35 protein-coding genes, 1 tRNA gene and 7 pseudogenes are annotated in these 49,822 nt (G+C 36.2%); 37 read left to right on the top strand and 6 right to left on the bottom strand.

Annotated elements, in window-relative coordinates; translation table 11 throughout:
• The 7 genes and pseudogenes from ACFIJ8_RS05645 to ACFIJ8_RS05615 form a co-directional block, all read left to right on the top strand.
• Positions 1-420, top strand: a 420-nt coding sequence (locus ACFIJ8_RS05645; protein WP_375639186.1) for an outer membrane protein, incomplete at its 5' end; no start/stop codon positions are given.
• A gap of 322 nt (positions 421-742) precedes the next feature.
• Complete coding sequence (locus ACFIJ8_RS05640; RefSeq protein WP_375639185.1) at positions 743-1,579, top strand: outer membrane protein; 837 nt, start codon at positions 743-745, stop codon at positions 1,577-1,579.
• Positions 1,580-1,940: 361 nt separating this feature from the next.
• Positions 1,941-2,744, top strand: a pseudogene (locus ACFIJ8_RS05635) (outer membrane protein).
• A gap of 182 nt (positions 2,745-2,926) precedes the next feature.
• Entirely contained in the window at positions 2,927-3,817 is an 891-nt protein-coding gene (locus ACFIJ8_RS05630; protein WP_375639184.1) for an outer membrane protein, read from the top strand.
• Positions 3,818-5,320: 1,503 nt separating this feature from the next.
• Entirely contained in the window at positions 5,321-7,054 is a 1,734-nt protein-coding gene (locus ACFIJ8_RS05625) for an outer membrane protein (protein ID WP_375639183.1), read from the top strand.
• A gap of 248 nt (positions 7,055-7,302) precedes the next feature.
• Positions 7,303-10,218 carry an isoleucine--tRNA ligase gene (gene ileS / locus ACFIJ8_RS05620; RefSeq protein WP_375639182.1) on the top strand — a complete coding sequence of 972 codons (2,916 nt, stop codon included), beginning with the start codon at positions 7,303-7,305 and terminating at the stop codon, positions 10,216-10,218.
• A 177-nt stretch (positions 10,219-10,395) separates the two neighbouring features.
• Positions 10,396-10,887, top strand: a complete 492-nt coding sequence (locus ACFIJ8_RS05615; RefSeq protein ID WP_375639181.1) for a hypothetical protein — start codon at positions 10,396-10,398, stop codon at positions 10,885-10,887.
• Positions 10,888-11,529: 642 nt separating this feature from the next.
• On the opposite strand, the gene ACFIJ8_RS05610 is transcribed toward ACFIJ8_RS05615, so the two are convergent.
• Positions 11,530-11,976 carry a nucleoside deaminase gene (locus tag ACFIJ8_RS05610; RefSeq protein ID WP_012754668.1) on the bottom strand — a complete coding sequence of 149 codons (447 nt, stop codon included), beginning with the start codon at positions 11,974-11,976 and terminating at the stop codon, positions 11,530-11,532.
• A 269-nt stretch (positions 11,977-12,245) separates the two neighbouring features.
• Here ACFIJ8_RS05610 and ACFIJ8_RS05605 point away from each other — a divergent pair, with 269 nt between their 5' ends.
• The 9 genes and pseudogenes from ACFIJ8_RS05605 to lpxK all read left to right on the top strand — a co-directional run bounded on the left by ACFIJ8_RS05605 (position 12,246) and on the right by lpxK (position 23,312).
• The gene (locus ACFIJ8_RS05605) at positions 12,246-13,646 is read left to right on the top strand and encodes a pseudouridine synthase (protein ID WP_375639180.1); all 1,401 of its coding nucleotides are present in this window, start codon (positions 12,246-12,248) and stop codon (positions 13,644-13,646) included.
• Positions 13,627-14,193 (top strand): 16S rRNA (guanine(966)-N(2))-methyltransferase RsmD, encoded by a 567-nt coding sequence (rsmD, locus tag ACFIJ8_RS05600; RefSeq protein WP_273787828.1) that lies wholly within the window; start codon positions 13,627-13,629, stop codon positions 14,191-14,193. The genes ACFIJ8_RS05605 and rsmD overlap by 20 nt, the downstream gene beginning before the upstream one ends.
• Before the next feature lie 804 nt (positions 14,194-14,997).
• A complete protein-coding gene (locus tag ACFIJ8_RS05595; protein WP_375628586.1) occupies positions 14,998-15,447 on the top strand; it encodes a hypothetical protein in 450 nt (149 codons plus the stop codon).
• A gap of 1,692 nt (positions 15,448-17,139) precedes the next feature.
• Positions 17,140-18,471 carry a TldD/PmbA family protein gene (locus ACFIJ8_RS05590; protein WP_273787830.1) on the top strand — a complete coding sequence of 444 codons (1,332 nt, stop codon included), beginning with the start codon at positions 17,140-17,142 and terminating at the stop codon, positions 18,469-18,471.
• A complete protein-coding gene (locus ACFIJ8_RS05585) occupies positions 18,458-19,261 on the top strand; it encodes a 3'(2'),5'-bisphosphate nucleotidase CysQ (RefSeq protein WP_026500223.1) in 804 nt (267 codons plus the stop codon). Before ACFIJ8_RS05590 ends, ACFIJ8_RS05585 begins: the two co-directional genes overlap by 14 nt.
• Before the next feature lie 46 nt (positions 19,262-19,307).
• Entirely contained in the window at positions 19,308-19,553 is a 246-nt protein-coding gene (locus tag ACFIJ8_RS05580) for a DUF4170 domain-containing protein (protein WP_012754674.1), read from the top strand.
• A gap of 261 nt (positions 19,554-19,814) precedes the next feature.
• Positions 19,815-20,078 (top strand): annotated as a pseudogene (locus ACFIJ8_RS05575) (type ISP restriction/modification enzyme); the annotation flags it as partial.
• Positions 20,079-20,959: 881 nt separating this feature from the next.
• On the top strand, positions 20,960-22,282 hold the full coding sequence (gene waaA / locus ACFIJ8_RS05570) for a lipid IV(A) 3-deoxy-D-manno-octulosonic acid transferase (RefSeq protein ID WP_012754675.1): 1,323 nt from the start codon (positions 20,960-20,962) through the stop codon (positions 22,280-22,282).
• The gene (gene lpxK, locus ACFIJ8_RS05565; RefSeq protein WP_375639179.1) at positions 22,272-23,312 is read left to right on the top strand and encodes a tetraacyldisaccharide 4'-kinase; all 1,041 of its coding nucleotides are present in this window, start codon (positions 22,272-22,274) and stop codon (positions 23,310-23,312) included. Before waaA ends, lpxK begins: the two co-directional genes overlap by 11 nt.
• Positions 23,313-23,331: 19 nt before the next feature.
• On the opposite strand, the gene ACFIJ8_RS05560 is transcribed toward lpxK, so the two are convergent.
• Complete coding sequence (locus ACFIJ8_RS05560; protein WP_273787833.1) at positions 23,332-23,568, bottom strand: DUF2093 domain-containing protein; 237 nt, start codon at positions 23,566-23,568, stop codon at positions 23,332-23,334.
• 108 nt (positions 23,569-23,676) lie between these two features.
• Positions 23,677-25,530, bottom strand: a complete 1,854-nt coding sequence (mutL, locus tag ACFIJ8_RS05555) for a DNA mismatch repair endonuclease MutL (protein WP_273787834.1) — start codon at positions 25,528-25,530, stop codon at positions 23,677-23,679.
• Positions 25,531-25,769: 239 nt separating this feature from the next.
• Here mutL and ACFIJ8_RS05550 point away from each other — a divergent pair, with 239 nt between their 5' ends.
• Positions 25,770-26,858 (top strand): 2'-deoxycytidine 5'-triphosphate deaminase, encoded by a 1,089-nt coding sequence (locus ACFIJ8_RS05550; RefSeq protein ID WP_273787835.1) that lies wholly within the window; start codon positions 25,770-25,772, stop codon positions 26,856-26,858.
• A 1,153-nt stretch (positions 26,859-28,011) separates the two neighbouring features.
• On the top strand, positions 28,012-29,163 hold the full coding sequence (lldD, locus tag ACFIJ8_RS05545; protein ID WP_375626848.1) for an FMN-dependent L-lactate dehydrogenase LldD: 1,152 nt from the start codon (positions 28,012-28,014) through the stop codon (positions 29,161-29,163).
• 1,088 nt (positions 29,164-30,251) lie between these two features.
• Here the strand turns inward: lldD and ACFIJ8_RS05540 are convergent.
• Positions 30,252-30,374: a hypothetical protein gene (locus tag ACFIJ8_RS05540; protein ID WP_375625722.1), complete on the bottom strand. Its 123-nt coding sequence runs from the start codon at positions 30,372-30,374 to the stop codon at positions 30,252-30,254.
• 716 nt (positions 30,375-31,090) lie between these two features.
• Between ACFIJ8_RS05540 and ACFIJ8_RS05535 the strand changes: the two genes are divergently transcribed.
• Positions 31,091-31,333, top strand: coding sequence for a hypothetical protein (locus ACFIJ8_RS05535; protein ID WP_375639178.1), 243 nt, complete (start codon positions 31,091-31,093; stop codon positions 31,331-31,333).
• Positions 31,334-31,853: 520 nt separating this feature from the next.
• Positions 31,854-32,307 (top strand): annotated as a pseudogene (locus ACFIJ8_RS05530) (integrase); the annotation flags it as partial.
• 849 nt (positions 32,308-33,156) lie between these two features.
• On the opposite strand, the gene ACFIJ8_RS05525 reads toward ACFIJ8_RS05530, so the two are convergent.
• Complete coding sequence (locus ACFIJ8_RS05525) at positions 33,157-33,819, bottom strand: lysozyme (protein ID WP_012754682.1); 663 nt, start codon at positions 33,817-33,819, stop codon at positions 33,157-33,159.
• A gap of 1,052 nt (positions 33,820-34,871) precedes the next feature.
• Between ACFIJ8_RS05525 and ACFIJ8_RS05520 the strand changes: the two are divergent.
• Positions 34,872-35,063, top strand: a pseudogene (locus ACFIJ8_RS05520) (helix-turn-helix transcriptional regulator).
• Between the two features lie 89 nt (positions 35,064-35,152).
• On the opposite strand, the gene ACFIJ8_RS05515 reads toward ACFIJ8_RS05520, so the two are convergent.
• Positions 35,153-35,225 (bottom strand) — tRNA-Thr (locus tag ACFIJ8_RS05515).
• Between the two features lie 453 nt (positions 35,226-35,678).
• On the opposite strand from ACFIJ8_RS05515, the gene ACFIJ8_RS05510 reads away from it, so the two are divergent.
• The 16 genes and pseudogenes from ACFIJ8_RS05510 to ACFIJ8_RS05435 form a co-directional block, all read left to right on the top strand.
• Entirely contained in the window at positions 35,679-35,882 is a 204-nt protein-coding gene (locus tag ACFIJ8_RS05510) for a SlyX family protein (RefSeq protein ID WP_375639177.1), read from the top strand.
• A gap of 1,073 nt (positions 35,883-36,955) precedes the next feature.
• Positions 36,956-38,383, top strand: coding sequence for an amino acid permease (locus tag ACFIJ8_RS05505; protein WP_273787839.1), 1,428 nt, complete (start codon positions 36,956-36,958; stop codon positions 38,381-38,383).
• A 40-nt stretch (positions 38,384-38,423) separates the two neighbouring features.
• Positions 38,424-39,104 carry an energy-coupling factor ABC transporter ATP-binding protein gene (locus tag ACFIJ8_RS05500; RefSeq protein ID WP_012754688.1) on the top strand — a complete coding sequence of 227 codons (681 nt, stop codon included), beginning with the start codon at positions 38,424-38,426 and terminating at the stop codon, positions 39,102-39,104.
• Positions 39,101-39,739: an energy-coupling factor transporter transmembrane component T family protein gene (locus tag ACFIJ8_RS05495; protein ID WP_375639176.1), complete on the top strand. Its 639-nt coding sequence runs from the start codon at positions 39,101-39,103 to the stop codon at positions 39,737-39,739. Before ACFIJ8_RS05500 ends, ACFIJ8_RS05495 begins: the two co-directional genes overlap by 4 nt.
• Before the next feature lie 15 nt (positions 39,740-39,754).
• The gene (locus tag ACFIJ8_RS05490) at positions 39,755-40,324 is read left to right on the top strand and encodes a biotin transporter BioY (protein ID WP_012754690.1); all 570 of its coding nucleotides are present in this window, start codon (positions 39,755-39,757) and stop codon (positions 40,322-40,324) included.
• Between the two features lie 270 nt (positions 40,325-40,594).
• Positions 40,595-41,140: a biotin transporter BioY gene (locus tag ACFIJ8_RS05485; RefSeq protein WP_375639175.1), complete on the top strand. Its 546-nt coding sequence runs from the start codon at positions 40,595-40,597 to the stop codon at positions 41,138-41,140.
• A gap of 491 nt (positions 41,141-41,631) precedes the next feature.
• Complete coding sequence (locus tag ACFIJ8_RS05480; protein ID WP_375639216.1) at positions 41,632-41,706, top strand: hypothetical protein; 75 nt, start codon at positions 41,632-41,634, stop codon at positions 41,704-41,706.
• Between the two features lie 429 nt (positions 41,707-42,135).
• Positions 42,136-43,497, top strand: coding sequence for a ShlB/FhaC/HecB family hemolysin secretion/activation protein (locus tag ACFIJ8_RS05475; RefSeq protein WP_375639174.1), 1,362 nt, complete (start codon positions 42,136-42,138; stop codon positions 43,495-43,497).
• 90 nt (positions 43,498-43,587) lie between these two features.
• A pseudogene (locus ACFIJ8_RS05470) lies at positions 43,588-43,908 on the top strand (hypothetical protein); the annotation flags it as partial.
• A gap of 162 nt (positions 43,909-44,070) precedes the next feature.
• Positions 44,071-44,664: pseudogene (locus ACFIJ8_RS05465) on the top strand (SMI1/KNR4 family protein).
• A gap of 48 nt (positions 44,665-44,712) precedes the next feature.
• The gene (locus ACFIJ8_RS05460) at positions 44,713-45,066 is read left to right on the top strand and encodes a hypothetical protein (protein WP_026500596.1); all 354 of its coding nucleotides are present in this window, start codon (positions 44,713-44,715) and stop codon (positions 45,064-45,066) included.
• A gap of 6 nt (positions 45,067-45,072) precedes the next feature.
• A pseudogene (locus tag ACFIJ8_RS05455) lies at positions 45,073-47,638 on the top strand (DUF6990 domain-containing protein).
• 88 nt (positions 47,639-47,726) lie between these two features.
• Positions 47,727-48,074 carry an HNH/ENDO VII family nuclease gene (locus ACFIJ8_RS05450; protein ID WP_375639173.1) on the top strand — a complete coding sequence of 116 codons (348 nt, stop codon included), beginning with the start codon at positions 47,727-47,729 and terminating at the stop codon, positions 48,072-48,074.
• A 274-nt stretch (positions 48,075-48,348) separates the two neighbouring features.
• Positions 48,349-48,819 carry an SMI1/KNR4 family protein gene (locus tag ACFIJ8_RS05445; RefSeq protein WP_375628306.1) on the top strand — a complete coding sequence of 157 codons (471 nt, stop codon included), beginning with the start codon at positions 48,349-48,351 and terminating at the stop codon, positions 48,817-48,819.
• Between the two features lie 200 nt (positions 48,820-49,019).
• The gene (locus ACFIJ8_RS05440) at positions 49,020-49,499 is read left to right on the top strand and encodes a hypothetical protein (RefSeq protein WP_375639215.1); all 480 of its coding nucleotides are present in this window, start codon (positions 49,020-49,022) and stop codon (positions 49,497-49,499) included.
• Between the two features lie 46 nt (positions 49,500-49,545).
• On the top strand, positions 49,546-49,822 hold a 277-nt coding region (locus ACFIJ8_RS05435), incomplete at its 3' end, for a hypothetical protein (RefSeq protein ID WP_375639172.1).

The raw sequence follows: 49,822 nt of genomic DNA, 5'->3' as shown, positions 1-49,822 counted from the left end.
ACTACTCCTCCAACGGGAGCTGCTACTCCTAGAGCTGTAAAGATTTCTGCGACGGAGGCAGAAGGTGTTGGTTTTAAACAAAAATGGGCTGGTGCTACGCGGGTACGTATTGGTTTTGCTGTTGCTGATCGTGTTATGCCTTATGTAGCTGGGGGTGTTGCTTATACGCAGCTAGAAGCTACTCATGGAATGGTGAAGGTAGATGGTTCATCTTTTAGTAAAACAGCGTCTAGTGAAACAGCAACCATGGTTGGTTTCACCATTGGTGGTGGTGTTGATTTCGCAATGACTGACAATGTTCTGTTGCGTGCGGAATACCGTTACTCAGATTATGGTAAAAAGAAATTTTTTGGAACAGAAGAAAAAGAATATAATTTCAAAACCAATGATTTCCGCGTTGGTGTAGCTTACAAATTCTAATTTTGTAAACAACGAAATAAATTTCCAAGAGGCTCTGTCAAAGACAGGGCCTCTATTATTTTCTGTTGTTATATTATTACTCACTCCATATTTATTGGAGATATAAAAAGATTTTCATAAACGAGAGACAAGAATTACATTCAAAATCGATAAGTTAACTTACGAATTCTCGTACGGAGTGAAGTTAATAGCGTTGTAAAGTCATGCAGCGATTTTGTTTTGAGCGCATCCTCCATTTTCTGTGACTGTATCATTTTTACTACAGCTTTTCTTTCTGTAATCTTGTAGCACTGTGCTCATAAATAAATTAGGAGCAAAGTTTATGAATATAAAATCTTTAGTAACAACTTCTGTTATCGCTATGGCAGCAGCTTCTGCAGCACAAGCTGCTGATGTTATCATCCCTCGTGAAACAGCCCCAGCAGTCATCTCAGCAGCCCCTGCCTATTCTTGGACAGGTTTTTATCTTGGTGCTCAGATTGGTAGTCGTTCAATGAAATCTGACAAAGGTCCTAGCACTTTAAATTGGCACGATCTTAAGCTTTCCGGTATGATCGGTGGCCTATACACAGGTTACAATGTTGATCTCGGCAATGGTGTGATCTTCGGCTTGGATACAGATGTCTCTTTTATTGGTAAAAAAGACACAATTGATGGTATAACAATGGTTGTTGGACAGACAACTGGTAAAAGTCTTGATGAAATTAATAAACTCCTCGATGATGCTAAGATCAAAAGGAACGATGGTCTAGAAGTTGCAGCCCTAGATGAGTACAGAGAAAGTATTACTATTAAAGAAAAGTGGTCTGGAGCTACGCGCGTTCGCATAGGTTTTGCTACTGATCGTATCATGCCTTATATCGCTGGTGGTGTTGCCTATACGCAGATGCAGGGCATTTCCGCACTTGAAGTGAAAAAAGATGCTAATGCTGGTGGTAATGCTAATAAGGTTATTGCTTCTGGTAACGTATATGATGAAACAAAGACCCTTGTTGGTTTCACCCTTGGTGCTGGTGTTGACTTCGCAATGACAGACAATGTTCTGTTGCGTGCAGAATACCGTTACTCAGACTACGGTAAAAAGAAATACTTTAAAGACACAGCTGAACTTCAATACAAAACCAATGATTTCCGCGTTGGTGTAGCTTACAAATTCTAATTTTGTAAACAACGAAATAAATTTCCAAGAGGCTCTGTCAAAGACAGGGCCTCTATTATTTTCTGTTGTTATATTATTACTCACTCCATATTTATTGGAGATATAAAAAGATTTTCATAAACGACAGACAAGAATTACATTCAAAATCGATAAGTTAACTTACGAATTCTCGTACGGAGTGAAGTTAATAACGTTGTAAAGTCATGCAGCGATTTTGTTTTGAGTGCATCCTCCATTTTCTATGACTGTATTATTTTTTACTACAGCTTTTCTTTATGTAATCTTGTAGCATTATCCTCTAAATAAATGAGGAGCAAAGTTTACGAATATAAAATCTTTAGTCACAATTTCTATTATCGCTATGGCAGCAGCTTCTGCAGCACAAGCTGCTGATATTATCGTTCCTCGTGAAACAGCCCCAGCAGTCATTGCAGCCCCTTCATTTTCTTGGACAGATTTTTATTTCGGTGGTCAAGTTGGCAACTTTTCAAGTCAAAATTGATGTATTTGATTTAGAGACAAAAGAAAAAACTTCAGATAAAGATGGACTACCTAAGCCTTGAGGTTTCATAGGTGGTATTTATTTAGGTTCCAACATAGATCTTGGAAATGTCCTCATTCTAGGTGTTGAAACCGATGCAGTCTGGATAGGCCGAGGAGAAACGAAAACGGTCTCAAAGATTCTTGCGATTGATGATTTTAATGATAAATTTGAAGATGCTGGTGTTGCATTGGTGTTGTTGTATTGGATGAAAATAAAAAGTTTCAAAAAAGCGACACAGCAGTGTATCGTATTGTTTTCAAAGAAAAATAGTCTGGTGCAACACGGGTTTGTGTTGGTTTTTCCGTCGCTGACCGCATTATGCCTTATGTTGCCAATGGTATTGCTTATGCGCAAATACAAGGTGTCGATAAAGTTTCAGAAACAAAAAAGTCGGCAAATGGTAAATCAAGTAAAGAAGTTTCTGTTACGGTATTTGATAAAACAAAAACGATGGTGGGTTTCACCCTTGGTGGTGGTATAGATTTCGCGATGACAAATTATATTCTGCTTCGTGCGGAATACTGTTACTCGGACTTTGGTAAGAAGGAATTTAAAAAGGGTTACCTTAAACTAGGCTACAAAACCAATGACTTTCATGTAGGTGTAGCTTACAAGTTCTAATTTCATCAAAAGTGCGATTATGAATAAAAAGTATTAATAAAAAATTAAATTTTAAAGAGATCTTGACTTTTACAAAACCGCTGTTTTCTGGGCTTTTATTTGCATGACTGTGACATTTTTACTACAGCTTTTCTATCTATAATCTTGTAAGGTCATTTTATAGTTAATTTAGGAGCAAAATTATGAATACAAAATATTTAATAGCAACTTCTGTTGCCGCTTTAATTTCAGCTTCTGCAGCACAAGCTGCTGATGTGATGATCCCTCATGAAGTCGCACCAGCAGTTATCGCAGCAGCACCTTCGTTTTCTTGGACGGGTTTTTATCTTGGTGGTCAAGTTGGCAACTTTTCGAGTAAAACTAAAGTAACTATTCCAGGAGCAGATAAAGAGCCTTTCAAAAAAGATAACACACCTAGTCCTTCTGGTTTCATGGGTGGTATTTATGCCGGATCTAACGTAGACCTCGGAAATGGTCTCATTCTCGGTGTTGAAACCGATGCAGTTTGGGCAGATCGTGAAGAATCAAAAAAAGCCCGTGAATTGACTCTTACTGAAAAAGATGCAGCAAATTTTAATGATGCCCTTGAAAAAGCTAAGGTTGAATTAAAAGGTCAGCAACGGTTTGAAAAAGATGACAAGGTAACAGAAACGCACAGTTACAAAGAAAAATGGTCTGGTGCGACACGCGTCCGTATCGGTTTTGCTGCTGTTGACCGTATTATGCCTTATGTTGCTGGTGGTATTGCCTATGCGCAGGTACAGGGCATTCAATCCGTTGCAGGAATAGGACAGAGAGCTAAAGTTGAGCAGAAAGCTGACGGGGATGGAAAAGTGCCAGAGGCAGGAGCTAAGCAAGCCATAGATTTGACTGGTGGTACTTGGGCTGATGACACGAAGACAATGCTTGGTTTCACTATTGGTGGTGGAGTTGACTTTGCAATGACAGACAACGTTCTTTTACGTGCAGAATACCGTTACTCCGATTTTGGTAAAAAGAAATTCGCAAACGACACACGTGAATTCAATTACAAAACCAATGACTTCCGTGTAGGTGTCGCTTACAAGTTCTAATTTCGTAAAAATGAAATTAGAAGCATAAAAAATACTAAGGCCTCGTTTAACGGGGCCTTTATTTTATTAGCTCTCTATTCTATATCTCTTAATCCCTTCTATTTTTACTTGTATCATTTTGTGCTATAAGACTTTAAAGAAAAAAGTTTTATATTATAGAGGGCTAATTGGTGGTATATATGGATTTTATAGCTACTGATTACATAAAATCTTATATCACGGCTATCATTTTACGCATAAGGAAAAGTATTCAATTAATCTCAGAAATAGGAAAAGATCATAACCAGTGACTAACTTTATTCTGCATATGCCAGATTAGAGCAAGCGTATTACGTATATCTGTTGGAGTAAGCTTTGGGAAATACAGTTTCATTGGGGAAGAATATGAAGAGGTAAAGATAGAAACCAGTTTCCAACTTTACCATCTTCTTTTAATTTAGCTTTACGATTTTCAAAAGCATTTAGAGCAATATCTTTTAAATAATGAAAATAAAGATGATGCATTGTCTTACGTTTTTGTTTATTGCATTCTTTTTATGTGATTACACTCCTCATACAAAACAGAACGCCCCAAACGGAATACACTTGTTGTTGTGTATTCACACATTTGTTTTAAAGAAATATTTTCAAAGTACATCAAGCCCACTTCATGTCAGTATCCGTGAGTGATATAAGACGGTAAAACCTCCCAATGAAATAATATAAAATCTATAGGGCACTACTATCGTTACACGCTTAATAAAAAGAGCAAGCTAGTATCATCATACAACTTTGCCAGCCACCAATGTTGTGGACAGACCTTGGCTGTTAAAAGCGTTCGTAAGAGGCATTTAAAATTCTTTTAATTTTTGTATCCACAGACTGTTTCCGCTATCGAGAGACATGGTTTTGATTAATACAACATAGAACAGGTTTTTAATGATAGAATCCTACAGTATTAGTTTTTTCATTCAACATGAAAACAATAAATTATCCTTATAAATTAAACCGATGTGTCATGATGAAGATATTTACGCAAAGAATCTAAAAGTTTTTTTTGCGAGTGTTTGAATAAGTCCTTTGTTTTTCTTAATTTTAGATACAAAATACTATCGCTAAAGCACCAAAAGTAGATCATATTGATAAATAGATGAAACTTTGATGGCGCTTGGTTTTAAAAAAGGCAATATTTGATTTCACTGTTTGCGTTGGCATTGATTTTGCAATGAGAGATGATAGTTTATTGCATGCAGAATACTGTTATTCAGATTTTGGTAAAAAGAAATTTATAAAGAATATTATCATTAACAGTTATGCGAAAATTTAATGAAAATGAATCCAACTTTAAGACTCATAACTCTAGTGTGATTTAGTTTATAAATTCTCATTGAATGCAAAATTGAAAGTTTAAGAAGCCTTATTTTCAAAAAATCTTTATTTTTTTGTGAGTGTGTCATTTTTGCTACAGATCTTTCAAAAAAGATGCTCTATATACACATCATTTTGGATATTTGGAGAGATTTTATGAATACAAAACGTTTAATAACAGCATCTATTTTTTCTTTAATTTCAGCGTCTACAGCACTAGCTGCTGATGTTATGATTCCTCATCAACCAGCACCATCGACATCTTCTACCATTGTTGCGCCTACTTTTTCATGGACAGGTCTTTATTTAGGTGTCCAAGCTGGTGGTTTTTCGAGCAAATCTGATATGGCTCTTGTTGATCAAGAAAAGAATTTGCCACTAGATAAAGAGTTCTCTCCTAAACTTTCGGGTTTTGTAGGTGGTTTTTATGCAGGTTCTAATATTGATCTCGGTGATAACTTTATTTTTGGTGTCGATACGGATTTAATGATATCTGGTAAAAAACACACAAAGACAATTACCATAGGTGCGGCTGATAACACTACAGTAGAAAATGCAGTTGTAAGATCCCGCAGATCCACAGAAGTTGTAACCACAACAGGAAAAACAACAGGAACCCCAACAGGAAAGACAACACAAACAGCTGCTTCAGAACAACCTGCACTAAAAGTAGCAGATGTAGGAACTACACCAACAAAACCTGCTGCAGAAACAGAAACCTCCAAACAAGTGACGAGATCAGAAGTAAGAGGGACGCCAACGCCAGCAGAGGGCAACACACAAGTTGTTCCATCTAAAAAAATCTCCCCACAGACAGAGGGAAGATCAGTGCAAGCATCATCGGGATCATTGGCAAGATCAGATACAAGACAGCCATCGGTAGTAGTAGTAGGAAATGGATCAAATCCAGTTACACCTAAACCAACAGCTATTGGCACAGGGGCAGGAGCAGCAGGGAAGTCATCATCGTCCTCATTGGCAAAATCAACAGCAGGAAATCAAACAGCAGGAGTAGGGTCAAGTGGAGCAAGTGCACCTGCAAAATCTGCAGAGGCAGGATCTGCAAAAACGGCTGAAAAAGCACCAGTATCCTCTGCCTCATCAACAAAATTAGAAGTAAGTCAATCTGTAGCGACAAAACCTACATCGGAACAATCATCATTAAAAGAAAAAACAGTACCGAGCGGATCACTTGTACTCGCGAGATCAGGATCATCCAATGGATCAGATACAAAAGCTTCCAATGGAACAAGCGGAGCTCAAAACGGAGGCCATCATGGCGTCCATGGTAGCGGAAGTAATGCTAATCCGCATGGTGCATCTCATGGAGGTGGGCATGGCTCTGGCGCTCATGCGCATGGTGCTAGTTCACATGCTTCTCGTGCTCATGGTGGACAGAATATGGCTGGGCATGGTGCAAAAAGTACGCAAGCAGCGGATAAGAACAATTCCAGTGCATATGGTATAGAACAAATGAAAAAGCTGGCTTCTGAACTTGGTCTTGATCAAGAGGAGAAAGTTGAAACTTTAAATCATACTTTCAAACAAAATTGGGGTGGTGCTACACGGGTACGTATTGGTTTTGCTGCTGATCGCTTTATGCCTTATCTTGCTGGCGGTATTGCTTATGGGCAGTTCCAAGACACTGTATCAATATCCGTTAAGGATGAGGATGGAAGAGTCGTTTCTTCTAAGAACTTATCTGATGAAACAAAAACCATGATTGGTTACACACTTGGTGGTGGCGTTGATTTCTCGGTTTTGGATAATGTGATTGTACGTGCAGAATATCGTTACTCTGATTTTGGTAAAAAGAAATTTGCAAAGGAAAAACTTGAAGTTAACTACAAAACCAATGATTTCCGTGTTGGTGTAGCTTATAAATTCTAATTTTTTAAAGAGTAAATTTCTAAAAGGCTCCACTATTAGTGGAGCCTTTATTTTTTAAAAGATCAATTTTTGGTTTCTTTTCTTGTGAATTTCATGATAAAGCCCATAGAGTGTGATGATATATTTTCCTGATCGCTGCTTAATACGAATGATAAGCTCGGCTTTCCCTATAGATAAAAACCAGAGTTGCAGGGTTCAGGGAAGTTATGCAAAAATGAAATCGTAAAAGTGGACAGGAATATTTCACAATGACTGTGAAAAATGAAACAATAGATTATTCAAAAACTCTTTATCTCCCACAGACAAATTTTCCTATGCGTGCAGGGCTTCCGCAAAAAGAGCTTGAATTGATGGCGCGTTGGGAAAATATGGGGCTTTATGCGCAATTGCGCCAACAAGCAAAAGATCGTCCATTTTATATTCTTCATGATGGTCCACCTTATGCAAATGGTCATATTCATATTGGGCATGCTTTAAACAAAGTTCTAAAGGATGTGGTTGTCCGTTCATTCCAAATGCGCGGTTTTAATGCAAATTATGTACCTGGTTGGGATTGCCATGGGCTTCCAATTGAATGGAAAATTGAAGAAAAATATCGAGCGCAAGGAAAAAATAAGGATGAGGTACCTCTTAACGAGTTTCGTAAAGAATGCCGTGAATTTGCACAGCATTGGGTAACCGTTCAAAGTGAAGAATTTAAACGCCTTGGTGTCGTAGGAGATTTTAACACGCCTTATACTACAATGGCTTTTCATGCAGAAGCACGCATTGCCAGTGAATTGATAAAATTTGCTATGTCAGATCAGATTTATCGTGGTTCCAAGCCGGTGATGTGGTCTGTTGTGGAGCGTACGGCTTTGGCAGAGGCTGAGATTGAATATCATGATCATGAATCAGAGGTGCTTTGGGTTAAGTTTCCTGTCTTTGAAGCAAATTCTGATGATTTATATGGTGCTTATGTCGTCATTTGGACAACAACGCCGTGGACAATTCCTGCTAACCGTGCAGTGAGTTATTCTTCGCAGATTTCTTATGGTATTTACGAAGTTGAAAGTACTGAAAATGATTTTGGTCCTCAAGTCGGAGAAAAACTTCTCTTTGCTGATGCGTTAGCTATGAGTTGTGCAGAAAAAGCCAAACTTGTTTTGAAGCGTTTGCGTGTTATTTCTGCTGAAGAATTGAAAGCTCTTGTTCTTTCTCATCCACTCAAAGGTTTGGCTGGGGGGTATAACTTTAAAATTCCATTGCTTGATGGTTCGCACGTAACAGAGAGTGCTGGTACAGGTTTTGTTCATACAGCGCCAAGCCATGGGCGTGAGGACTTTGAAATTTGGAATGATTATAAGTCCTTACTGGAGCAAGCGGGGATTGATTCATCTATACCTTTTCCTGTTGATGATGCAGGGTTCTATACGAAAGATGTTCCAGGTTTGGGACCAGATCGTGAAGGAGGATCTGCACGTGTTATTGATGATAATGGAAAAATGGGTGATGCTAATAAAGAGGTCATTAACGCTTTAATTAAAGCAGATCGATTGTTTGCAAGGGGGCGTTTAAAGCATTCCTATCCCCATAGTTGGCGTTCAAAAAAACCCGTTATTTTTCGCAATACACCGCAATGGTTTATTTCAATGGATAAAGATTTTGGGGATGGTTCAACTTTACGTAGTCGGGCTTTGGAAGCTGTTTCAAAAACGCGTTTTGTGCCGTCTTCTGGGCAAAACCGCCTAGCTTCTATGATAGAAGATCGTCCTGATTGGGTTCTTTCTCGTCAGCGTTCTTGGGGTGTTCCTATTTGTATTTTTGCAAATGAGGATGGTGTTATTCTAAAAGATGAAGGTGTGAACGAGCGTATTTTACGGGCTTTTGAAGCAGAAGGGGCAGATGCATGGTTTGCTGGAGGAGCACGTGAACGTTTTTTAGGTGACCGTGCACATGAGCCTTGGGTACAGGTCTATGATATTTTGGATGTTTGGTTTGATTCTGGTGCAAGCCATAGCTTTGTGTTAGAAGATCGGGCTGATTTGAAATGGCCTGCTGATGTTTATTTTGAAGGTTCAGATCAACATCGCGGATGGTTTCAGTCTTCTCTTTTGGAAAGCTGTGGTACGCGTGCTTGCTCTCCCTATAAGGCAGTGATCACACACGGTTTTACTTTGGATGAGAATGGTAAGAAAATGTCTAAATCTTTAGGCAATACGGTTGTTCCGCAAGAAATCATTAAAACATCTGGAGCTGATATTTTTCGTCTCTGGGTTATGACAACTGATTATTGGGAAGATCAGCGTTTAGGCAAAAAAATCCTTCAAACAAATGTGGATTCATATCGTAAACTACGCAATGCAATTCGTTGGATGCTTGGAACTTTAGCATATGATGATGGAGAAGAAATATCTTATGGTGCACTGCCGGATCTTGAAAAATTTATATTGCATAGACTTTTTGAACTTGATCAGTTGATTAATCGCGCTTACGATGAATTTGACTTTAAAAAGATTATGCGTGCATTATTGGATTTTTCAATCATTGAGTTATCGGCATTTTATTTTGATATCCGCAAGGATTCTCTTTATTGTGATGCGCCTTCATCAAAAAAACGCAAGGCCTCCTTGCAGGTTGTCCGTGAGATTTTTGAGCGTATGGTAACATGGCTTGCTCCAATGTTGCCTTTTACTATGGAGGAAGCTTGGTTAGAGCGTTACCCAGAAAGCCAATCGGTGCATTTAGAACAATTTCGCTCTGTACCAGAAGAATGGCAAAATCAATCTTTGTCTGATCGTTGGAAAAAAATTCGGCAGGTCCGTAAAGTTGTTACAGGTGCTTTAGAGCTTGAACGCGTTGATAAGCGTATTGGGTCCTCGTTAGAAGCCGCTCCTGTTGTTTTTATTTCCAATCCGGCTTTACGAGAAGCATTAGAAAATGTGGATATGGCGGAGATCTGTATTACCAGTGCACTCACAATTACGCAGGATACAATACCTTCCGATGCTTTTACTTTGAATGATGTTGAAGGTGTTGGTGTATATCCAGAGAAGGCATTAGGAAAAAAATGTGCTCGATCATGGCGTTATACACAAGATGTTGGGAGTGATCCTGCTTATCCGGATGTATCTGCTCGTGATGCAGCTGCTTTGCGGGAATTGCAGATTCTTGGCAAGATTTAAAATTTTAGATCAAAGGAAAGAAATGCAAGTAAATTTCTCATATTGATGAATATAGTTTTTTGTGGTACGAGAAAAATTCCGTTGTTTTATCTGCAGGGGGGAAATTTGTGTATGGACCGTTCTCTCATAAATAACGGGAATATTAATCAGCCATATACTTAGGAAATGGAATAGGCAGTGAGAAAACGTGAAATAAAAATATTTCCAATAGGAATTTTAGGGATGTGCTTTGTTTTAACGGGATGCAATTTATCCGCTCCTACCTATGGTACAGATAAACCAGTTTCGATACAGTTTTTTGAAGATGTTGCTAATATTACTTCATTAACACCAACAAATAACAGTAGCCAGATTGTTATGAAACCTCATCCAAAACTTGTAATACCAAGCCCTAGTTCGCGCAGATTTTTGCCGGTGCCACAACAAGATAGATCTGTCAATGAAATAGCAGCATCGAAGAAGCATCAAGGAAACACGTCTTTTCCTCACAAAGGATCGTCAGTTAATGGCGCTGGTTCAGAAAACCCTTCACAGTTGAATGCGAAGCAACGACAGGAATATTTACGTCGTCAGAGAGCACAAGTTGGAAGTTCAAAATACCGTCGCTATCTCACTGAACCACCTTTAAGTTATCGCCAACCGGCGAAAACTGCACCTATTGGTCGATAGGGAAAAGACCAAATATTTAAAATAAAGTATTTTTCCAATTACTTATGATACAAGGCTTTTATTCACGCACAGTTATAATACTGCTGTAAGAGGGGTATTATTCTCATGAAATAGCAACATAATAACAGCATCGAGAGAATCCTTACGTGTTTCCTAACAAGAAACATTTCTCAAGCTCATTTTACAATATTGCTCATGTGAATAGTATAACGTAAAATCTATAGTGCTCTACTATCTTTATGCTAGGAAGGAGAAAGCTGATACCATCATTTTATTTTCCAGACTCCATTGTTGCGACAATTCTTGCATTTGAGAGCCTTTATAAGGGACATTTTTAGTCTTTTCTAAAACGTTCTTTATCCAGACGATAATCCCGCTTATGATGTGCAAGAAAGTGATTTTTATTGATTCAATATAATTTGAAATGGGAGTATATCTACGATATTTTGAATTTTATATACAAAATAATGAATTATTCTTATGAGTGAATGTATCATCTAATAGAAGCAATATGCAGCATTAAAAGAGAGAAAAAATGCTTCGAAATGGCTTTTGCTATATCTGTATCAGAGGAATTAATAGTCTTTTTTTGAGAAATAGGATAGTTTTTAAAGAGTGAAAGTTATGGAAGAAGAATTGTTTTTAGTATCGCTTTTGTACAAAAAAATCTTTAAGTAATTGAGCAGCTTCTTTTTCTTTAAAACCAGAATAAATCTCAGGTTTGTGATGGCAGGTTGGTTGCTGATAAAAACGTGGACCATTTTCTATAGCCCCCCCTTTGGGATCATTTGTTGCGTAATAGAGACGTCGTATGCGTGCAAATGAAATGGCAGCAGCACACATAGCACAAGGCTCAAGTGTTACATAAAGGTCGCAATCAGGAAGCCTTTCGCTTTGCAATGTTTCGCAAGCCATACGGATTGCGCGCATTTCTGCGTGTCCTGTAGGGTCATATGCAGATTTTATAAAGTTACCAGCGCGTGCAATGATAGCTTTTCCACGTGTAATGACAGCGCCTACGGGAACTTCATCTTTTTTTGCAGCCCATTGCGCTTCTAAAAGGGCTATTTCCATGGGCGTCAAAGTCATAATATTCTTTCTACTGAAGGTATAGAAAATCTAAAGGTTATCTCGATAAGAAATGCGATGGAATGAATAATTTATTACGCTTTTATAATGAAAGGAATACCTCTATTTTTTAAAGTGTTTAAAACAAACGTGCAAGTCAACAGATACATTATTGTCGTTAAAGGATAGAAAATGATAAATGATTATGCTACTTCCTTTTTCAGGATAAGCGGTATGGTGCATGTGAATAATTTTCTAAACATACTGGCAAAGATTGGTTTGAAACGCAAATGAATGAAAATAATGAGAGTGAACGAATTGCTAAAAGATTAGCGCGTGCTGGTGTTGCTTCGCGTCGAGATGCAGAAATGATGATTGTTGCAGGTCGCATTTCTGTGAATGGTACGGTCGTGACAACGCCTGCTTTTAATGTTAGCCGCTCTGATGTTATAAAAGTTGATGGCAAACCCTTACCTCCTATAGAACGAACGCGTTTATGGCTTTACCATAAGCCAGCAGGCCTTGTCACCACGAACCGTGATCCTGAAGGCAGACCTACAGTATTTAGTAATTTACCAAAAGGAATGCCGCGTGTTCTTTCTGTTGGAAGGCTTGACATTAACACGGAAGGGCTTTTGCTTTTAACCAATGATGGTGGCTTAGCGCGTGTATTAGAGCTTCCTGTAACAGGATGGGTCCGCAAATATCGCGTCCGTGCTCATGGAAGAGTAAAGAAGAGCGCGCTGGATAACCTTAAAAATGGTATTGCGATTAATGGCATTTTTTATGGTTCGATCGAAGCATCAATTGAACGTGAACAAGGATCTAATATATGGCTTTCTGTCGCTTTTCGGGAAGGAAAAAATCGTGAAATAAAGAATGTTTTAGGGGCGTTGGGATTATCAGTTAATCGATTAATACGTGTATCTTATGGTCCATTTCATCTCTCTGATTTAGAAGAAGGAGCCGTGCAAGAGTTAAAAGGGCGGATGTTACGAGATCAGTTGGGGGAGCGTTTGATTATGCAAGCCAATGCAGATTTTGATGCTCCTATTCTTAAGCCATTTTCAAATTCTGCAGTTGTTGCAGAAAAGCAAAGCCAAAAAGATCTTTCTGTTGCAAATGATGGTTGGGTTTTCTCAAGTGAAAGGGCGATACGGCGCCGACCAAGAGATGGTTCTGTTGAACATAGTCGTGCACGATTAAGTACAAAGTCTCATGAGAATGTAAAGAAGGAGAAAAGTGAGGAAGGAAAATCAGAGCGTTTTCTACCGCGTTCTCGCCGTGCTAATGTTTGGATGGCTCCTGGTGCACGTCCGCAGAGTACACGTAGAAAGCCTTCCTATAGTGAGGAGAAATCGCATGATCATAAGAGCGATTTGGATGATAGAAAATCCTTTCATCGAGGCAAGGAAAAACTAAAAGAAAGTCCGTCACACAAAGAGAAGAGGGGAAGTTTTGTTCAAAAACGTGGCAAAACATCTTATGACGAGACGCATCCCTCTGGTAAGAAAGATCGCTTTTTCAAGGATAAAGAGAAAATGATAAAAAGTGGACATGAGGAGCATTCTTTTGAGAGAAAGAAAAAGGTAAAATCGTTTGGTGGTGCTATGAAAAAATCTAAACCACATAGGGATGGTGCAAAAACTTCGAAGCGATTTGGAGGTTCACGTGCGGATCATAGGCGGTAAATTTGCTGGGCGCGTTTTGTTTTCGCCTGTTAATCAGTCGATTCGCCCAACGAGTGATCGTACACGTGAAAGCCTTTTTAATATTCTTTCTAGCCGTGAAGAACAATTTTGGACCAATAAACGTATTCTTGATCTTTTTGCTGGTACTGGTGCTTTAGGCATCGAAGCACTTTCACGTGGAGCAAAGGCGGCTGTTTTTGTTGAAAACTCGGTTGAGGGGCGTGGGTTGCTTCAAAAAAATATAGAAGCCTTTGAATTACAGTCGATAGGACGGATTTTGCGTCGTGATGCGACAAAACTTGGCAATATTGGCACAATGCTTCCATTTGATGTTATCTGCGCTGATCCTCCATATAGCCGTTGTTTAGGTGAACGTGCTTTCGTAGAAGCTTTGCGAGGAGGGTGGGCAAAAGCTGATACACTCTTCATACTTGAAGAAAAGAAAGATACAATGATTCATTTACCTGATGTCTTTTATCTAGACGATGAGCGTTTTTATGGTGAGACAGCAATACGTCTCTATAAATTACGATCGCTTACATTTTGAGAAAGTTCTTGTTTTTATCCGGTAGGATGAAAAAATGCTTCTTTACAGTTTTCTTCATTTTATATGGTTTTTAAAAGGTTAAACAGAAAGTAAATAAAAGATTCTAATGTTAAAGGAATTGATGAATTTTGATTTCATTATGTTTTTTGTCTGAATCTCTCATTTTTTTGAAGTTTTTTATAGCCCCAAGAGCGAGTCTTTTACAATATACGCTCTTTAATATAGAGGGGCCATCTGTTCTTCTGTCTAGCCAAAAATTGCTTTGAGGTGTAATGCTATTGGACCTAAATTAGCAGTATGTATTGCTGCTAATTTTTGTAAGTTATATGCTGATTTGTTAATTTCATCTACATTAAAAGTGTAACACATTGTCAAAGCTTTAGTGTATTATTAGCTTTACTACCGATGAATGTTTTTTCTCCAATAGGATATATATTTCACGACAACAGTTATAATACCTTTTTGTCTAATTTCTTTCGGCTGCACATTAATCATCAACATCTCATTAGCAGCTGAAAGCTTTCAACTATGCAGTCTGCATTTATATCCTAAATAGTGTGTAACTTTTATCTTTATTATTGTATGAACTTAAAACAGATATTTTCTATTTAAGGTAGACAATAGTGTTCATTTATACTGAACATTTGTGTGTTTATTTATTAATATCGCTTGTTGAGTTAATCATTATATATTAAGTAAATCTGAAAGTATTAAGTGTGTTATCGTTATTACATTTTTAAGAATAATTTTTATATTATTCTTTAGCAATAAAGCTAAATGATTTCTAAAACAGGGAAGATTATCATGTTTAAATGGATATATAGCGAAGAAATTAACACAGAAGCGAGTGCTGAGCAAATTTGGGCTATATGGGAAGATGTGTCATCATGGCCTTGCTGGGATAGTGAACTTGAGTGGGTAGAACTTTCTGGTCCTTTCAAAGAAGGGGCTACAGGACGCATGAAACCTAAAAAGGGACCTACAGTAACTTTTACACTTGATAAAGTTATAAAAAATGTTTTCTTTTCTGATTATGCTAAACTGCCTCTTACTCACATGAGTTTTGATCATGAATATATTTGTTCAAAAAAATCTGATTCTTCAAATAACAAAATTCGCCATACTGTAACCATGTCTGGTTTACTTTCTCCTTTCTTTGGAATGGTTATTGGGTCAAAAATTAAGTTACACCTTCGTGATGCAATGATTGAAATGAGCAGACGTGCTCTTATTGAAAACAAAATCATCTCGTAAGGGGGTGCATTTATAAAGAAGTTAATACCTTTACAAAGGCGCAGAAATCTTAGCCTTGTTAGAATGAAATCAGTTATGAGTATATAGCAAATCGATGAGGTATGATTTGTTTTTTCATTAGTCGTTGAAATCGAGTCAAATCATCTGAGAAAATTAATTTTGCACCAAAGATCTTATAAGAGTCATTGAATTTTATTCAATATATAAAAGCTTATGAGGTGCGCATTTTTACTGAAAATAAAGAAAGTTGTAGAAGCTTATTTCTGCTCTTGTGAATCTGCAGGTCGATATTGTCATGATATTTGCCAGTTTCTAGTATTGCGATAGTTTTTGATTTGAGAGCCTTGATAAAAGGCATTTTGACTTCTTCTTAAATAGTTTTTACCAGCATTACCTCTATTCATGATGTGAGAGCGAATAGTTGTGATTTCCTCAACATAAATAAGTTTAAAATGGAGAAAGTTTAATGATATTTGATTCTTTTATGAAGATTACAAAATGATCAATAATGATTATAAATCAAAATGTTTTTTTGATTAAAAGATGATGACTTTCTAAAGAGTACAGCTTTAAAAGGCTCTAAAGGATAAATAAGCTCACTCTTAATTTCCGTAAAATTAATTTCGTATCATTGTATATATTTGGTTTAAATGTTTAAAAAAGCGATTTTTTAAAATGCGTACAGATATCCTAGTTTCTGCAAATATTTTTGTATCTGTTAAAACAATTATGAGCGATAAACTTGTCAAAATTAATTGGAAGAATACGCTTCTTGCAGATTGTATTGAAAGATAGATACAATGTTGAGCTTCATATAAAAGCTTTATTGATTATCGTTTTATGACAATATTACGCTTCTTTATTTTTTAATGGAGGGGAAAGAGTATAGTTCTTAAATCAAAATCTATCCAGTATCTTAGAATTTTTGTTTCAGGAAAAAGAAGTCGGTCAAATTATGCCTGTTTAATAACAAAATAACCGATTAAGGATGACGCATGAAAAAAGAGATGCTCTCGATTAGACGCATTAGAACCGAGAGAGAATGTTATGATCATAACTTATTTCTGATAAATATAAAAAATGAGTTCTTTGTGATACCACGTCCATGAGGGTAAAGAAGTTTATGACTGCTCATTTTGTTGAAACCATAATGAAAGGAAAAATTTTTCATTCCGTTTATGTTTTTTTGTTTACAAGATTGCCATCTTATTATGAGAGAGTTTATAGAAGCAAAGAGGTATACACAAATATAAGGCATTTTCTTGATTCTTGCTTGGAAATTAAAGAATGCTATAGGAATGAAGGAAGTTACTTGACTATCCAGAGGACATAAGGCTTGTGACTTAAGTCGTTTTATGCTTTTCGAATTTTTGAGGATTTTGACTTAAATTCAAGTGTTATTGCTAGGTTTTTTGTTGATTGCCAAGTTTTCGGTTGATTTGATTATCAGTACAGATTGGGTTATCTAAAATGATAAGGGGCAATGAGAAATCTTGAAACTAAAGAAATTTTACGACATATTGCGTCTTTTCATAAAGAAGCTAAAAAGGGAATTATTCGATGCATTAAAAGAAAAAATGCATGAAATGTGCGTAATTTTATGAATAAACATACAAGAGTTATATTCTGATTTATATAAAATTGTCAGAGTGCTTATCAATGTAAATAATAAAATATTTCAGGGAGTCTATAATGACTGACAAAAACCAGATTGAGAAAGCTGTTTCACTGGTTGAAGCAGCAAGGCGTTCTGGGGCAGATGCTGCTGATGCCGTTATTGTTCATGCTCATTCTACCAGTGTATCAGTTCGTTTTGGGAAAGTCGAATCAACAGAAGCAGCAGAGAGCAATGATTTTACTCTAAGGGTTTTTGTTGGAAAAAAAGTAGCAAGTGTTTCTGCTAATTTAGCGTCTTATCCGCAAGAACTTGCGGAACGTGCTGTTGCGATGGCTAAAGCTTCTCCCGATAGTTTATTTGAAGGTTTGGCAGATAAAGAGTGTTTGGTTAAGTCTCCTAAAGATCTTGATCTTTTTGATGATTTTGTGCCAAGCAGTCATTTTTTAACAGAAGATGCTTTAAAAACAGAGGCAGCAGCTCTTGATGTTAAAGGTGTAAGTAATTCTGGTGGCGCTGCAACAGCTTATGGTCGGAGTGGGTTTATTCTTGTGACCAGCGATGGTTTTTGTGGAGCCTATCGCTCCAGTTGCTTTTCACGTTCTTGTAGTGCTCTTGCAGGTGAAGGAACACAAATGGAGCGGGATTATGATTATACAACAGCCTTACATTTTTCTGATTTAGAGGCAGCAGAAACTGTTGGAAAGAATGCAGGGTTTGGTGCTGTCCGACGTTTGGGTGCAGTTCGTGCGGCGACTGGGGGCGTTGATGTTATTTTTAGTCCGCGTACGGCTCGCGGAATTGCAGGGCATATCGCATCTATGGTCAATGGAGCCTCTGTGGCTCGTAAAACGAGTCTTTTACAGAATTTCCTAGGCAAGGAAGTGATGAAGCCTAATGTTAATGTAACCGATCAACCTTTGCGATTACGTGGAAATGCTTCTCATCCTTTTGATGGAGAAGGGGTAGAGGGGCAAGCACTCAATATTATTGAAAATGGTATTTTAAAAAATTGGCTTCTTTCATCATCTACAGCACGTGAGTTGGGACTTAAAACAAATGGACACGGTGTGCGTTCGGCATCATTAGTGCAACCGACAAGTACAAATTTTGCTATTGAACCGGGTTTAGTATCGCCTTGCGATATGATAAAAGATTTGCGAAATGGATTTTATGTGACCGAATTATTCGGTCACGGCATTGATTTTATTACTGGTCAGTATAGTCGTGGGGCTTCCGGTTTTTGGATTGAAAATGGTGAAATTGCTTATCCGGTGAGTGAAGTAACGCTAGGTTCTGATTTGCTTCATATGTTAGCACATTTAACACCTGCCAATGATATTGATCGGCGTTATGGTACGGCGGCTCCAACATTGTTAATTGAAGGGATGACACTTGCAGGAAAATAACACGCATCATTCTTCTGATTTAAATCTTTTGCGGGATGTTTGTCGAGAGGCAGGAGATTTAGCAATGCGGTATTTTGGATGCACGTTGGATGTTTGGATTAAAGAGGGTAATTCACCGGTCAGTGAGGCAGATTTTGCTGTTGATCATTTTTTGAAAGAGAAGCTTCTTGGAGCGCGTCCAAATTATGGATGGATTTCAGAAGAAACAAAAGATAATCGAGAACAACAAGATTATGAACGCTCCTTTGTGGTTGATCCTATTGATGGAACACGAGGTTTTCTTTCTGGCAGTCCTTATTGGTGTATTTCGGTTGCCATTATTGAGAATGGGCGTCCTATAGTGGGCGTTCTACAATGTCCGGCTCAAGGAGATATTTATGCAGCTGTAACGGGTGGAGGGGCAACATTAAATGGGATAAAACTTCCTCGTTTAGCCTCGGGGGGGCATCGAAAATATAAAATTTCGCTTGATAAATCGCTCGCACAAAAATTACCAGATGATTTTCTCAATCGAGTCAGTCTTTACCATTATCTTCCTTCTCTTGCTTATCGTATTGTTCTTGTTGCTCAAGATGAAATTGATATCGTATTAGTTCGTCCGAATTGTCATGAATGGGATATTGCCGCTGCTGATCTTATTTTGCAGGAGTGTGGAGGGTGTTTTTTATCGCTTGATGCCCCTTTACTATCTTACGGAATTGAACCTTACCAATATGGACTTTTAATTGCTGGTAAAAATAATTGCTGTCAAGATATGATAGATGTTGTTCGTCAAACAAAGTTAGTTTAATCACGTAAAAGCGCGCTAAAATAATCTAAATGATATGGAGGCACATATGACTGAAACCAACGAAAAAAAACAATATTTATATCTTGTATTTGGTGGGGAATTAAAAAATCTTAACAGTAATCAATTTAAGAATCCTGATGATTTAGATGTGGTTGGTATTTTCTCAGATTATCAATCCGCTCAAGAAGCATGGCAGGCAAAAGCACAAAGCAGTGTAGATAATGCATTACAACGTTATTACATTGTAGATTTGCATCAGTTTCTTGATGCTGAGTTAGGCGATGCAGAGTAAAGCTTGAATATTTGGTCATTATAGCCTGTAGATTGCTTCACGCTTTTGTTTAATCGTTCTTTCCATAGGTACGTTCTTCGGGTAAAATAGAATGCCGTAAAAAAGAATATGCTTGTTGTTTAAAATTCATATGTTTTCTTAAGGAAACATCTTTCAAAGCACCCAAGCACATTCCATAATGGTGTTCGTGCAAGTTATAAAATCCATTGTTGCACCACCATCTTTACGCTTAATAAAAATGCAAGACAGTTCTATTAACCTATTTACAACAGCAATATTATCATGACGAGCGATCACTCGAAGTTTATGATTATATTGTGAATAGTCACTCTGCTTTTGAATGGAGTATGAAACATTAATGCGTTCAGATTAATAAAAAGAGTAGCATTATTAATGATACCAATTACTACTTCGTTGAGATTATTAGCACTCCCTACTTATCCATTGGAATTTTTCCAACAAGTTATCACTATAAGCTTAGAAACCATGAAAGTCGTTAGAAACTTACCAAAATTAGAAACTTAGAAAAACTGAATAGATTGATGAAGTTAACTTACCTCATAAGTTTTTTTGAGTACTTGTTTAAAACTACAATCTATAAATTAATCATTTTGTGTTGATTATACACAATCTTAAAAGGAATAATACACCATGCGATCTCCTGAAAAGAGAGGATTTAAAATTTTGAAAACTCTTATTTAAATTGCTTTAAGACTTTTAAGAAATTTTCTATTAAACAAGATTAGATTTTTCTGGATTACCTTTAAGAGATTATATCACAATTTAAAATGAGAACTTTATACCGTTCAAAAGTTTTTTTAAGATTAGTTTTATATATTCATTTTATTGAAATGAAATCATAGAGATTAGGCTTTTTTAAACATATTTTATTTTTTGAAAAATTGATAATACATAATATATGTAAAAATAAGTTTTTTCTCTAAAATACCAACGTGCAAAATTCAAAGTTTTACTAAAATCATAATAAGTATTTATTCAGTGAGCTGAAAAAAATTGATACAATCTATGTTATAGGTTGTATGATATTTATCATTTATATTTTCAAAATTATAATCGACTGAAATGTAGCTTTGTTATTTTTTAAGTAAGATTTTTTATAGGGTGCAGAATGCAGTGATAAAATCGATATAAGTGACAAAATTTCATTAAAAGAGATTTAAATAAATAATGTGTATATGTTATCTTTATAGGGAAATTTTAAAAAAAATATGGCGATAAAATTACGTTTTTTGTCCTTTATGTATTGAATTTTCTCATGGGTGAAGCGTTTTTTATTCAAGATATGGATAATATTAAAAAAATATGGATGTAACTAATAGTGTTGATGAATTTTTTAACAAAATAAGCATATAGATATCTTAAAGTAGCTGGATGAGGTGATTTAAATGGTAGAATTAAAGGCACATACGGCTCTTTTAAGCTATCGGATGATTGGTTTTTGCTTATGTCCTGTTATTCCTTTTTATTTGTTCTTTCGTGCTATTCGTGGAAAAGAAGAGTGGTGTCGCAAAAAAGAGCGTTTAGGTAAAAGTTCTCATGTACGCCCCCAAGGTTCGTTAGTTTGGTTGCATGCAGCAAGTGTTGGAGAAACACTTGCACTTGTTCCACTTGTAAACTATATTTTATCATTAAAAATCAATGTATTAATGACAACTGGGACTGTAACATCTTCTACTCTTGTGAAAAAACATTTTGGTAATAGGTTGATTCATCAATATGCTCCTTTGGATTTAGATTTTGCAGTGCGCCGTTTTATTAGTCATTGGAAGCCTGATCTCGCCTTGATTTGTGAATCAGAAATTTGGCCTCTTCGTATTAAAGAACTTGCAAAAATGCGTATTCCGCAGATTTTGGTTAATGCCCATATGTCTGAACATTCTTTTAAAGCTTGGCAAAAACGACGCGTTCTTGCCAAACATATTTTTAAGGATATTGATTTGGCGATTGGTCAAAACGAAAGAGATGTAGCTTATTACCATACACTTGGCGTAAAATCTGTTACGTTTTCTGGTAATCTCAAGGCTGATGTTTTTCTGGTTGAAAATCAAGCATTGCTTGCACGTTATCGTAATGCTATCGGCAATCGCCCAGTTTGGGCTGCTGTTTCAACGCATGAAGGGGAAGAGGAGATTGCTTTTGAGGTCCATAAGATTGTTAAAAATTATTTGCCAGATTTATTAACAATTATTGTGCCTCGTCATCCTGAACGTTCAGAAGATCTTATCAGAAAATGCGACAATAAGGGATTACGTTTTATTCGTAGGAGTAGAGATGCTGTTCCAAACATGAATACCGATATTTTATGGGGAGATACAATTGGAGAAATGGGTCTTTTTCTTCGCTTATCGAAAGTTTCTTTCGTTGGTAAGTCGTTATGTGGAAATGGTGGACACAATCCATTGGAATTGGCTTTGCTTGGTTCCGCTATTTTGACAGGACCCCATGTTTCAAATTTTCAAGAAATGTTCGAACAATTTTTAACACATGATGCAGCATATATGGTTCAAGATACAAAACAGCTTGCTATTCAGGTGTATAAGCTTTTAACAAATGAAACATTGCGACAAGAAATGGTTGATAAGGCTCATGAAGTGGCGACAGATATGGCAGGTGCACTTGAGCGCACATTAAAGATTTTAGATCCATTTTTACAACCCCTTGTAATACAAACAGGTTTACGTCAGCGTCAGGGTAGATATGCATATTAGCGCCCCCCATTTTTGGTGGAAAAATAAAAGCTTTTTGCGTTTTGTATTAGCTCCAGTTTCATGGGGGTATGGTTATTTTTCAAGTCGTTTTATGGCAAGACAGCCTCCCGTGATTGATTTGCCAGTTTTGTGTATTGGAAATTTTACATGTGGCGGTGCGGGTAAAACGCCGGTTGTTATTGCTTTTACCAAAGTGGCTAAAGAACTTGGTTTCGTACCTGGTGTTGTATCACGTGGTTATGGTGGATCAGTTAAAGGGGTACATCTTGTAAATGAGAAATATGATACTCCACACAATGTTGGAGATGAGGCACTTTTACTTGCACGGCATGCTTTTGTAGCTGTATCACCTAATCGTTATGCAGCGGCACAACGGCTTAAGCAAGAGGGATGTAATCTTATTTTAATGGATGATGGATTTCAAAGTCGCCGTCTTTATATGGATTATACGTTACTCGTTGTTGATGCGATGCGTGGTTTTGGTAATGGAGCTGTCTTTCCAGCAGGACCTTTGCGCGTACCATTAAAAACGCAGTTTACTTTTATGGATAGTGTTTTATTGATTGGTCACTCCGATGCGCCTGATAATATTGCTTTTCTTGTTTCTCGTACTGGAAAGCCTTTATATCGTGCTCATCTTAAAGCCAGTGCCTCTGATGAGGTTTCAGGAAAATCATTTTTGGCATTTGCCGGTATTGGCAATCCAGATAAATTTTTTAAATCTATTAAAGAATTGTCTGGTCATGTGGTGCAAACTTACATATATCCAGACCACTATTTTTTCACAGATAAAAATTTAAAAAGCCTTATACAAAAGGCTAAAATGCACAATTTATGGCTAGCAACAACAGCTAAAGATTATATTCGTATACAGACAATTCACACGCAAAAAGATTTTAAAAATCTTATTGTCTTTGATGTGAATGTCGATTTTGTTCAAAAAGATTTCTGTCGTATGGTCCTTGAGGAGGTCATGACCCGCTTTAGAAAACGTTCCCTTGAATTTTCTTGTCTAAAAGGTAAAGGCTAAATTTATAGATTTCGAGGGTTTATTTTTCTTTTGTTTTTAACAATTGCTTGAGATATGGGTTGCACTCAAGTTCGCGCTGATAGGAGATTTCACAACTAGCATATGCTTCTTGACGGTGATGATTCCAATATTTTAAATCATCTATAGGGATTTTTTGTCCGCTAACAGCACAAATGGTATAGGTACCATATTCTATAATGTCATATCCATTATTAGAATAATGAATTTTTGCTTCGCGTTCACTATCGGAAAACATTATAATTCCTTTTTACTGATACAAGAGATTCAAGAAAAGTGCCATAAGATATATTATAAAGTTGAGAGTTAATTTAAAAGTATTTTTCTTGTCAAAATAGTTAAGAGTTTATTTTCTGCCAAAAAGCCGTTCTATATCTGCTAATTTGAGTTCAATATAAGTAGGGCGTCCATGATTACATGTACTTGTATTGGGTATTGCCTCCATTTGTCGCAACAGTGTGTTCATTTCTTCGGGGCGTAAAAGGCGGCCTGACCGTATTGAACCGTGACAAGCCATCGTTGCTGCAACATAATCAAGCATTGCTTTTAAATTGTTTGTTGTATCATACTCAGCGGCTTCATCTGCGAGATCTTTAATAAGGGCTTGGACGTTGATCTCTCCTAACATGGAAGGTGTTTCACGCACAACAATTGCTCCTGGTCCAAATGGTTCTATTCCTAATCCAAATTTTTGCAAAGCATCTTTATGGGTTAAAAGGCATGTTGCATCCTCTTCAGAGAGTTCTACAATTTCAGGAATAAGTAATAACTGTGAAGGAAGCGGTTTGGAATAGAGTGCATTTTTGAGTGCTTCATAAACCAATCGTTCGTGAGCTGCATGCTGATCGACAATGATCAAACTATCTTGTGTTTGGGCGATAATATAGTTTTTATGGATTTGTGCTCTGGCCGCTCCTAGTGGATAAGATAACTCTTCTGATGAAGATGTAGTGTTTGGAATGTATGCATCCCCACTTGGTATATTTAAGCCCTCCATAATAGGAGTAGCATCTTCTTTCAAACCAGAAGAACTGGTCATATCCAATGGTTTGTGAACCATTGAAGCGGTGGAAAAATGATGAGGCTGTGGGCTATAAGAAGAGGACTGGTACGTGTTCTTAAAATTGCCTAACGGTTGTTGTGCCAATGGTTTTTGTATTTGAAATGCAGCTAGCGTTGCTTCAGAACGGGTTGAAGTAGGACGAATACCAGATTGCTGTAATGCTTCACGAATAGCTCCAACGATCAAACCACGAATTAATCCTGGATCACGGAATCGTACATCAGCTTTGGCTGGATGTACATTAACATCTACTTCAGCAGGTGGGAGATCAATAAAAAGAATAGCGACAGGATAACGATCTCGTGTCATCACATCAGCATAAGCGCCTCGGATAGCGCCCCATAGAAATTTATCACGCACGGGACGCCCATTAACATAAGCAAATTGATGAAGGCTGTTATTTCGGTTGAAGGATGGCAAACAGGCAAAACCCGTTAAGCGCACTGCTTCGCGTTCAGCATTCAGTGCGATGCTATTAGGGGCGAATTCTTTTCCCATAATTTGCGTAATACGTTGCAATTGTCCTTGAATATTATTTTCTGTAGCGGACAGTTCCATAGATGTTCTATCTAGTCCTGAAAGAGAAAAGCGGATATGTGGAAATGCGATAGCAATTCGCTTAATCATATCGCTAATAGCATTTGTTTCAGCCCGATCGGTTTTCATAAATTTTAATCGTGCCGGCGTGACAAAGAAAAGATCACGAACTTCAACAATTGTTCCAAGGTTTGCAGCAGCTGGTTTGGGTCCTACAATTTTTCCTGCAGTAACGGAAATTTCAGCAGCGCTCTCAGCATCTTTTGTTCGTGAAATGAGTTTAAGTTTAGCAACAGAACCAATAGAGGGGAGGGCTTCTCCTCTAAACCCAAGGAAGCAGATATTGTGTACGTCATCGGTAATCTTTGAGGTACAATGGCGAGAAACTGCTAAAGTTAACTGATCTGCAGGAATTCCATAACCATTGTCACTCACCTTTATAAAATTTTTTCCACCATTTGCTGTAATAATTTCGATGCGTGTTGCACCAGCATCAATAGCGTTTTCAACAAGTTCTTTGACAACATTTGCTGGTCGTTCAATAACTTCACCAGCGGCGATTTGATTAATAATATTTTCGCTAAGATGGCGTATAATCATAATAAATTCTAACAGGAATCTTAAGGCTTCTATAAAAAATTATGATAACATCATTTGCGCGACATTCAAGAATAAGAGAGTATGGAAGGTATTATTTTTACAATACCTCCTATTTTATTTTATGTTAACAAATCGGTTGGAAAAAACAGAAAAAATAGTTTTTATTACCTTAAAATAGCTTGCACCAATTTATCATCTAGGTCAAAAAAGAAACAATGTAAAAAGGGAAGGCAATATATATGGCGCGTATAAGCGGTATTTTAGCAGATAGTGATATACAAGCTTTGATTGAGAATAACTTTCTCAAGGCTCAGTATCCATTTGATAGATCTCAAATACAACCAGCAAGCCTTGATCTTCGTTTAGGGGAGAAAGCTTATCGTATACGTGCTTCTTTTATGCCGGGCCCTAATACAAAAGTTTTGGATAAGCTTGAACGGTTAAAGTTGCATGAGTTTGACTTACGAGACGGAGCCGTTTTGGAAACGGGGTGTGTTTATATTGTTCCTCTTTTGGAAAATTTAGCTTTACCAGAATTTTTATCTGCTGTTGCCAATCCCAAAAGTTCTACAGGCCGATTAGATATTTTTACGCGTGTCATTACGGATAATGCTCAGGAGTTTGATAAAATTTGTGCTGGTTATCATGGTCCACTTTATTTGGAAATTAGTCCACGCACATTTCCAATTTTGGTGCATAAAGGCTCACATTTATCACAGCTTCGGTTTAGAAAAGGGCAAAGTTATTTAAATGAAGTTGAGTTACACACTTTGCAAAAGCAAGAAACACTGATATCGGAGGATCTTCCTAATATTAGCGCTGGTGGTATTGGTCTTTCCATTAATTTAAAGGGAGACGAAAACGGGCTTATAGGTTATCGTGGTAAACATCATACAAGTGTTATTGATATTGATAAACGTGCTGTTGCCCACGTTTTAGATTTTTGGGAACCTCTTTTTGATCGTGGTCAAAGGGAGTTGGTTCTTGATCCTGATGAATTTTATATTTTAGTTTCACGAGAGTCTGTTCATGTGCCTCCGCTTTATGCCGCAGAAATGACTCCTTTTGATCCTTTAGTTGGTGAGTTTAGGGTGCATTATGCAGGCTTTTTTGATCCAGGATTTGGGCATATGGAAGCGGGTGGAAAAGGAGCAAGAGCGGTTTTAGAAGTGCGGAGCCATGAAGTTCCTTTTATCTTAGAGCATGGTCAAATGATAGGCCGTTTGGTCTATGAGCATATGCTTAATCGACCATCAACCCTTTATGGACATGATGTTGGATCACATTATCAAGCACAGGGTTTAAAGTTGTCCAAGCATTTTAAATGAGTTGGAAACTACGAATTTTGATAACATGTATGCAGAAAGTGTATTTTGGATAAAAGAAAAATTTGTTCTTCGCAAAACCGGCGCCATTCATTCTATTTTTAGTTTCCAAAGTTATTGCATCCCTTGCATTTGAGAGGCATTTTTACTTCTTTTTTTCAAGAGATTGTATCTATACGAACTTCGTTTATGATGTGAAAAAGAATAGTTTTGATTATTTCATCATGAAAAAATCTAAAATGAAAGAATTTTACTATATTCAATATGTTATTCATATTTATTGATTATAATAAATCAATAAGTTACTAAAATTCAATATAACAGTAACGTATTTGCTTTTCAAAGTAAACATGCGAGATTGGATGCTGCTATTGCTCCATTTTTCTAGAGCTTGAATGACCAGTATATTTTATTTCGTATAAAATTATCCTTAAGAGCCAATAAAGAAGTTTTGCACTACAGTTTAGTAACAATTTTTTTAATAAACATTATTCTACTTTTAGTAACTCATTTATAGCTTCAAGATATAAAATATTGCTAGAAAATTATTCAATTCAATATGGAGAGCTTCTACTCGTATGAACGTTAAAAACTTTTTTATGCTTTATGTGAATTAGGCACTGTATATTTTTATAAACTTTCATGAATAAGTAATAGGTCTCAGTTTTGATTATTGATATAAGAAGATTTCTGGATGTATGCGATAGCTTTATTTCCAGTATTAATAAAGGATTTTTTTATCTTTTGGGGGAGATTATGGTTTATACTTAATGACTACAGGCTCTATATTCTTATAACCGATAATTTAAGGACCTTTGGAGGGAGAAACGACTTTAAATTATAACTAATTAAGCTGGGGAGCAATCGCTTTCGAAGAGGTATTCGTTTAAAGAAAGTATAACACTTCAATTGTACATGAACAATATATGAGTGGATACGTTATTAATGATACCCCATACTGTGAGATTTTAAATTTGGATAGGAGAAATAAAGACATTGTTTTTATCAATTAGTTTTTTTAGAAAGTTGCAATCTCTGTTGCTTCTATCTATTCAATAGAGCGTTTTGGGAGAATATCGAGTAGGAAGTTACACGGATTCGCTTTTATGCGTTTTAGGATATCTTCTCTTTTTATTTAGGAACAATGGTGCCATCAATGATTATTTCTTCAACACTTGATTATCGTAAGGCAGCAAAGCGTCGTCTTCCTCCCTTTCTTTTTCACTATATTGATGGTGGGGCTTATGCTGAAGAAACGATGCGACGTAACTGTAAAGATCTTCAAGCTCTTGCACTGCGTCAAAGGATTCTAAGGCAAGTTGGTGAAGTTGATCTTTCAATCAAGCTTTTTGATCAGACACTTGATTTACCGATTGTACTTGCACCTGTTGGGCTAACGGGCATGTATACACGTCGTGGAGAGGTAAAAGCAGCGCGTGCCGCAGCGGCAAAAGGGATTCCTTTTACTCTATCCTCTGTTTCAGTTTGTCCCATTGCGGAAGTGCAAGAAGCGGTTGGAGGTGCATTTTGGTTTCAACTTTATGTTCTCAAAGATCGCGGTTTCATGCGTGATGCACTAGAACGGGCTTGGTTAGCTGGTGTACGCACGTTGGTTTTTACAGTTGATATGCCAGTTCCTGGTGCACGTTATCGTGATGCGCATTCGGGGATGTCTGGTCCTTATGCTGGATTACGTCGTTTTTTACAAGCGTTTACTCATCCATATTGGGCTTGGAACGTTGGTGTTATGGGGCGCCCCCATGATCTTGGAAATGTCTCCACTTATCTCAAAAAGAAAATTGCATTGGATGATTACGTTGGTTGGCTTGGTGCAAATTTTGATCCATCAATTGGTTGGCATGATTTACAATGGATTCGCGATTTTTGGAAAGGAAAAATGATTTTGAAAGGTATTCTTGATCCAGAAGATGCACGAGAAGCAGTAAAATTTGGTGCGGATGGTATTGTTGTTTCTAATCACGGCGGACGTCAGCTTGATGGTGTATTATCAACAACACGAGCGTTGCCTGCAATTGCGGATGCTGTAAAGGATCATTTGACTATTTTAGCGGACTCAGGTGTTCGTTCTGGTCTTGATGTTGTACGCATGATAGCACAAGGTGCGGATGCTGTTATGATTGGCCGTGCTTTTGTTTATGCGCTTGCAGCAGCAGGTAAGAAAGGTGTTATGCATCTCCTTGATCTTTTTGCCAATGAAATGCGGGTAGCTATGACACTGACCGGCACTCAGACAATCAAAGATATTACACGCAAGAGTCTAGTAAATATAGATGTTTTTAAGCAATGAAAGCAATATGTTATACTGCTTTCAGAAAAAGAAAGTCTTTTTATAGAGGAGCATAATTATATATTTTACAAATATGTTGACAGTTAAATTTAAATAGAAAAGATCAAAAAGCTCCTCTATAAAATCACAGAAAATACTCAGTAACTAAAATAATACTCCGTAAATACAATAATATTTAACGCAAAAATCTTAATAATAATAAACACAAAAAAAACACTAATAACATTGCATACATCTTTTACTTATTTTATTAAAAGCTCATTCTATGGATAAAAAGGAACAAGCGCTGATATTAAAGGTAAAACAATTGTTGATATAGAAAAAATAGATATAAATAATGCTGTGAGCATTTTTCCCTCCTATATATAAAAATATAACATGTTAATTACTTCTTTCCAACATTAGCATAAAACGTAAATTTATAAACTTCATTTAGTTTTATTTTAATATATAATAATATTAATTATGGCATATAAATAAAATTATTAAAAATGTCAATATGTATTTATTGCAAGCTATAATTATAATAAAAAATGGATCTAATAAATAATATTTATATAATCTATATATTATTTATATTAATTTTATTGGGTAATATATTATATGGATATGATATTGTTTTTATGGAGTACATTTTTAAGCAATGAAAAAATACCCATACAATCTTTAAAAAATCTCGTTTACTGAGAGCAAGACTGCGTGAATTAATGTGCTTTTCTTTCTTATTTTCTTACATCCTCAATGAGTTATGATGTTTTTGAACTGGCGAACATATTAGGAAGCAGTTGAATATTTTTTGTATAGTATGTCATTGCTAACACTGTTTATGCTTTCTCTATTGATTTCATAATTTGTTAAAAAATCCAGTTTGTTTTTATTGCAGATGGGGTCGTTAGGTATTCCTAATGATACAAATTGGCATAGAATGTTTTGTTCTATAAGCGATTTAACAATTGCATCTCTAGGCTTCTCCATTGATACTATGCTCTTCATAGACAACAACAGATTGGTGAGATTGGCATAACTCTAGCACAGATATATTATCTCAAAGTTGAATTGTTGGCACACTTGTAAACGTTAGGATAACTTTATGTTTTTTGAAGCTCTACAGCAATATCAAGACAAATCTGAACAGGTTCTTCAGTAGCAAGTAAGAGAACATCTTTCCCTTTTTTAAACAGAAGTTTTTCTGATATCAATTTTTGAAGCATTTTTATGAATATTCATAACAGCGTGCTTTCCAAATCTATATAAACGGGTACAGGATTACTCAGAGTGGAAAAAATTACAGTTTCCATTTGATCGAATTACTCTCATAAGTAATTGGATAATATTTACTTTATCGCTGAATAAAAAAGAAAATTTTTCTTTCTTTAAATAAAGGACGTGTTGTCATCTAGCCAATAGGGATAGTTTGCGAGAAATTTGTTCAATGCAAGACGACTTAACATTGCAGTTACTTTTTATCATTTGAAGCTGGAAAAGAAGGCTAAGATAGATGAAAGAATATAAAAAATAATGGATACATTTTAAGATAAAAAATTATAATTCTGTTAATTCCACAACAGTTGCTGCTGATATTGGTAACAAAAGAAATTTGACTAAAAAAATTATCAAAATTATTGAGGACATTCCTCATAGCATGTAGATTTATTGGTATAGGTGGGATTTTCTTTGAGCAGAAATTAATTCTATCTCATGAAATCAGCAATAATCTCTCAGGTGATGTCGTAAACTTTTTGGGGATGTTACAACGCCACTATCGTCCTTTTATGAAAAATGCTAGCATTTCAGATGAGAAGCCGTGAGGAGTTTCAACGTTTAATACAGCAAGATTCAGACACTCTCACGGATTTAGAACTGGTTTCAAGGTTTTTATATTTACAGCGATTAAGTTTTAGAGGGAAGGTAAATCGTATGATGAGAGTTGAAATCCGTCGTAGCGTGTGGGTTTAAGTCTTTCCAATTTGAAGGCGTGCTAAAACTTATTTGCCTCTGTTTAGCAGGTGTTAGCATTGAACATTTAAACTGGTCTGATTTTATTGTGCGTTATGATCATCTAAAAACCTTGTTTTATTTTTCACCACTTTATTGTGGTTCTGAAGGTTATTCCAGAAAAGCTTTTTATAAGCGGGAGAATTATCAGCCGATGTCTAAGCTGCTTGCATAAATAAAAGGGAGGTTTCTTTTGTCTTTAAACAATATGCTAGAAATTCAAAAAACTTTAGGTAACTTCATAAAAGAGATTACATCATCTTATACAGATTGCTCTTCAAATAATACAATTTCTGGTAAGGAATGGGGCATCACCAATTTTGATTTCTAAAAAAGAAACAATACGTATTAAAGAGTCTTTAAATTTGTAGACTTTTTGAGAATCCTTTCAGAATCTTTTGAAAAAAGTGAACTGATAGAAGATTTGCTATCAAAATATAGAAACTTTTCTAGCAAGTTACGAATAAATCTAAAAATATATATTAAATATAAAAAACAGAGTGATATGCTGGTAGACTGGGCTTTAGAAACAAGAATCAAAATGTATAAAGATGCATAGAGGCAAGATTGGTACAGATCATTTTTATGATTCAATAAAAAATAAAAACTAAAGAAAAAATTCTATATCAAAAATTTAAGGCGGTTTAAAAGGTGGACGGGCAATGCATAGAAGGATGAACGAGAAGGTGAATTAGGTGAGGGCGATTTATAGATTATCAGCATCTTTTGTAAAAGTATCTCCCCAAGGTAAATATTGTGATGAAGTAAGATTGTGGTTGAATATTCGAAAAGATAATATGCACTCTTAATTTTTCCGTTATACACATCACAATAAACGCCGTGAAAGGCACGGTTCTGTTAGAAACTTTCTCTAAAAGCAGCATATGAGTTTACAAGATATTAGAGTGATATTTTAAAAGAAGGTAATGGTCCCATTTTATTTCAGGAACAAGTTATCTTAAAACAGCAAATCAATATTTTTCAAGAAATTGCAAAAGCGGCTTTTGAAAGCAAAAAAGCAGAGTTGAAAAATGAAGGTAAAAATGGTTGCTGGTTTTCTCCACTAGAGTTGCATGTTATTTCCCACATAGGGAATTTACTACAGAAAAATTAACAGCCAATATCACTCACAATGTTTTTGCGTCACTTTAGCATGAAAAAGCAGATACCTTGCGAAACTATTTATCTTATCTTCAACATCATTATTACGATTAGAAAGCTGAAAAAACGTTATTCACAAATCACATAAAAGCTGTCCATTATTCATTATACAATCCCGTGGATTGCTTTTCTTAAGCATGCAAACCCTATTTTGTTGAAGACAGAACGTTGTGTATCATTAGTTCTTTGAACGACGATAGCAGTGCAATCCGTAAAATCTTTTCTCATTTTCTTTTGGTAGGATAACAAAGATGCTCTTGGAACACATCAATAGACTCAATCACTTTATACAAATATAACCTTGTTGAATTCTTTCGCTTCAACTCAGACATCTCCGTCACTCTAATTAAATCCAATCGACCACCAGAGCGTTTTTATCCTTTAAGTTCTTTTACTTTTAATCTGAATATATCGACCTCTTTCAAATCTTTTCATTGATTAATCTTTCAGAGGAATTGTATCTTTAGCACTTTATTTTCCGTTTATGTCTCCAACCACGTAGACCTGCACCTTGTTCATTATGTTTTAAATATCTCTCGCCAAATTTGGATTAATCACATTGATATCTTGTCGATTCAAATAAATTGGCAGCCATCCAATACAAGAAGTTCGTTCATTCGTCGCGCAGCCAGTTAGAAAGCTTAGTACGCATAGCAGCATCACTTTTCTTATTAATCTTCATTTTCTACCTTAAGCCGTGTTGTCCTATCTTGAAAGCTTCCTTTGTTTGCTTTTGCTTCTCAACTTGTTTCCCAAGAAAAAAGGCTTTCACTAAAGCTATAAGAAAAGTTGCTATGGTCACTGACGTCATTGTTAGATATTTTTTTATCCATAAGATCATAGGCGGTGTTCTTGAAAGCGTTTAGCAATGTATACCATAGCTGTACAAGCAGCTAAAACCATAATGCCTGCTAAAACCCATTGAACAGGACCATTTCCTGAAAAAAGCCCTCCAAGCCCTGAAAAAGAACCTATGATTGGTGCAAGAGCTTCTACTTTGCAAATACCTGTTACACCTTCTGATTCTACTACATGATAATTTGGGGCAACATGAGATCCTTTCGCCCATAATCCTGCTTCAGCTGCTCGGCGATTGACAAGGCCTTGGATACGTTTTCCTCCTACTCTTGTCCATTTTTGCAATTCAGTTGGTACCACTTCATATGCACCTTTATTGAGCTTTTTTAAAAGTGTAGAATTGCAAAAGGCTGTTATTCCTACGTTATAGCAAAATGATACTAATGCCGCGAATTGTTCATTGTTTAAAGGAACGGTAACGGCTTTTTCAACAACGAGTTCACACTCTCTCAAATCCTGACAAAGGATTTTTTCAGCTTCTTTTTCCGTAATTTGCATGTCTTTGTGGACGCTTGGAGCACCAGCAGCATTTGTATGTCCATAACCAATTGTCCATACACCACCAGAATATTCATAAGCCGATAAACGTAAGCCTTCCAATTGCTTAATCAATGCAAGCCCTTCTTTTGATATTTTTCGCATTATTCTTACCTATAAAAAAACTACACAAAGCAGGATATGAATCGAAAACTTACATCTACTCATTTTTAAGAACAGAACAGCGAAAGGGCATAATAAATTCAAAATCTCCATAGTGAGTTATGTTAAAACCCATATCGTTTTTTGAACAAATATTATGCTAAGCACCATTCATTTTGCAGCAATTGATCTCCATCTCAAGATAATAACTTTATAATAAAACCATTTATAACCAGATAGATTTTACTCATAAATTCTTACAGTTGATCCAGAATGATTTAGAAGAACTTTACTTAAAAAAATTTCAATAATCCTGATGACAAAAAGCATTTTTTAACAAAAAAATAAGAGATATAATAAGTAATGAAATAATAGGTATTGATTTTTAAGTAATTGCATAACCCATAACTTACACCATAGAATTATTTTCATAAAAACAAAAAAACATTACAGTTGAATATTATAGATCTACAAATTATCTTAGAATCAACACGATATACACGTAACGTATTATACATATTTAATCAAAAAATCTATAGTGAATTTAACTGTTATTTATTTTTTCCTCTAATTGCTTAATTTTCTTAAAAAATATCTTTATGAAGGATTTTAAATAAAATGTTATATAAAAACATAATCGATATTTTCTCCCTCTCTAGTAGTCTGTTTCCAACTAAAACAATATAGTAGTGGGGCATATTCAATATATGGACCAATGATATTGGATAGTGTTGTAAAGAATATTGTATTGTAATAAACTTGAATGATGATTTCGGTTTCATATATTTTTCCATATGAATAACGCTTTCGTCTTTTTCATATGAAGTGTTTTATGGGGCATTCGGGGACAATGGTATCATCTTTGTCTAGTGTTGTATTGGCTACGTTTCCAGAAGCGTCTTAAACAAATCAATCAAGCTATTGAAATCTTTTTAGAGGCAATAGCACAAGAGATACAAAAGATTTTAACAAAAAGCCGCTTGAAGATATGGGAGGTTCTCTCCTCCTAGCATCCCCGCCCATTTACATAACATAAAAAAGAGAAAGGTAATGAGATGATATTTGATGATGGCGATAGATATGTAACAACCCGTGAATGTGCAAAGCTTTTTAGTGTATCCACAACAACGATTCGCCATTAGGTGCTTCAAGGTGTATTTCCAAAGCCATGCAAGCTAGGGAGAGCGGTGAGGTGGAGAAAGAAAGAGATCTTAGCCTTTACTCCAAAGAAAATAAGAACAAATTAGGTAAAATTATATAAACTGTAGAAGGTGGTCTTCAAACAGATAATTAAATAAAAATCTATATGTTCTAATATGAAAAAGAGAAAATGCGGTGCCGCATGCCGGATTCGAACCAGCGACCCCATCATTACGAATGATGTGCTCTACCAACTGAGCTAATGCGGCATAGGTTTGTAAATCAATGAGACAAAACTAATTTGAGGGTAATAGCTAAAAGTACGTATAAAAGCAAGAATGCATTTTTTCAATAATTTATAAAATATGATAATAATTTGCAGGAGAAGTATGTAAAAGTCAGAGGACAGTATTCTTTGATCTTAATACTATAAATGCTTTCCAATTTACGATAGCACTCAAATTAAGAAGCTGGGAATGTAGATCCTTAGGATAGAAAATGGTGTCAAGATAACTTAGTAAAGATAAAAACTTTTTCTGATTCTTAAGAAAGAAATTTGTTGAATAAGTGATTAGGAAAATAAAGATCATTATAAACCCTTTATAATGTGCAAATAAGATGAGTAGAATTAGTTGAAAAGTTACTTCTCATTTTTAGGGGAAGAAAAAGGGGGAGGATTAATAAAATTAATCACGTTTTTTATTTAAGATGGAGTAAGAATCATGTCGGATGAAGATCGGCTGATAGAACTAGAAATAAAGCTAGCTTACCAAGAAAAATTCATTGAGGAACTTTCTCGAGTGGTAACTAATCAATGGAAAAGTTTGGATGAGATATCTAAAAAAGTTGATGTCTTAGCGAGACGATTTGCAGATTTAAAAGAACAGAGTGTTACTGAAGCTGTTATTTTACCATTTTCTCAATAGGGAGAAGGTGCTTAAAAATTCTTCTGTTGATATTCTCTTGATTTTTTTAGATGTAATAGGGTGGATATTACAATGGGAGGAAGGTGCGAAATGTTCTTTATTACAATTGCAATTATTTACAGATTAGTTTTTATTTAACGCATTTTGTTAGATTTGTAGAATAATTTTTATAAGCTTCTTCATTAATTTCAAAAAGTTCCAATTTTATAAGGAGTGCTGATATTAGAAGACGTTTTTTATATGTGATTTCTAGTACTAAAATTAAGAAAAGTTTTTGTAGAGTATAAAAAAGCATCCATAAAAATATATGAACTTCAATGTGTTAAGTTTTTTCTGTACAGAGTTTTCTATAGATGGGAGTTAGATTTATTCGCTAATTTTTTTAAATTGATACAAATGAAGCGATGTTATCGTTATCCATAGAAATCATAAGTGAGCGCGTATATTTATAATAGAGCGTTTTAATCCATTCTGATGATCAAGTTATTTTCAGTTGTTTTAATCGGGTGAGGTGCTCTAAGCGATATCCGTTGTGTATAGTACAAAAAGCTCTAGAAGTCTTTTTCAAGATTAAATATATTCTTCGTTATATGTATATGATATTTGGTGAAAAGGTTTTTGTTTTTCGTAATTTAAGATACAAAATACTATTGCTAAAGCACCAAAGATAAACCATGCTGGTAAATAAGTGAGAGTAATGCAAATTGAGGACAGAAAATCAGGCATTACCTTGCATAGAGATTGATTAAGGTGATAGACATCTGTTTGCAGAAGGTTTATTAAAATTTTATTAAAGGGGGTTGTTGTCCAATGTGATGTGATTACAGAGTGTGCGTTATCAATAACCAATGCTATAATGGTTAGTGTAACGAAAATGAAGGACATTAATTTAAATAAATAGTGGAGCATATTTTTTCTTAAAACTTCAACGGGGCATATGTATAATGCACAAAAAAATAAGGAGTTGCATTATGATAAGAAAATAAGTTTACGTTTGTTTTGTGTTTTTTGAAAAAGGTGCCTAATTTTTCGATAAAAGTTGAGGTTAGGCTCAACAAAAGTAATGAGGCATGATGTTTGAAAAAAAGCACAATGAATTGAAGCGTAGCCTTCAAAATCGCCATATTCAAATGATTGCTTTGGGTGGCGTTATTGGGACGGGACTTTTTTATGGGTCAACCGAGGCAATTCAATTAGCTGGTCCCTCAGTCATTTTGTCTTATCTTGTCGGCGGACTTATTATGTATTTCATTATGCGAATGCTTGGTGAAATGTCAGTAGAAGAACCGTCTTCAGGAGCATTTAGTTTTTTTGCTTATAAATATTGGGGGAGATTAGCTGGTTTCATAACAGGTTGGAATTATTGGTTTCTTTATATTCTTGTGAGCATGGCTGAACTTACAGTGATAGGGTTTTACCTTGATCATTGGATTTTGATTGATCACTGGAAGGCATCTTTCGTTGTTCTTTTATTTGTTACATTCATTAACTTGTTTAATGTTCGTTTTTATGGAGAATTTGAATTTGCTTGCGCTTTGATCAAAGTGGCTGCTGTTATTGGTATGATTATTTTGGGAATTTTTCTCATTGTCACTGGACTAGGGGAAAATCAAGCGAATATTCATTATCTTTGGGACCATGGCGGTTTTTTCCCTTATGGAGCAGTAGGGGTTGTTTTAGCGACTTCTGTAGTAATGTTTTCTTTTGGAGGAACAGAGCTTATTGGTATTGCTGCTGGAGAGGCATCTGATCCACAAAAAACAATTCCAGCGGCTATCCGTCAAGTTATGTGGAGGATTATAATTTTTTATATTGGTTCTATCAGCGTTATTATGATAATCAGCCCTTGGAATATGATTGGAAAAAATGGTAGTCCTTTTGTTACAATTTTCGAGACTATAGGAATTCCTGCTGCTGGTCATATTTTGAATTTTGTGGTGATTATGGCTGCTATTTCTGTTTACAATAGTGGCATTTATTCTAATGGACGTATGCTTTATAGTTTAGCTGTACAAAAAAATGCACCACATATTTTTAGTAAACTGAGTGCTGCTCGTGTTCCTTATATTGCTATCCTTTTTTCATCATTCTGTACGGTGTTGATTGTCGTTGTTAATGCTCTTGTTCCTGATAATAGTTTCATGCGGATCATGGCTCTTGCAACTGCAGCAGCAGTGATTACTTGGGCTATTATTGTTATTGTTCATTTGAAATTTCGCAATGCACATAAGAACAGAAAAGGCAACTTTACTTATGCGTTTGGTTTATATCCTTACGCTAACTATCTTTGTCTCTGCTTTCTTGCTTTATTATTTTGCATTATGTTTATCAGTGGTTTTGGGCAAAATGGATTGATGACTCGACTTTTTGATATGATAGGAATAAGCGTGCCTTTTCTTGAAACATATATTCCTGTACAGATGCCTGATATGAGTTTGGCAGTCATTATTATTCCTCTATGGTGCTTATTATTACTTTTAGGTTATAAACTGAAACGATAGAGAAAGAAGAGCTAATAAAAGGGATTGATTGGAATAAATCTTGGGGACTATAAAATTTGATGAGGTAACACAAGTTTTTGGTGATTTGTGTGTTTTAAGGAATATTACTGTACAGCTTACCGAAAAACGAATTGCTGTTATAGGTGCGAATGGTTCTGGAAAAAGTACATTTGTTCGTCTTATTAATGGACTCCAATTACCATCTCACGGTTTTGTAAGCGTTGATGGGCTTGATACCAAGCGCGATGCAAAAGCAGTAAAGCGTAAAGTTGGATTTGTATTTCAGAATCCCGATAATCAGATTGTTTTACCATTAGTTGAAGAGGACTTATCATTTGGTCTCAAAAATTTAAAGCTTAGTAAAGATGAAATTAAGGAGCGTGTAGATGAAATTTTACAGCGCTATGAACTTCAAGACTTCAGAAATCACGCTGTCCATTTATTAAGTGGTGGACAAAAACAACTCGTTGCTATTTCCGGTGTAGTTGCAATGAAACCAGACTACATTATTTTTGATGAGCCGACGACATTACTTGATTTGCGAAATAAGCATCGCGTTACGCAAGTGATAGAAGAATTACCACAAACGGCAATAGTTGTATCGCATGATTTGGAGTTTTTGAAAAAGTTTGATAGAGTGCTGGTTTTTGATAAGGGGGAGATAGCAATTGATGATGTACCTTTTGTTGCTATCAAGGAGTATATAAGAAGAATGTCATGATCGGTTTATATATTCCAAGGGATACGTTTATTCATAGGTTAAGTCCTGGAGTTAAGTTATTATTTCTTGCGGCGTGTGGAACTTTTATAATAATGGTTTCTTCCATAGCGCTTCTTGGGTTATTTTTGTTGTTGGTCATCTTATTCTATAGAGTCGCCAAGGTCCCTCTCAAAACTGCGATAAAGCAATTTAAATCGATGGGATTGCTTTTAGTTCTTCTATTTGTATTTCAAACTATTTTTAGCGGTTGGCTTACGGGGGTTGAGGTCATATTACGTCTTGTTATCCTCTTTTCTTTATCATCACTTGTTTCATTCACAACAAAAGTTTCAGATATGGTGGATGCAATTGAAGTTGGGCTTCAGCCTTTTTGCTGTTTTGGTATAAATCCATCAAAAGTGAGTATGGTTATCTCTATGGCGATCAGGTTTATTCCTCTTTTGAGTGAAAAGTTTAATGAGGTACATGAAGCACAGCAAGCACGGGGGCTTAATACTAACATTGTCGCTCTTGCGATACCTTTAATTATACGAACCATAAGAATGGCTTCAGAAGTGGCTGAAGCATTGGAAGCGCGTTCTTATGATGCTGATGCCATTGATACAGCATCTCATAATAATCAAAGTTTTTTATAGTGAAAGAAGAATCAAATGAATACAAAAGATTTAGTTTATATTGCTTTATTTGCCGCTATTTATGCTATTTTGGGCCTTTTCCCTTCTATTTATCTTCCTTTTCTTCTAGGGGTACCTATTACAGCTCAATCGATGGGACCGATGCTAGCAGGGTCTATTCTTGGGGCAAAAAGGGGTGCTTTAGCGTCACTCCTTTTTCTTGTTCTTGTTGCGATTGGATTACCTCTGTTGCCTGGTGGTCGCGGTGGGATCAGTGTCTTTTCAGGGATTGCAAGTGGTTACTTAATAGGTTTTCCATTTGCTGCATTTTTTATTGGTTTAATGGTAGAATTGTTTTGGAAGCGGTTAAATTTTATAACATTATTTGTGATAAATATTGTTGGTGGCATTGGGATAGTTTATTCTTTTGGTGTTCCATGGACAGCGTATATGACCAAAGTCTCTTTACCGAAGGTTTTAATGGCTTCATCAGGTTTTTTGATAGGCGATTGTTTAAAAGTGTTGATTGCATCCTTTGTTGCACTCGCGATTAAAAGATCTGTTCCTCTCATTCATTCAAAGCATAATAAGAACAAGCTAAAATAAATGTATTATTTTGTTATGCTGTTATTATATGATATTCATGTATCACAATAAGTTTACTGAATTTAACCATAGTAATCTATGATGTAATTAAACATTGTAGAATCTAATGTGATTTATAAATGTGATTTATATAAGTGATATTATTAAAATAAATTATTATAGTATTTTTCTCTATATCTAAGGCATTTAAAGTGTACTTTTATAAATCTGATACTTTTTATTAATTATACAACAATAACAAAAGTTTTTTCATAGTGAAGGAATAATTCAGTGAATACAAAAGATTTAGTTTATATTGCTTTATTTGCCGCTATTTACGCTGTTTTGAGTCTTTTTCCTCCTATTTATCTTCCTTTTTCGCTGGGTGTCCCTATTACAGCTCAGTCTATGGCTCCGATGTTAGCAGGCTCTATACTTGGAGCGAAAAGGGGAGCTTTAGCATCACTTCTTTTCCTTGTTCTTATTGCGATTGGGTTACCTCTATTGCCTGGTGGTCGTGGTGGAATTAGTGTTTTTTCAGGAGTTACGAGTGGTTATCTGATTAGTTTTCCATTTGCTGCATTTTTTATTGGTTTAATGGTAGAATTGTTTTGGAAGCGGTTAAATTTTATAACATTATTTGTGATAAATACTGTGGGCGGCATTGGGATAGTTTATTCTTTTGGAATACCATGGGTAGCTTATATGACTCAGGTTCCTTTGCTGACGGTTTTAATAAGTTCATTAGGTTTTTTTGCTGGTGGTTTCTTGAAAGTGCTGATTGCATCCTTTGTAGCGTTGACCATTAAAAAAATTGCTCCTCTCATTCATTCTTAAAAAGGGGTAGTTCTGTACTGAAGAACAATTTTTGCCAAATGTATGTGGATTAAAAAGTACCACGGAATACCATTCTGTTTTATTTACTTTTTATTGGTATTTTTATCTGTATAGCTCTCAAAGGTAGCCATACGAAAGTTGAATATTTCGGCACCAAAATTTATTTTTTGCTTTCAGGAGCAGACCCCTAAATAGTCAATTAATATCGTTTTATTCAACATGCTTGTAAGTTTTATTCGATTTGCATATTATATGCATAACGCCTTAGGATTATTTATTATTTTTTTATATTTTTAGTTAATTAATCACTAATTTTTAAAGTATTAAATTATATTAATTGTACAAAAACATCGATAATTCAGTGTTCATTTAAAACTCTTGATGTACATAATACCCTTATAAATGTGTTAATATAAGGTATAAAAATAAGATTTGAATGGGATGAAGCTAAAACAAAAAATAATCTTAGAAAGCACCGTGTAAGTTTTGAAATGGCTGCATGTGTTTTTTCGGACCCATTCTCCATAGCTAAACAAGATCGTATTGAAAACGGAGAGTATGGTTAGCAAGCTTTAGGGCTCATGGATGGTTTTTTTATTATTATTCGTAGCGCATACTGTCTATGACGATAAAGATGGCATAGAGGGAATCCGTATTATTTCAGCACGGCGAGCTAACTTGAAAGAAAGGAAACGTTATAAAGAAGAAAGTTCGTTATGAAATTGAGGTAGGTAACTTATCACCTTTGACAGATAAACAGAGAGTTGAAGTTGATAAACTGGCTGTAATGCCGGACAGTACAATTGATCATAGAGATATTTCGTCACTCAATGATGCGTTCTGGAAAAACGCCGTTCTCAATCCATTCTATAAACCAACGAAAACTGTTGCTAACTGTGCGTGTGGATTCAGACATGCTAGCGTGGCTTAAAAGTCAAGGAAAAGCAAAATAAACCTCATTAGCAGAATTTTTTAGACACTAATTCCTCTAACTGTTGGCAAATTTTAAGCCTATTTTACTCTGCCTGCACGGTCATCTCAAGATTGTTGTTGAAGGACAAGTAGAAGATATCACTCTGGATGGGCATAAAGTTGAGAGGAGACTTCAGGGAGAAATCACTACGGCTTTTCCAAACCTTATTGGAAAACCGACCAATCTGCGCCAGATAGAGCAAGGGCTTGATCAAATCAATCGACTTTTCTCACGCCAAGCCACCATTAATCTTGGTGCGGGGTGCAATTCGGGTGGTTCGATACTCGATGTTCATATTGAAAAACAGAAACCTTGGCTTATTACGCTTTCCAGCGATAATCTTGGCGCTAAAGCAACAGGGCTTTATCAAATGCGCTTGAGCCTTTCTTTTGATGATCTGTTAGGGATCAATGATCAATGGTCGTTTAGCTATCAGCGCTCCATGGATGGTGGTCCGTATCATTTTTCTCACAAGCGTCCCAATAGTGATACTCTAACGGGATCATTTTCTCTTCCCTATGGCTATTGGACAACAGGTTTTGATGGGACGTGGAGCCAATATCATTCAAGTGTTAAGGGAATATTTTCCGATATTATGACTGCGGGTAAGTCTTTATCGCTGACACCGTGGATTTCACGGGTTATCGACCGTGATCAAGAGGGCAAGACCTGGGTTACGGGACGGTTGACATGGGAATATTCTGATAATTTCATTATGGGCAGTCGAGTTGATGTTTCCAGTCGTAAACTAGCTATTGCAACCTTTGAGCTTGATCATTCGTGCAAGTGGCTTGGAGGAGAGTTAAGCGCGCATATAGGGTTTCATAAAGGGTTGGCAATTCTTGGCGCTTATGATGATAAAGAGCAAGAGAATGCAATAAAAAATGCTCCCAAAGGGCAATTTTACAAATTGTCTTTTTCTCTAGGCTACGTGCGTCCTTTTTCGCTTCATCAGTATAACTTTCGCTATAACACACTGTTTTCAGGACAATTATCACCCGATACGTTGTTTAGTTCAGAGCAAATGTCGCTTGGTGGTAATTCATCTGCGCGCGGGGTGCGTGAGGCGATTTATTACGGTAACAATGGGGTGTTTTGGCGCAATGAATTGTCGCTGTTGTTGCCAGGTTTTTCTTTGAGAATGGGGCGTAAATTTGTGAGCCAATTTTCCCCTTATATGGCGCTTGATCTGGGAGCCGTGGCCAATGATGTAAGCAAAAACAGTTTTGGCGGGTGTCTCGTTGGGGCAACTCTTGGTTTCCACGCAACCGGAGACATTACGGACGTTGATGTATCTTATTCGAATATTTTAACCCAATCAACAGTGCGAGAAAAGGGAAATGCGACAGGGTTATTTCAAGTGCGGGCATTATTGAGATTTTAGAGCAAAGGGCGGTAAAAAATATCGCTGCGCTGTTTACACCCATATGGGGTATTTTTTTAAAGAGATAAAGAATTTTATGAGGAGTTAAAAATGCGGGGATTGAAAGATCAAAAGCACAAATTGGGATATGGATACAAGCGAGGGCAGCGCGTTTTTTGTGTTTTGCAGCGAGGGATCCATAAGGGGCTTTCACTTGTTTTAAGTTTTTTCTTAGCTTTTCAGCCTTTGTTGTTGCAAGCACAAGCGCTTGGAGCGCGAAGTCCTGTTGCACAAGAGAGCCAAGGGATCAAAGCAGCTGACGGGGGTGGCTCTGTTTTCCGCCCCACGGTGGGAAAAGCCGGCAATGGCGTGCCGCTGATTGATATTGTTCGCCCCAATGGACAAGGTCTCTCTCATAACAAATATGACAATATTATGCAATAACTTCTATGAATTCCTCTGTAAAAGAATTATAACTAATTTGGAATGACGCTTTTGTTGGGCGGTTTTCTTTTGAAATACACTGTTAAAGCCGTCATCCTTTTTTGTTTTCAAAAATGCAAGAATTGTTAATCACTTTTAGGGGGATCATCTATGAAAACCTATACCTTAGCTGATGTTGCAGTATTAATTGATAAAGTGAATAAATATGATGATGAGATTATCAATTTTGGTAGTGAAGATGATGAAGAGAATGAAACGGATGATCTACAGATTGAAAAGGCGGAGAAAACTCTCGGCGTACAATTCACATCCTCTTACAAAGTTTTTTTAAAAAAATATGGAGGAGGAGAAATTGGTGGTGAAGAAATTTATAGCCTTTATGGAGATTGAGGGGAAGGTATTCCTGCTGGTGATATTGTTTACCAAAACTTACTCGATAGAAAACATGGTTTTGCGACACCAGAACAGCTCGTTGTGAGTTATGATCTTGATGAAACCTTTTATTTTGATTATACGCAGTTTAGGGATGGAGAATGTCCAATCTATGTCATGTTTGCGGATGAGGAGTCCGAATATTACGCCAGTAATTTTTATGAATTCCTATGCAAAAGAATTAAAGTACACGCGGGAGTTGAGATACCTGATGGTGATCAACCGATTGAAAAGATTGAGAACACTCCCACTCCGCAACCTATCCCTTTTTACAAGAGTTTTTGGAAAAAACTATGGAGGAAGGGCAATTGATAGTGAGGAAATACGGAGCGTTTATAACGCACGTTTTGAGGTTTATCCATGAACTTTTCGTTAAAAAAAATACATCGCCCTGATATTATTTATGTAGAGAAAGGTATATTAAAAGTTATTGATATAAAAACTGGTAATTCTCAATTAACAGAATGTCAAAAAGATTTTGAAATAGCGTATAAAACAGGAGATGCAAAACCTTTTGGAAAAATTATGAAACGCTATCTAGGGGAAAATAAGGAACAGCTTAATAAATACCAAGAAGATTTGAAAAAATTTGAAGGAGACGCAGAGCTTCTGAAAGAGTTTAGAGACAATTGGAGTGAAAATCAAATAAACAAAGAGTGGAATAGAATAATTCCTTATACAGTTAGCTGTTATCCGGCGGTTGGAGAAGAGTGAAACATTATGCAAACTAAAGATGCAGCAGAAATATTAAAAAGTCTGGGCTGTGAGCTCTATCGTGATGAAGTAGGCGATACATTTGCCTATTATTATCTTCCGGATCGCATTGTGGATTTGAGCTATGGTGTGAAACATGAAACGGATGGTGAAAAATTTTGGTTATTAGCTAGTCTCACAACTGCTTCTTATAGTCTTGCTTGTGAATATTCTAGGGGGCAAAAGTCACGGTATGGATATATACTCTATCCAGAAATAGGTGATTTCGGGGTTACGGTACCGGATCTTTCTGAAAGCCATATTGAAGAAGCTTTAAATAGGGTAATAGCTTGGGCCCAAGAACAAGATATTGAACAAAAATTACGTGAAGAAGCTGCAGATCATTCTCTTGTTGCAAAGGCTCTTCTCGGCGAGATAGAAGCTTTAAGGAGTTATGAGTCTACGCCCAAAATAAACGTATCAGAATTTTCTGATTATAAAATGATGACGTGGAATGAACGTCTGCTTCTTTTTGCACAGGCCTATAAAAATGGGGAATTAGACGATATTCTAACGCGCAAAAAGCCCAAACAGCGCTCGATGAGCCTTACTGCAGCAAGCCGTATTCTCAAAACGCAAGGGTGGTTTTCTACGGAACTTGGAAAGATGTGGCTCTCTTTGCCTGATCGTTTTATTCAGTTTGATTTTGGTTTTGTACGTCTTCTCGATAATTACAATGTCCGTCTTGAAGCTGAGATTTCTAACGAAGAGATTTCTGTAGCTTGCGAATATATTCACTATAGGGGAGAATATAATTGGATACGACCTACGGATATTTATCAGTCTTTTAATACGATTGGGGGAGGGATTTTTAGCGGTTTTGATAAAGGGATTGATATTTGTGTGGGAACATTAAATGATCACGAGCTTATCAAAATTTCTGAGCGGATAATACAATGGGCACGCACCCAAGACTTGCAAGCATCGATAGAAAGTAAAACACTTGTTAAAAAATATAGTTACGATATAGACATAGTCTGGCATTTAGCTTGTTTAGCATTAACAGGTAAAATTGATGTGCTGAAATCTTATCAAAATTTTCTAGAAGCTGGTACGATTTCTGAACATTTGGATGATGATGAAGTAGAAAAATATGTTAACCATGCCGTTGAATTTGCTGAAGAACATCTGAAAATCCTTAATGAGCGAGAGGCAGCAGAAGCACATCTTAGTCCACAAGTTTTGATTACTTTCAATAAAGTTGCAGAGCAATTAAAAGAAATGGGTTGGACAGTTTATCGTGATACAAACTACAATCGCAATGCTTATTTTATAAGTAAAGACCGTATCATCAATATAATGTATAACCTTCAAAGTGATGAAGAAGAGCCGATTGTTGCATTTAAGGCTTCCCTTTCAACACTTGGCTTTTCCACTGCTCATAGAGAAATTTTCTATAATATGCCTCAATATATAGCCCTCAAAGAAGCAGAAGAAGTTTATACAGTTTCTAGTACTGAATTGGATGAAGGCAAGCTAAAGGAGATTTGTACAGATATACTTGAGTGGGCTGATCGGCAAAATGTGAATCAAATCATCTATGATTATGCCGCTTTTTCCCCAGACAGTGAACTTGATCTTGTAGCGCGTCACCTTATTGCGCTTGTTTTGATTGGGGATGTTGAAAAGCTCAAATCTTATAAAGAGAATTTTAGAAAGGGAAATCCTTTAGGTTTTGTGGAAGAAATCTCAAAATATAGAATTGATAATCTCCTCACTCTTGCACGGGGTTATCGAGTAGGTTTTCCGAAAAATGCACCGATTTTGAGCTTGGATCCGCAAACAGCATCTGTTGTTTTCAAAACTATTGCTGTTGAAGTGGCAGAGGAAGTGGATGAAGCGGATGACACTGATGATCGTCTCACCATGGAAAGTGCTCATGCACTTTTAAAAAGCTTAGGCTGGACGATTGAGAGAATCAATGAAGATGACCATATGGCAAGCTATCAATTGGCTGATCGTGAAGTATATATTCTTTATAACGACGAAATTGCTAAAGATTACCCGCAATTTGATAGCGCCTTTATGATTAGCACGGGCATTCTTTCCACCGCTTGCAAATTCATTGATCCTACCCACACGGAAGATATTCCAGATATACAGCTTAATTTTGAAGCCAAGGGATTAGAAATCTTTGAACCAGAAGTCACTGCGGATCGTTTAACACAGGCGCTTGATGATGCTTTAGAATGGGCGGTAACAGACATTGACCTTTCTAAAAGACTTCGCTCTGATTATGGCACTGCTCCTTGGGAAAAAGGCGCCACGTCCAAAGCAAACGATACGGATTATGCTTTACTTCATCTTGGCGCTCTTGCTTTATTGGGTGATGTTGAGACCTTACAATCTTATCAGAAAAGCTTTACGGCAGAGGATCACCTAGGCTTTGACGAAAGCATCAACAAAACCCACCTTGAACGTGCATTAGCTTTAGCCAAAGAAGTAGCAAAGGTGGAGCAAGTGAGCTACGCTTTAATTAAACAGGTGGCAAAAGGATTTCGATAATCACTCAGAGTTTTCTAGCGAGGAATAATCTCGCTCTTGGAAGGAGAGTGTATTAAGTCTATTTAGAACAAAGAATACATTGATTATTTTGAAAAAATCGAAGGGGCTTATAAATCATGAAATGGATAAAGAAAAAAATTATGGGGGCAGCAGAGCCTGTGGAATTTAAATGTCAAAAAGTTTATCAGGAAGATGAACTGTTTGAGCCTGAAACAGTTTCTTCTTGGAAAGAAAAAGGACAGATAGTAACAGGTACAAATGTGGAAAGAATGGTATCAGGAAGAGCTCCTATTGGAGTCGATTGTAGGCCTATTATGTTACATCCTATGACACAAGAACAAGATAGTCCTCTCGCTGAAGTTCTCTACTCATTTTATCAAGACAAGAGTTTGGTTGCTCATATGAAGCCAAAGACAAATTTTATCAAAAAAGTTATTTGTTGGATTTCAAAAAAAGTCTCCTAAGCAGGAAAAAAGAAAAAGTAATTATTGCAAATATTGGAGTAATGACACTAAAAGGCGCTCTCTAAGCTTTAATGATCATCCCCTTTAATTATATCATATATTGTAAATGCGAGATGATTTTACAGACACAGATGAGAAAAGAGCTCCTTCAAGAAAATATCCCTTATGATTCTATCAATGTAATCCCAATTCCATTGGCTATGGTAGAGAAATATTGATCAGTAGAAACACTAATTATTAGTAAAAACACGCTGTGACTTATGGAGAAAAATTTATGAAAAGTTATACTTTATCGGATGTTGCACAATATATTGATATGCATAGTCATGCTATTAATTTTGGTACTAAAGATAATGCCCCTGATGATGTAAGGATTAAAACAGCTGAGAATACTCTCGATTTACAATTTACCTCTTCCTATAAGGGTTTTTTAAAAAATTATGGAGGCGGAGAAGTTGGAGGTGAAGAAATATTCAGTATTTATGAAATCTGTGCTGGTATTCCTGCTGGTGATATTGTTTACCGAAATTTGCTCGATAGAAGAGATGGCTTTACGAATCCCAAACAACTTGTTATCTGCACAACTGATTTTGGTGAAACCTTTTACTTTGATTATACTCAATTTCGGGATGGAGAATGCCCACTCTATCTTAAGTTTCCACTTGATGATCCCCAATATTACGCAAGTAATTTTTATGAATTTCTCTGTAAAAGAATTAAGGACCATGCAGGGGAAGATTCATGAAAACCTATACCTTAGCTGATGTTGCAGTATTAATTGATAAAGTGAATAAATATGATGATGAGATTATCAATTTGGGTAGTGAAGATGATGAAGAGAATGAAACAGATGATTTACAGATTGAAAAGGCGGAGAAAACTCTCGGCTTGCAATTCACATCTTCTTACAAGAGTTTTTGGAAAAAACTATGGAGGAGGGGAAAAATGAAAAAAATCTTAAAACTATTGAGCAGCATGGCTCTCTTAAGTACAGCTGGATGTCAGTTAGGCAATCCTCCCCCATCGACTTTGGTTTTATGGGAAAAGCCTAAAGCAGATCGGGCTGTAATCGAACAATCACTTTTAAAATGTGGCTGGAAACCGGTTTATGCTTCTTCTAGTGATATGAATTCGTATGCAAGTGAATTTGCTTCAGTATATGAGTGCATGAAAAAAGCAGGTTTTCGATATAAATTGCAGGATTCAAAGGGGATTTATTTTACACAACCTCCGAAAAGTGACTCGTTCCTAACCGATCTCATGATAGCTGGATATCAGCAATTTATGGACAATGATACTTTTGGTCTAAGCAATACGAGCAAGAAGGAACGGGCCATGATAACTCATTTTGAGAATGAAAGAAAACGTCAACAAACAAGAAAATCTTTGCAAAAGCGATCATCAAAGCATCCTACCCATTCTTAAAGAGTTAGTTGAACAAAAAGCACGAATGATGGAGGGAGTCAAAATAGTGCTCTTCTTTATTCAAGCGGATGAGACGTTGAATCTAATGGTTGATCAGCTCACCAACAAGGCAACAGTAGGTTTTCTTTCCACTTATTTTTTAGAGAATGTGCGTTTTGATCAGCCTCACAGAATTCTGGAAGCCGATCCGAAAAATAGAAAAGGTCTTGTGATCAATAAAGGGGCATGTTTTCGCTTTTATCATGGTGGTGAGAATGGGGGTAGGTACCTCTTTTACCGCGTTCCAGGGCGTGGAAGGATGTCTTTTGACGAAGATCTTGAAG

Origin of the sequence: Bartonella sp. MF74HXZ (assembly GCF_042194445.1) — a bacterium.
In the GTDB taxonomy this organism is placed as follows: domain Bacteria; phylum Pseudomonadota; class Alphaproteobacteria; order Rhizobiales; family Rhizobiaceae; genus Bartonella; species Bartonella grahamii.
The sequence above is the reverse complement of the archived record's forward strand: the minus strand, read 5'-3'. Positions and strand labels throughout refer to the sequence as shown.

Bases quoted from the DNA above. Each gene is read 5' to 3' on its own strand.
- ACFIJ8_RS05510 (WP_375639177.1), top strand. From the start codon at position 35,679: ATGTCGGATGAAGATCGGCTGATAGAACTAGAAATAAAGCTAGCTTAC.
- ACFIJ8_RS05560 (WP_273787833.1), bottom strand. From the start codon at position 23,568: ATGTTTTCCGATAGTGAACGCGAAGCAAAAATTCATTATTCTAATAAT.
- ACFIJ8_RS05540 (WP_375625722.1), bottom strand. From the start codon at position 30,374: ATGCTTCAAAAATTGATATCAGAAAAACTTCTGTTTAAAAAAGGGAAA.
- ACFIJ8_RS05640 (WP_375639185.1), top strand. From the start codon at position 743: ATGAATATAAAATCTTTAGTAACAACTTCTGTTATCGCTATGGCAGCA.
- lldD (WP_375626848.1), top strand. From the start codon at position 28,012: ATGATTATTTCTTCAACACTTGATTATCGTAAGGCAGCAAAGCGTCGT.
- ACFIJ8_RS05605 (WP_375639180.1), top strand. From the start codon at position 12,246: ATGAATGAAAATAATGAGAGTGAACGAATTGCTAAAAGATTAGCGCGT.
- ACFIJ8_RS05580 (WP_012754674.1), top strand. From the start codon at position 19,308: ATGACTGAAACCAACGAAAAAAAACAATATTTATATCTTGTATTTGGT.
- ACFIJ8_RS05450 (WP_375639173.1), top strand. From the start codon at position 47,727: ATGAAATGGATAAAGAAAAAAATTATGGGGGCAGCAGAGCCTGTGGAA.
- ACFIJ8_RS05505 (WP_273787839.1), top strand. From the start codon at position 36,956: ATGTTTGAAAAAAAGCACAATGAATTGAAGCGTAGCCTTCAAAATCGC.
- waaA (WP_012754675.1), top strand. From the start codon at position 20,960: ATGGTAGAATTAAAGGCACATACGGCTCTTTTAAGCTATCGGATGATT.
- ACFIJ8_RS05495 (WP_375639176.1), top strand. From the start codon at position 39,101: ATGATCGGTTTATATATTCCAAGGGATACGTTTATTCATAGGTTAAGT.
- ileS (WP_375639182.1), top strand. From the start codon at position 7,303: ATGACTGTGAAAAATGAAACAATAGATTATTCAAAAACTCTTTATCTC.
- ACFIJ8_RS05590 (WP_273787830.1), top strand. From the start codon at position 17,140: ATGACTGACAAAAACCAGATTGAGAAAGCTGTTTCACTGGTTGAAGCA.
- ACFIJ8_RS05460 (WP_026500596.1), top strand. From the start codon at position 44,713: ATGAACTTTTCGTTAAAAAAAATACATCGCCCTGATATTATTTATGTA.
- ACFIJ8_RS05625 (WP_375639183.1), top strand. From the start codon at position 5,321: ATGAATACAAAACGTTTAATAACAGCATCTATTTTTTCTTTAATTTCA.
- ACFIJ8_RS05490 (WP_012754690.1), top strand. From the start codon at position 39,755: ATGAATACAAAAGATTTAGTTTATATTGCTTTATTTGCCGCTATTTAT.
- ACFIJ8_RS05550 (WP_273787835.1), top strand. From the start codon at position 25,770: ATGGCGCGTATAAGCGGTATTTTAGCAGATAGTGATATACAAGCTTTG.
- ACFIJ8_RS05440 (WP_375639215.1), top strand. From the start codon at position 49,020: ATGAAAAAAATCTTAAAACTATTGAGCAGCATGGCTCTCTTAAGTACA.
- ACFIJ8_RS05595 (WP_375628586.1), top strand. From the start codon at position 14,998: ATGTTTAAATGGATATATAGCGAAGAAATTAACACAGAAGCGAGTGCT.
- ACFIJ8_RS05610 (WP_012754668.1), bottom strand. From the start codon at position 11,976: ATGACTTTGACGCCCATGGAAATAGCCCTTTTAGAAGCGCAATGGGCT.
- ACFIJ8_RS05445 (WP_375628306.1), top strand. From the start codon at position 48,349: ATGAAAAGTTATACTTTATCGGATGTTGCACAATATATTGATATGCAT.
- lpxK (WP_375639179.1), top strand. From the start codon at position 22,272: ATGCATATTAGCGCCCCCCATTTTTGGTGGAAAAATAAAAGCTTTTTG.
- ACFIJ8_RS05525 (WP_012754682.1), bottom strand. From the start codon at position 33,819: ATGCGAAAAATATCAAAAGAAGGGCTTGCATTGATTAAGCAATTGGAA.
- mutL (WP_273787834.1), bottom strand. From the start codon at position 25,530: ATGATTATACGCCATCTTAGCGAAAATATTATTAATCAAATCGCCGCT.
- ACFIJ8_RS05630 (WP_375639184.1), top strand. From the start codon at position 2,927: ATGAATACAAAATATTTAATAGCAACTTCTGTTGCCGCTTTAATTTCA.